The sequence below is a fragment of the Afipia sp. GW822-FHT03D08 genome, from assembly GCF_058801645.1.
Genome location: NZ_JBXANK010000004.1, coordinates 55,855 through 111,351 on the forward strand (window position 1 = coordinate 55,855; position 55,497 = coordinate 111,351).

Annotated in this window: 57 protein-coding genes and 3 pseudogenes (2 of these 60 cut by a window edge); 25 read left to right on the plus strand and 35 right to left on the minus strand. The window is 62.2% G+C overall.

The annotated features are described in order from the left end of the window. Positions 1–315: the 5' portion of a hypothetical protein gene (locus AC1RM7_RS23110; RefSeq protein WP_137901556.1), read on the minus strand. Its footprint begins 333 nt before the window's first position; 315 of the gene's 648 nt are visible here — the first part of the coding sequence; the start codon lies at positions 313–315; its stop codon lies beyond the left edge, outside the window. 241 nt (positions 316–556) lie between these two features. Beyond that, positions 557–1,393 (minus strand): universal stress protein, encoded by an 837-nt coding sequence (locus AC1RM7_RS23115; RefSeq protein WP_281807069.1) that lies wholly within the window; start codon positions 1,391–1,393, stop codon positions 557–559. 394 nt (positions 1,394–1,787) lie between these two features. Here AC1RM7_RS23115 and AC1RM7_RS23120 point away from each other — a divergent pair, with 394 nt between their 5' ends. Then, positions 1,788–2,756, plus strand: a complete 969-nt coding sequence (locus tag AC1RM7_RS23120; RefSeq protein WP_393986245.1) for an alcohol dehydrogenase catalytic domain-containing protein — start codon at positions 1,788–1,790, stop codon at positions 2,754–2,756. 283 nt (positions 2,757–3,039) lie between these two features. Here the strand turns inward: AC1RM7_RS23120 and AC1RM7_RS23125 are convergent. Next, positions 3,040–3,366: pseudogene (locus AC1RM7_RS23125) on the minus strand (transposase); the annotation flags it as partial. A gap of 275 nt (positions 3,367–3,641) precedes the next feature. Next, positions 3,642–3,752: pseudogene (locus AC1RM7_RS23130) on the minus strand (VIT1/CCC1 transporter family protein); the annotation flags it as partial. A gap of 208 nt (positions 3,753–3,960) precedes the next feature. On the opposite strand from AC1RM7_RS23130, the gene AC1RM7_RS23135 reads away from it, so the two are divergent. Further along, a complete protein-coding gene (locus tag AC1RM7_RS23135; protein WP_492839507.1) occupies positions 3,961–5,187 on the plus strand; it encodes an MFS transporter in 1,227 nt (408 codons plus the stop codon). 20 nt (positions 5,188–5,207) lie between these two features. Here AC1RM7_RS23135 and AC1RM7_RS23140 read toward each other — a convergent pair whose 3' ends face one another. The 4 genes and pseudogenes from AC1RM7_RS23140 to AC1RM7_RS23155 all read right to left on the minus strand — a co-directional run bounded on the left by AC1RM7_RS23140 (position 5,208) and on the right by AC1RM7_RS23155 (position 10,149). Beyond that, positions 5,208–7,844, minus strand: a complete 2,637-nt coding sequence (locus AC1RM7_RS23140; RefSeq protein WP_492839505.1) for a cation-translocating P-type ATPase — start codon at positions 7,842–7,844, stop codon at positions 5,208–5,210. 334 nt (positions 7,845–8,178) lie between these two features. Further along, positions 8,179–8,475 (minus strand): hypothetical protein, encoded by a 297-nt coding sequence (locus AC1RM7_RS23145; RefSeq protein WP_393986247.1) that lies wholly within the window; start codon positions 8,473–8,475, stop codon positions 8,179–8,181. Positions 8,476–8,544: 69 nt separating this feature from the next. Continuing rightward, positions 8,545–8,877, minus strand: coding sequence for a phasin family protein (locus tag AC1RM7_RS23150; RefSeq protein WP_393986248.1), 333 nt, complete (start codon positions 8,875–8,877; stop codon positions 8,545–8,547). Positions 8,878–8,929: 52 nt separating this feature from the next. Beyond that, a pseudogene (locus AC1RM7_RS23155) lies at positions 8,930–10,149 on the minus strand (IS256 family transposase). Between the two features lie 203 nt (positions 10,150–10,352). Here AC1RM7_RS23155 and AC1RM7_RS23160 point away from each other — a divergent pair. The 4 genes from AC1RM7_RS23160 (at position 10,353) to AC1RM7_RS23175 (ending at position 16,552) form a co-directional block, all read left to right on the plus strand. Beyond that, the gene (locus AC1RM7_RS23160; RefSeq protein ID WP_393986249.1) at positions 10,353–10,961 is read left to right on the plus strand and encodes a TetR/AcrR family transcriptional regulator; all 609 of its coding nucleotides are present in this window, start codon (positions 10,353–10,355) and stop codon (positions 10,959–10,961) included. After that, positions 10,958–12,748, plus strand: coding sequence for a PHA/PHB synthase family protein (locus tag AC1RM7_RS23165; protein WP_393986250.1), 1,791 nt, complete (start codon positions 10,958–10,960; stop codon positions 12,746–12,748). Before AC1RM7_RS23160 ends, AC1RM7_RS23165 begins: the two co-directional genes overlap by 4 nt. A gap of 176 nt (positions 12,749–12,924) precedes the next feature. Next, complete coding sequence (gene phaZ / locus AC1RM7_RS23170; RefSeq protein ID WP_492839500.1) at positions 12,925–14,085, plus strand: polyhydroxyalkanoate depolymerase; 1,161 nt, start codon at positions 12,925–12,927, stop codon at positions 14,083–14,085. Between the two features lie 145 nt (positions 14,086–14,230). After that, positions 14,231–16,552: an FAD-dependent oxidoreductase gene (locus tag AC1RM7_RS23175; RefSeq protein WP_393986251.1), complete on the plus strand. Its 2,322-nt coding sequence runs from the start codon at positions 14,231–14,233 to the stop codon at positions 16,550–16,552. A 76-nt stretch (positions 16,553–16,628) separates the two neighbouring features. On the opposite strand, the gene AC1RM7_RS23180 is transcribed toward AC1RM7_RS23175, so the two are convergent. Further along, complete coding sequence (locus AC1RM7_RS23180; protein ID WP_492839498.1) at positions 16,629–16,862, minus strand: PadR family transcriptional regulator; 234 nt, start codon at positions 16,860–16,862, stop codon at positions 16,629–16,631. 217 nt (positions 16,863–17,079) lie between these two features. Next, the gene (locus tag AC1RM7_RS23185) at positions 17,080–17,526 is read right to left on the minus strand and encodes a universal stress protein (RefSeq protein ID WP_393986253.1); all 447 of its coding nucleotides are present in this window, start codon (positions 17,524–17,526) and stop codon (positions 17,080–17,082) included. A 145-nt stretch (positions 17,527–17,671) separates the two neighbouring features. Here AC1RM7_RS23185 and slyA point away from each other — a divergent pair, with 145 nt between their 5' ends. The 3 genes from slyA to AC1RM7_RS23200 are packed head-to-tail and all read left to right on the plus strand — an operon-like array spanning position 17,672 to position 20,972. Beyond that, complete coding sequence (gene slyA / locus AC1RM7_RS23190) at positions 17,672–18,154, plus strand: transcriptional regulator SlyA (RefSeq protein ID WP_393986254.1); 483 nt, start codon at positions 17,672–17,674, stop codon at positions 18,152–18,154. A gap of 3 nt (positions 18,155–18,157) precedes the next feature. After that, on the plus strand, positions 18,158–19,348 hold the full coding sequence (locus AC1RM7_RS23195) for an HlyD family secretion protein (RefSeq protein ID WP_393986255.1): 1,191 nt from the start codon (positions 18,158–18,160) through the stop codon (positions 19,346–19,348). After that, positions 19,341–20,972, plus strand: a complete 1,632-nt coding sequence (locus AC1RM7_RS23200) for a DHA2 family efflux MFS transporter permease subunit (RefSeq protein WP_393986256.1) — start codon at positions 19,341–19,343, stop codon at positions 20,970–20,972. Before AC1RM7_RS23195 ends, AC1RM7_RS23200 begins: the two co-directional genes overlap by 8 nt. Positions 20,973–21,079: 107 nt before the next feature. Here AC1RM7_RS23200 and AC1RM7_RS23205 read toward each other — a convergent pair whose 3' ends face one another. From AC1RM7_RS23205 to AC1RM7_RS23220, 4 genes are read right to left on the minus strand one after another with little or no spacing between them, the layout of a single operon-like run. Then, positions 21,080–21,385 (minus strand): aromatic-ring hydroxylase C-terminal domain-containing protein, encoded by a 306-nt coding sequence (locus AC1RM7_RS23205; RefSeq protein WP_393986257.1) that lies wholly within the window; start codon positions 21,383–21,385, stop codon positions 21,080–21,082. Next, entirely contained in the window at positions 21,354–22,028 is a 675-nt protein-coding gene (locus AC1RM7_RS23210; protein WP_393986258.1) for an Hsp20/alpha crystallin family protein, read from the minus strand. Before AC1RM7_RS23210 ends, AC1RM7_RS23205 begins: the two co-directional genes overlap by 32 nt. A 7-nt stretch (positions 22,029–22,035) precedes the next feature. Continuing rightward, on the minus strand, positions 22,036–22,419 hold the full coding sequence (locus AC1RM7_RS23215) for an Hsp20/alpha crystallin family protein (RefSeq protein ID WP_137901562.1): 384 nt from the start codon (positions 22,417–22,419) through the stop codon (positions 22,036–22,038). A gap of 12 nt (positions 22,420–22,431) precedes the next feature. Further along, the gene (locus tag AC1RM7_RS23220; RefSeq protein WP_281807059.1) at positions 22,432–22,872 is read right to left on the minus strand and encodes an Hsp20/alpha crystallin family protein; all 441 of its coding nucleotides are present in this window, start codon (positions 22,870–22,872) and stop codon (positions 22,432–22,434) included. 294 nt (positions 22,873–23,166) lie between these two features. Between AC1RM7_RS23220 and AC1RM7_RS23225 the strand changes: the two genes are divergently transcribed. From AC1RM7_RS23225 to AC1RM7_RS23235, 3 genes are all read left to right on the plus strand, one after another. Continuing rightward, positions 23,167–23,292 carry a hypothetical protein gene (locus AC1RM7_RS23225; RefSeq protein WP_281807057.1) on the plus strand — a complete coding sequence of 42 codons (126 nt, stop codon included), beginning with the start codon at positions 23,167–23,169 and terminating at the stop codon, positions 23,290–23,292. Between the two features lie 378 nt (positions 23,293–23,670). Further along, positions 23,671–24,762, plus strand: coding sequence for a LuxR C-terminal-related transcriptional regulator (locus AC1RM7_RS23230; RefSeq protein ID WP_393986259.1), 1,092 nt, complete (start codon positions 23,671–23,673; stop codon positions 24,760–24,762). 226 nt (positions 24,763–24,988) lie between these two features. Then, positions 24,989–25,633 (plus strand): helix-turn-helix domain-containing protein, encoded by a 645-nt coding sequence (locus AC1RM7_RS23235; RefSeq protein WP_393986260.1) that lies wholly within the window; start codon positions 24,989–24,991, stop codon positions 25,631–25,633. A gap of 31 nt (positions 25,634–25,664) precedes the next feature. Here AC1RM7_RS23235 and AC1RM7_RS23240 read toward each other — a convergent pair whose 3' ends face one another. From AC1RM7_RS23240 to trxC, 10 genes are all read right to left on the minus strand, one after another. Continuing rightward, a complete protein-coding gene (locus tag AC1RM7_RS23240) occupies positions 25,665–27,449 on the minus strand; it encodes a cation:proton antiporter domain-containing protein (RefSeq protein WP_393986261.1) in 1,785 nt (594 codons plus the stop codon). A gap of 192 nt (positions 27,450–27,641) precedes the next feature. After that, a complete protein-coding gene (locus AC1RM7_RS23245) occupies positions 27,642–28,760 on the minus strand; it encodes a two-component system sensor histidine kinase NtrB (protein ID WP_393986262.1) in 1,119 nt (372 codons plus the stop codon). A gap of 675 nt (positions 28,761–29,435) precedes the next feature. Continuing rightward, positions 29,436–31,289: an ATP-dependent zinc metalloprotease FtsH gene (gene ftsH, locus AC1RM7_RS23250; protein WP_393986263.1), complete on the minus strand. Its 1,854-nt coding sequence runs from the start codon at positions 31,287–31,289 to the stop codon at positions 29,436–29,438. Between the two features lie 14 nt (positions 31,290–31,303). Further along, the gene (locus tag AC1RM7_RS23255; RefSeq protein WP_393986264.1) at positions 31,304–32,686 is read right to left on the minus strand and encodes a DegQ family serine endoprotease; all 1,383 of its coding nucleotides are present in this window, start codon (positions 32,684–32,686) and stop codon (positions 31,304–31,306) included. 107 nt (positions 32,687–32,793) lie between these two features. After that, positions 32,794–33,159 (minus strand): SPW repeat protein, encoded by a 366-nt coding sequence (locus tag AC1RM7_RS23260; protein WP_281807041.1) that lies wholly within the window; start codon positions 33,157–33,159, stop codon positions 32,794–32,796. Between the two features lie 83 nt (positions 33,160–33,242). Next, the gene (locus tag AC1RM7_RS23265) at positions 33,243–33,551 is read right to left on the minus strand and encodes a DNA-directed RNA polymerase subunit omega (RefSeq protein WP_393986265.1); all 309 of its coding nucleotides are present in this window, start codon (positions 33,549–33,551) and stop codon (positions 33,243–33,245) included. Between the two features lie 9 nt (positions 33,552–33,560). Then, on the minus strand, positions 33,561–34,298 hold the full coding sequence (locus AC1RM7_RS23270) for an ETC complex I subunit (RefSeq protein ID WP_393986266.1): 738 nt from the start codon (positions 34,296–34,298) through the stop codon (positions 33,561–33,563). Between the two features lie 72 nt (positions 34,299–34,370). Next, positions 34,371–34,877, minus strand: coding sequence for an Hsp20/alpha crystallin family protein (locus AC1RM7_RS23275; protein WP_393986267.1), 507 nt, complete (start codon positions 34,875–34,877; stop codon positions 34,371–34,373). Between the two features lie 96 nt (positions 34,878–34,973). Continuing rightward, positions 34,974–35,453 (minus strand): Hsp20 family protein, encoded by a 480-nt coding sequence (locus AC1RM7_RS23280; protein ID WP_393986268.1) that lies wholly within the window; start codon positions 35,451–35,453, stop codon positions 34,974–34,976. Positions 35,454–35,627: 174 nt separating this feature from the next. Continuing rightward, a complete protein-coding gene (gene trxC, locus AC1RM7_RS23285; RefSeq protein WP_393986297.1) occupies positions 35,628–36,203 on the minus strand; it encodes a thioredoxin TrxC in 576 nt (191 codons plus the stop codon). 40 nt (positions 36,204–36,243) lie between these two features. Between trxC and AC1RM7_RS23290 the strand changes: the two genes are divergently transcribed. Beyond that, on the plus strand, positions 36,244–36,975 hold the full coding sequence (locus AC1RM7_RS23290; RefSeq protein ID WP_393986269.1) for a peroxiredoxin: 732 nt from the start codon (positions 36,244–36,246) through the stop codon (positions 36,973–36,975). 12 nt (positions 36,976–36,987) lie between these two features. Then, positions 36,988–37,278 (plus strand): glutaredoxin family protein, encoded by a 291-nt coding sequence (locus AC1RM7_RS23295; RefSeq protein WP_393986270.1) that lies wholly within the window; start codon positions 36,988–36,990, stop codon positions 37,276–37,278. Positions 37,279–38,121: 843 nt separating this feature from the next. On the opposite strand, the gene AC1RM7_RS23300 is transcribed toward AC1RM7_RS23295, so the two are convergent. The 4 genes from AC1RM7_RS23300 to AC1RM7_RS23315 form a co-directional block, all read right to left on the minus strand. Beyond that, positions 38,122–38,637, minus strand: a complete 516-nt coding sequence (locus AC1RM7_RS23300; protein WP_393986271.1) for a nucleotide exchange factor GrpE — start codon at positions 38,635–38,637, stop codon at positions 38,122–38,124. 192 nt (positions 38,638–38,829) lie between these two features. Continuing rightward, positions 38,830–39,318, minus strand: coding sequence for a phosphate-starvation-inducible PsiE family protein (locus AC1RM7_RS23305; RefSeq protein WP_006023626.1), 489 nt, complete (start codon positions 39,316–39,318; stop codon positions 38,830–38,832). A 39-nt stretch (positions 39,319–39,357) separates the two neighbouring features. After that, complete coding sequence (locus tag AC1RM7_RS23310) at positions 39,358–39,741, minus strand: chaperone modulator CbpM (protein WP_137901581.1); 384 nt, start codon at positions 39,739–39,741, stop codon at positions 39,358–39,360. Next, complete coding sequence (locus AC1RM7_RS23315) at positions 39,742–40,653, minus strand: DnaJ C-terminal domain-containing protein (protein WP_137901582.1); 912 nt, start codon at positions 40,651–40,653, stop codon at positions 39,742–39,744. 430 nt (positions 40,654–41,083) lie between these two features. On the opposite strand from AC1RM7_RS23315, the gene AC1RM7_RS23320 reads away from it, so the two are divergent. After that, positions 41,084–41,425, plus strand: coding sequence for a DUF5335 domain-containing protein (locus AC1RM7_RS23320; protein WP_393986272.1), 342 nt, complete (start codon positions 41,084–41,086; stop codon positions 41,423–41,425). A gap of 133 nt (positions 41,426–41,558) precedes the next feature. Here AC1RM7_RS23320 and AC1RM7_RS23325 read toward each other — a convergent pair whose 3' ends face one another. Continuing rightward, positions 41,559–42,542 (minus strand): MBL fold metallo-hydrolase, encoded by a 984-nt coding sequence (locus AC1RM7_RS23325; RefSeq protein ID WP_393986273.1) that lies wholly within the window; start codon positions 42,540–42,542, stop codon positions 41,559–41,561. 109 nt (positions 42,543–42,651) lie between these two features. Here AC1RM7_RS23325 and AC1RM7_RS23330 point away from each other — a divergent pair, with 109 nt between their 5' ends. Beyond that, the gene (locus tag AC1RM7_RS23330) at positions 42,652–43,035 is read left to right on the plus strand and encodes a winged helix-turn-helix transcriptional regulator (protein ID WP_393986274.1); all 384 of its coding nucleotides are present in this window, start codon (positions 42,652–42,654) and stop codon (positions 43,033–43,035) included. Positions 43,036–43,224: 189 nt separating this feature from the next. Here the strand turns inward: AC1RM7_RS23330 and AC1RM7_RS23335 are convergent, their stop codons facing one another. Next, entirely contained in the window at positions 43,225–43,941 is a 717-nt protein-coding gene (locus AC1RM7_RS23335) for an RNA polymerase sigma factor (protein ID WP_393986275.1), read from the minus strand. A gap of 246 nt (positions 43,942–44,187) precedes the next feature. Further along, on the minus strand, positions 44,188–45,000 hold the full coding sequence (locus AC1RM7_RS23340; RefSeq protein ID WP_492839483.1) for a helix-turn-helix transcriptional regulator: 813 nt from the start codon (positions 44,998–45,000) through the stop codon (positions 44,188–44,190). Positions 45,001–45,052: 52 nt separating this feature from the next. Between AC1RM7_RS23340 and AC1RM7_RS23345 the strand changes: the two genes are divergently transcribed. Continuing rightward, the gene (locus tag AC1RM7_RS23345) at positions 45,053–45,817 is read left to right on the plus strand and encodes a class I SAM-dependent methyltransferase (protein WP_393986277.1); all 765 of its coding nucleotides are present in this window, start codon (positions 45,053–45,055) and stop codon (positions 45,815–45,817) included. A gap of 5 nt (positions 45,818–45,822) precedes the next feature. Continuing rightward, positions 45,823–46,527, plus strand: coding sequence for a class I SAM-dependent methyltransferase (locus AC1RM7_RS23350; protein ID WP_393986278.1), 705 nt, complete (start codon positions 45,823–45,825; stop codon positions 46,525–46,527). Positions 46,528–46,760: 233 nt separating this feature from the next. On the opposite strand, the gene AC1RM7_RS23355 is transcribed toward AC1RM7_RS23350, so the two are convergent. Both AC1RM7_RS23355 and AC1RM7_RS23360 read right to left on the minus strand, forming a co-directional pair. Next, positions 46,761–49,100, minus strand: a complete 2,340-nt coding sequence (locus tag AC1RM7_RS23355; protein WP_393986279.1) for a relaxase/mobilization nuclease domain-containing protein — start codon at positions 49,098–49,100, stop codon at positions 46,761–46,763. After that, positions 49,097–49,525, minus strand: a complete 429-nt coding sequence (locus AC1RM7_RS23360) for a hypothetical protein (protein ID WP_281807006.1) — start codon at positions 49,523–49,525, stop codon at positions 49,097–49,099. Before AC1RM7_RS23360 ends, AC1RM7_RS23355 begins: the two co-directional genes overlap by 4 nt. Before the next feature lie 534 nt (positions 49,526–50,059). On the opposite strand from AC1RM7_RS23360, the gene AC1RM7_RS23365 reads away from it, so the two are divergent. Both AC1RM7_RS23365 and AC1RM7_RS23370 read left to right on the plus strand, forming a co-directional pair. Further along, complete coding sequence (locus AC1RM7_RS23365; RefSeq protein ID WP_393986280.1) at positions 50,060–50,761, plus strand: nucleotide-binding protein; 702 nt, start codon at positions 50,060–50,062, stop codon at positions 50,759–50,761. Beyond that, positions 50,758–51,183, plus strand: a complete 426-nt coding sequence (locus AC1RM7_RS23370; protein ID WP_393986281.1) for a hypothetical protein — start codon at positions 50,758–50,760, stop codon at positions 51,181–51,183. The genes AC1RM7_RS23365 and AC1RM7_RS23370 overlap by 4 nt, the downstream gene beginning before the upstream one ends. A 40-nt stretch (positions 51,184–51,223) precedes the next feature. On the opposite strand, the gene repC is transcribed toward AC1RM7_RS23370, so the two are convergent. Then, positions 51,224–52,456: a plasmid replication protein RepC gene (repC, locus tag AC1RM7_RS23375; protein WP_393986282.1), complete on the minus strand. Its 1,233-nt coding sequence runs from the start codon at positions 52,454–52,456 to the stop codon at positions 51,224–51,226. A gap of 303 nt (positions 52,457–52,759) precedes the next feature. Here repC and AC1RM7_RS23380 point away from each other — a divergent pair, with 303 nt between their 5' ends. After that, complete coding sequence (locus AC1RM7_RS23380; RefSeq protein WP_137901598.1) at positions 52,760–53,089, plus strand: helix-turn-helix domain-containing protein; 330 nt, start codon at positions 52,760–52,762, stop codon at positions 53,087–53,089. A gap of 83 nt (positions 53,090–53,172) precedes the next feature. Then, positions 53,173–53,544, plus strand: a complete 372-nt coding sequence (locus tag AC1RM7_RS23385) for a transcriptional regulator (protein WP_024921879.1) — start codon at positions 53,173–53,175, stop codon at positions 53,542–53,544. An 83-nt stretch (positions 53,545–53,627) separates the two neighbouring features. Here AC1RM7_RS23385 and AC1RM7_RS23390 read toward each other — a convergent pair whose 3' ends face one another. After that, a complete protein-coding gene (locus AC1RM7_RS23390) occupies positions 53,628–53,960 on the minus strand; it encodes a single-stranded DNA-binding protein (protein WP_281806999.1) in 333 nt (110 codons plus the stop codon). A 172-nt stretch (positions 53,961–54,132) separates the two neighbouring features. On the opposite strand from AC1RM7_RS23390, the gene tnpA reads away from it, so the two are divergent. The 3 genes from tnpA to tnpC form a co-directional block, all read left to right on the plus strand. Next, entirely contained in the window at positions 54,133–54,552 is a 420-nt protein-coding gene (gene tnpA / locus AC1RM7_RS23395) for an IS66-like element accessory protein TnpA (RefSeq protein ID WP_192642951.1), read from the plus strand. Continuing rightward, positions 54,549–54,896 carry an IS66 family insertion sequence element accessory protein TnpB gene (gene tnpB / locus AC1RM7_RS23400; RefSeq protein WP_393986283.1) on the plus strand — a complete coding sequence of 116 codons (348 nt, stop codon included), beginning with the start codon at positions 54,549–54,551 and terminating at the stop codon, positions 54,894–54,896. The genes tnpA and tnpB overlap by 4 nt, the downstream gene beginning before the upstream one ends. Positions 54,897–54,995: 99 nt before the next feature. Next, positions 54,996–55,497, plus strand: partial view of an IS66 family transposase gene (gene tnpC / locus AC1RM7_RS23405; RefSeq protein ID WP_393986284.1) — the start only. 1,079 nt of this gene lie beyond the right edge of the window; the window shows 502 of its 1,581 coding nt (coding positions 1–502); the start codon lies at positions 54,996–54,998; the stop codon falls past the right edge of the window.

Here is a 55,497-nt window from a genome sequence, read left to right on the forward strand (position 1 = left end):
TACTGTGGCCGCCGCGCCGACATAGAAAAGAATTCCAGCGACACCTGCGGTCGCCAATGCGAGGTCATCTCGCGCGACGAATGCACGGCGCGGTGTTCCCGGCACATCGGCAAGCTCCTCTGGTGGAATATAGAGCTGGCCGAGACGGCGTCTGACGGCTTCAACTTCACCCATGATATCCACGTCTGACCGGTCGAAGCCCGCGAGCAAAAGGGATTCAATCGTGTCCTCAAGGACATCCGATTTGTGAAACACACCCGCAACCTCGCGCACCCTTCGGGTCTCGAGAATTTCTTCGTCATCAACAGTGGTCATCTCACCGCGCCTCAACCCTTATGGCAGACCTGCATTTCATTGATGCAACCCTCCGGCCTGAACCCACGACGCCGCAGGGAGGTACTCCCGACGCCCGCTATTGCTACCAATGCAAAGACGCGACAGCACATCCTATGAGTAAAGGGATGCGTGAACTACTTTGCTTGTTCACGGACGCAGCGACGCCGCGCATAGCGTTCGAAACATTCTTCAATGCGGTCGGTAGTGTACAAGGCCGTCTTCAGTGCGCCATCACAAGGGAGATCGGGCACTTACGAAGTAACCTGTATGTAGTGCCTCCGAGCAACCATTCGCGCAGGCGCGAATGACCGTAACCACCCATCACGAGCAGATCGCCCTTACGAGCGACCACTTCATGGATGAGCACTGTCGCAATGTCCTGGAACCCCTTGTGCGGAACTCGCTCCAGCGAAGCGATAATGCCATGTCTCCGGAGGTATGCGACCAGCCTGTCATCCTGCACAGCCGAGAGGATTGAATCTGTTTCGGCGCCTATGCGCAGAACAGTTACCGCTTTTGATTTTTTCAGATACGGCAAGGCCTCCGCCACTGCACGCGTTGCCTCGCGACTCCCGTTCCAAGCGACAACTGAATGCTCAAAGCCTCCATCGAAGGTCTTCTGGTCGGCCACGAGAAAGATGTGTCGGCCCGCCTCGAATAGCGTCTCCTCGATCACGTCATGCAGTTCAATTGTATCATCATCGTCGCTCAGTCGAAGACCGACGAGTACGTCTGCGCTCCGACATTCCCGGGCGGTGAGGAACGCCCGCTCATGGGAATATGCATCGATACGACGCACCTCCGACGAAGGAGCGAGACTCTTCAGCCGCTCCTTCGTCCGCTCCTCGAATTGCCGTCCTTGTGCGCGTGCGTGTTCAAGACTCTCTGACCAGTCGGTTACGCTGGTCATGGTCTCTACGATGATCGGTTCGGGCAGAACATTGATTATCAGGCCAACAACATGCGTTTCGAAGAGTTTCGCCAAACTTTCTGCGGCTGCGAGGCGGAATTCGTCGCCACTGGTTCCGTCAACTCTGACAACCAAGACCTTTATCATTCTCGCCTCCAAGCTGTGGCAACGGTTTGACCTATGTCGACGGTCGGCCCAGTAGGATGAGACCTCGACCGTGCGAACACATTGACGCTCGTCAGCTTCGCCGCCCTTTTGCCCATGAGCGCGCCTTAAACCGCGGAAGCCCGACCATCGCCCCTCACAATCTGACGCCGCTGTTTGGTCAGGACTTGCACTCGGAGGGACACCTGCGATGACTCAGGCTGGTTCTGTTCTGCGAGCCAATCTCCATTGCCGTAGCTTTTCCGATCACCAGAGCGAGACCCCGACCGTGGGTCTTGGGACTTGCTTTGGAAAAATGATCAACGTCAGTGCATGGTGGTCGAGCCTCACCTATCCTGGCCACCGCACTTGAAGAAAGTCAGACGCGGAGACCGCTGTGAAAGCTCTAATCTTTGAGGGACCGGGCCGAAAGACGTTGAAGGACCGCAACATCCCGGTGATCGACAGCGCGACCGACGCAATTGTAAGGATGACGAAGACCACAATCTGTGGCACCGATCTCCATATCCTCAAAGGAGACGTGCCGTCGTGCACTCCTGGACGTATCCTTGGCCATGAGGGCGTTGGAGTCATAGAGCAGGTTGGCGCGTGTGTAACCCAGTTCAAGAAGGGCGACTCCGTGTTGATTTCCTGCATCTCGTCCTGCGGGAAGTGCGAGTACTGCCGGCGTGGAATGTATTCTCACTGCACCACAGGAGGCTGGATCCTTGGCAATACGATCGACGGGACTCAGGCCGAGTACGTTCGTATTCCTCACGCCGACACCAGCCTTTATCCGATCCCGGACGGGGCCGACGAAGACGCCCTCGTCATGTTGAGCGACATCTTGCCGACTGGCTTCGAATGCGGTGTTCTCAACGGCAAAGTGCAACCTGGCGGGTCCGTTGCCATCGTCGGCGCCGGTCCGGTCGGATTAGCTGCGTTACTCACTGGCCGCCCCGCACACGAAATTCCTGACACTCCCATCGGCGCATCGCTTCTGATGATGAAGACGCCAACGCCCGAGGGCTTCCGATCAGGCCGGCACTTTGCCGCCTGGATCGGCCTGACCCCGAAAGATCACTCCACAGCCGGCAAGGTCCGGCTCGGCGTGATTACACGCGCCGGCGACGAAGCCTTGAGAAGTACTCTGGTGGTCGGCGCCACCGCCCTCCTGCGACGAGTCCGCGACGGACGGGGCAGGAATTCCTCGCCCTGGCTCCTTGACCTCCTCAAGCGCAAGCCGCCGAAGCTCGTCGCCGTCGCGTTGGCGAACAAAATCGCGCGCATCGCCTGGAAGATGATGGTGACCGGCGAAGCGTACCGAACCAATGCTGTGCCGCCTAGTATGGCGTGCGCGGCTTAGAACATCAGCCAAACACGGGGAGCAGACGAAATGCGACCGTGTTTGTTGATGTCGGAACTTGCAAGAGAATGAGCAGGTGGTGTGATCGATCGATCCATGACGCAAGATACTCCGGATGACTCACTGGCCGTTGTAGGTCGCAGTCGTGTTAGGAACTCGCGTTGCGGAAACCATCTTGGCCCGCGGTCATGTGCGACCGCACAAAACAGAGGCCGGACATATGATCGCAAGCGATCCGATCAAAACGCTGCTCAACACCTTGCGAGGAGGGGCCCGTCCACATATGCGTCATCGTGCCGAGCCGCCCCTTCTTCATCGGCAGGCCGGGCTGGGTCCGGTCGAGCGCCTGGATCTGGCTCCTCTCGTCGACCGACAGCACGATGGCGTGGGCCGGCGGATCGACATAGAGTCCGACGACGTCGCGCAGCTTGTCGACGAATTTCGGATCGTTGGAGAGCTTGAACTGGCGCCAGCGGTGGGGTGCGAGGCCATGCGCCTTCCAGATGCGCCTGACGGCGCTGGCGCTGATGCCGGCTTCCTTTGCCATCATGTCGGCGGTCCAGTGCGTCGTCTCGCCCGGCGGATCGGCAAGGGTGAGCGCCACCACACGCCGGTACGACCGCGCCCCCGCTCAGCATCGCGATGAGCGAGAACAGGATCACGCCGACTTGGCCGTACATCTTCCCTTCGGCTCGGCGGCGGTCCGGGATCGCGGCAAGGCAGGGCGCGAGATCAATCGTCGTCATGGAGCAACCTCCGAATCAGGTTGCTCCCGATAGATTCAGAGAAGATCCCCTCGGAAAAGTGGAAAAACGCCGCTCAGTTCCCCCGGCGCTCTCGCGCCCCCCTCACAGCGTCAAGAGCGTTGAACAGCCTTGGAGGGTGGCCCAGGATCAGGCTCGCCGTCAAGATGATGCCGTCATTGGCGCCGATCACGGCGGCGCGCAGCCATCCAATTCGCCCGACAAGGTGCCTCTCTTTATGCAGACGACTCATGCTCAACCTTGCTCCATTGGTTCCAGGGGTTTCAGTGGTTTCATCCGCAGCGCTTCCCTCGTTCAAGCGTTGCTGAAATCTCAATTCTACCAGACGGAGGTGTCTGGGAGCTTACAGAAGCTCGATATCCCGTCGGGGGAATACTCCGCGAAACATGGTATCGGTAAGACTCGCGCCGCGAGACGCCCCGTTCCGAAGTCCCTGGGAAATGGCAATAGACACACCGCCTGCCACGTCTAGATCGAGCACCAAGCTCCCGTCTGGCATCTGGGCGCTCGGCTTCGTCAGCATGTTCATGGACATCTCATCGGAGATGATCCATGCGCTGCTGCCGGTCTATCTCGTGACCGTGCTCGGCGCGTCGACGCTGACGGTCGGCTTCATCGAAGGCATCGCCGAAGCGACCGCCAACATCACCAAGATATTCTCCGGCGCGCTGTCCGACTGGCTCGGCAAGCGCAAGTTGCTGACCGCCCTAGGATATGGCCTCGCCGCCTTCACCAAGCCGATCTTCCCGCTGGCCGACTCGGTCGGCTGGGTCGTGGGGGCGCGATTCATGGATCGTATCGGCAAGGGCGTCCGCGATGCCCCTCGGGATGCGCTCATCGCCGATCTGGCGCCGGCGGAGGTGCGTGGGGCGAGCTTCGGCCTGCGTCAGGCGCTCGATACGGTCGGCGCCTTTGCCGGGCCGCTCGCCGCGATCGTCCTGATGTCGCTCAGCTCCGACAATTTCCGCTTCGTGTTCTGGATCGCGGTCGTCCCGGCCTTCATCTCGCTCGCGGTGATGATTTTCGCCGTCCGCGAACCGGTCCGGCACGAAGCCGACGCCAAGCCGAGGCTCCGTCTCGTGGATGCGAAACGCCTGCCCGGCCAGTTCTGGGCCGTGGTCGGCGTCGCCACCATCCTTACCCTTGCCCGGTTCTCCGAGGCATTCCTTATCCTGCGTTCCCAGAATGTCGGTCTGCCGATCGCGCTGGTGCCCACCGTCATGGTGGTGATGAACATCGTCTACGCACTTGGCGCCTATCCGGCCGGCGTGCTCTCCGACCGGATCGGAAGAGGTGGATTGCTCGCGGTCGGTATCGTCTGCCTGATCGTCGCCGACCTCATACTCGCGCTCGGTTCGACCATTTCACTCGTCATGATCGGTGTCGTGTTCTGGGGACTGCACATGGCGCTCACGCAAGGGCTTTTCGCGAGCCTCGTGGCCGACACCGCCCCGCAGGATCTTCGCGGGACGGCGTTCGGCGTGTTCAACTTCGCCGGAGGCATCGCCATGCTGATCGCCAGCGTCATCGCCGGCGGCTTGTGGGACGCCTACGGTCCGGCCGCGACCTTTCTAGCCGGCGCGGGGTTCACCGTGGTTGCCTTGATCGCTTTCGGCCTGTCGCAACGCTGGGCCAGCAGCACCTCCCCTGACCCGAGCAAGGATTGACGTGCCCCTCGCCCCGAAACTCAAGCCGTCAGCCACCCGCGCCAGGATCGCTTCAGGATCTCCAGGACGACAACCAGACCTATGGCGGTGCCGAACGCGACGGCGAGATCATCGGCATGCAGCGGCCCGAAGCGAAAAAGATCGCGCGCCGGCGCCCATGCCAGGGCAGTGCCCAGCAGGACGCCGGCCACGGCGCTCACCCACCACAGCGCGCGATTGTCCCACCGGAGCGCCCCGCGCACCGAGCTGTCGAAGGAGCGGTTGACCAGCACCAGTCCCAGATTGGCCAGCACGAGCGACACGAAGGTGAGCGCACGCACATCCCCCGCCGGCATGCCGCGCCGCAGCGCCAGCAGATAGAGTGCGGCAACGGCTGCGAAGGCGAGAACGCCCTGCAGCAGGCTCCAGAGCACGAGCCCCGACGAGAACAGACGGCTCGTCGCCGCGCGCGGCGGCCGGCTCATGATGTCCGTCTCCTCCTTTTCCGCCTCGAAGACCAACGAGCAAACGGGATCGATGATCATCTCGAGAAAGGCGATGTGGATCGGCGAGAAGATGATGGGCCGGCCGGTCAGCAGTGGCAGCAGCGCCAGGCCGGCGATCGGCACATGCACGGCGAGGATATAGCCCATCGCCTTGCGCAGATTGTCGTAGATGCGCCGGCCGAGACGGACGGTCTTGACGAACGAGCCGAAATCATCGTCGAGCAGGACGAGCGCGGCGGCTTCCCGCGCCACATCGGTGCCGCGGCCGCCCATGGCGATGCCGATATCGGCGGCCTTGAGCGAGGGGGCATCGTTGACCCCGTCGCCCGTCATTGCGACGACGGCCCCCGTCGCCTTGAGCGCGCGGACAATCCGCAGCTTCTGCGCCGGCATGGTACGGGCGAATACAGAGACCGAGGCCACCCGCCGGTTCAGTTCCGCATCGCTCATCGCCTCAAGGTCATCGCCGGTGACGACGGTGTCGGCGGCGAAACCAGCCTTATTGGCGATCGCCAGAGCCGTCGCGGGATAGTCTCCCGTGATCATGATGACGCGGATACCAGCCGAGCGGCATTCTTTCACGGCCTCCAGCACTGATGGCCGCAGCGGGTCGGCAAGCCCGACAAGGCCCAGACAAGTGAACGCGAACCCTTTCGGCGATGCGGGCCACTTCGCGCCGCGAAAGCGCGCCTCCGCCACCGCGAGGACCCGCATGCCCTCGGCGGCCATCCGGTCGACGTCGCGGGCGAGCGCGCCGAGCGCTTCCTGATCGAGCCGGCAAAGCGCGGCAATCGCCTCCGGCGCACCCTTTGCGGCGACCTTGCAATCGTCCGTCCCGGAAACCTTCCAGACCTGTGTCACCGCGAGCAGATCCGGGCGTAGACCATAGCGGTGCACGAGTTCTTGTTTGTCCTCCGCGTCGCCTTCGCTGCTGCCCGCCTGCGCGGCCAAGGCATGAAACGCCCTCTCCATCGGATCGAACGGATCGGGAGCGCTTGCGAGCTGGCCCCAGTCGACGAGGCGCCGGAACCTGTCCGGCAACATCGACTCCCGTCCGGGCTCGAGACGGAGCATCTCATCGCCGGCAACGAGACAGATGATCGACATGCGGTTCTCAGTCAGCGTACCGGTCTTGTCGGTGCACAGGACCGTTGCCGCTCCAAGGGTCTCTATGGCCGCGGCGCGGCGGGTGAGCACGCGCGCCCGCGATATCCGCCACGCGCCCATGACAGTGAACACGGTCAGGACGAGGGGAAACTCCTCGGGCAGCATCGACATACCGAGCGCGATGCCTGCGAGAAGCGCCTCGAGCCAGGACCCGCGCCACAGACCGTAGAGGAGGACGGTCAAGGCACAGGCCGCGAGACCGAAGATGGCAAAGACACGCACCAGCCGGCGGGTTTCCTGAGTCAGGCGGGGTGGCGCGCTGTCGATCGCCTCCAGCGCCTGACCGATCTGGCCGATCTCGCTGCGCGGCCCCGTGGCCTGGACCCGCGCCAGTCCCTGGCCGCGCACCACAAGGGTGCCAGAGAAGACGAAAGGCAAATCGTCACCGCCTGGCCGCGCGGCACGGACGTCATCGCCGGCCACGACTTTGCGGACTGGCGCCGATTCACCAGTCAGGAGCGACTCGTCGGCCTGCACGTCGGTCGCTGCCATGAGGCGCGCGTCCGCAGGCACCCGGTCGCCTTCGCCGAGGACGATGATATCGCCGCGAACCACTTCGCGGCCTGGGATCCGCTGTCGCTCGCCGTCGCGAATAACGAGCGCACGCGGGCTGGTGAGATCCCGCAGCGCCTCGAGCACGCGCTCGCTACGGCTCTCCTGCACGATGGCGATGATGACCGAAATCGACGCGAAGACGAGAAGCATCAGCGCCTCGACGCGGTCGCCGAGCAGGAGGTAGATGATACCAGAGCCGATGAGCAGACCGAACATTGGCTCGCGCACGATTTCGAAGGCGATGCGCGGCAGCGATCGATGTCCAGCGCGCGGCAGCTCATTGTAGCCTTCTGCCGCGAGACGGGATCGCGCTTCGCCGCTTGTCAGTCCTTCCAAATCATCCCGCACGATGACGGCCTCCTTGATGTATCGGGATGGCGCCGCCGGTCGAGAGGAGCTGCGTTCGGGGTGCTGACTTGAAACGATTGATTCCCGGTAAATCGATCTCATTCCGACACTAGCCTGTAGAAGATCGCCCGCATTGCGTCGAGAGCCAGGATGGCCGTAGGCAACAGCAAAGCACCGGCGAGCTTGTTCATCCGAAGCGGCCCGAAAGGCGATGCCTCCGAATCTCGGAGACAAGCACGCCGCGGAGCGCTGTCGGGTAGGCCTGGGCGAGCGCAATTCGACCACAAGCAGCGGCAAGGTACCGTTCTGTGTCAGAGGCAAGAAGAGGTACTCCAAATGTGGCTGTCAAAGCTCACGAGGGGAGCCCTCCATGTCACAGCAGGCTGCGACGATTGAGAGTCTACCAATGGCCTTCGAGATGGTGAAGGCTGACAGGTTAGAGTGGGCGGAAGGTTATCGCCCGCTCGGCCGGCAGGCCTTTGAAGAGATCATCGAGCAACAGATGGCCACCGCAGTCGAGGTCTATCTGGAGCAGCTCGAAGGCGACGACGTTGCGCACCGCCGCAACCGTTACTACCGCCGGCATCTGCTGACCGAGCTTGGGGACATCGAACTTGTGCCACGGACCCGGCGCTACAGCCCCGGTCGAGGTGCTGCGCACGTACGGCCAGCCCACGGCCGAGATCGACCGGGTGATCCTCGCCGGCTTTGTGCTCGGCTTGTCCACCCGCAAGGCGGGCGAGGCACTGCCTGCCCTGCTCGGGCGGCCGGTGGGCGCCGCAACGGTGAGCCAAGCCAGATATTATTTGCCCGGTGCACCCGCTGCGATGCTGGTGCGGATGCCGTCAAATATCTTCGTTCCGTCCTCCAGCAGATGTGACACCGACTGCTGCGCAAACGCGGCATTCAGCTTCAACGCTTCAGCGGGATCGGTGCACTGGGAGACCTGTCTCAGGTAAGTTGCCTGATCCTGCAGCCTGTCTGCGGCAAGGCCCAGAACCTTCCCCCATCCGTCGGCGTAAATCTTTGCCGGCGCGTCGCTCCAGAGTTTTACCCAGTCTGTATTGCCCAGAGACGCGAATAGGGGATTGGATGCGGCCGTTTGGCTTTTCGGCGGTGTCGTTTCGGTCGCCATGACGAGGTAATGGGAGTGTCAGGAATTTCGTGTGCGGGGCGGCGGTTGAAGATCAGGCCATCATGGCCCTTGTGAAACGCTCTCCGAAGAGAACGGCGAACTGGGCTTTCGCCATGACCCATTCACGCGGCGGCATTTTCCACTCCTTTTCCGAGCGGTTCAAGACGAGAAGAGCAGCTTCATCGCGGCCTCGTCGGTGGGGAAGTGGCCCCTTGCCCGAACGGCGCGGCGCAGCTTGGCGTTCAGCGCCTCGATCGCATTCGTCGTGTAGAGAATGCGGCGGATATCGGCCGGAAAGGCATAGAACGGAACGATCTCGCTCCAGGCCCGTCGCCAGCTCTGGCCGATAGCCGGGTAGCGGCGGCCCCACAGGCTTTCCTCGAAGGCCCCGAGCGCGACCTCGCCGGCAGCGGCGTCCACGGCGCGATAAATGCCCTTCAGCGCCGCGGCGACGGCCTTGCGATCCTTGTAGGAGACGAAGTCCAGGCTGTGGCGCAGCAGATGGACGATGCAGGTCTGGACCGTCGCCTCGGGAAACACGGCGCGGATCGCATCGGGGAAACCCTTCAGGCCGTCGACGACGGCGAGCAGGATGTCCTCGGTGCCGCGGTTGCGCAGCTCGTTCATGACGCGCAGCCAGAACTTGGCGCCCTCATTCTGTTCCAGCCAGAGACCCAGGATCTCCTTGGCCCCATCGGCGCGAACGCCGAGCGCGATATGGACCGCCTTGTTGCGCACGATGCCCTCGTCGCGGACCTTGACCCGCAAGGCGTCGAAGAACACCAGGGGATAGACCGGCTCCAGCGGGCGGGCCTGCCAGGTGGCGATCTCCTCCAGCACGGCATCCGTGACGGCACTGACGAGATCAGGCGAGACCTCGATGCCGTAGAGCTCGCGCAGATGCCCGACAATCTCCCGGGCGCTCATACCGCGGGCGTACATCGACACGATCTTGTCGTCGAAGCCGGGAAAGCGGCGCTGGTACTTGGCGATGAGCTGCGGATCGAACGTCGCTTGCCGGTCGCGCGGGATATCCAGTTCGATCCGGCCGGTCTCGGTCGTCACCGTCTTACGGCCATAGCCGTTGCGGCTGTTGCCGGCCTCATCGCCCGCCAGATGATGATCCATCTCGGCGTTCAGCGCCCGTTCGGCCAGGGCCTTCTTCAGATCGTCGAGCAGTCCATTGGCGTCAAAGGCCGTCTTGGGATCGGCGCCGGCCAGAAGCTGGTCCAGGAGCGCATCAGGAATGCGGGGTGCCTTGCGTCGTGCCATCGGAAACCTCCATCAGGTCCAGTATGGCCGCCCCGCACACGAAATTCCTGACACTCCCCGAGGTAATCCTTTCAAGAAAAGTGGTTGACACTATTATTCTATTATCAAGGCGCCGGTCGTCATTGATTTATCGCAACGCGCGTTGACCAAAAACATGATATCGGTAGGCATTCCATAAACGCAAATGAAATCCGGAGTTTCTCATGGCCCGATCCACCGCCCGCGCCGCGGCAGCCAAGCGCGAGCAGATCCTCGAGGCGGCGATCCTGCGGTTCGGGCGGCAGTCCTATGAAGACACGACCCTCAGGGCGATCGCCGCCGATGTCGGTATCGATTTCGCCCATGTGCATCGCTCCTTCGGCTCGAAGGAACTGCTCTTCGCCGAGGCTGTCCGGGCAACGAGACGCCCGGAACGTTTCCTTGGGACCTCGCCGGGTCTTCTTGCCACCAAACTCTCAACCGAGCTCCTCTCGCATAAGGCACTACGCCACGACGACGAGGTCGGGGCGTTCGATATCGTCATGCGCTCGCTGAGCAGCCGTGAAGCCTCCAGGATCCTGCACGACAGTGCTCTGACCGATTTCATCGAGCCAGTTTCAAAGATGACCTATCCGTCCTCCGCCCGGCGCGCCGCGATGATCGCCGCCGTGCTCCTGGGGATCGGTGTCCTCAGGGAGGTCCTCACGGTCGAGCCGCTGCTCGATACCGAGGATGGTGAGGTCCAGCAGCTCACCGTCCAACTGCTCAAGGTTCTGATCGGCGACCGTCCCTATGATGTGGCCGCACGCGCGGCTGAAGGAGACGACCGATGACGACAGCAGCCTCCGCCGCCAAGCCTTCGACGTCGGTTGTCGCGGCGGGCGAAGAGAGCGTCGGCAGCGAAGGGTTTCGCGCCATCGACCGCATGAGCGACATGTTCGTAGCGCAGTTCACGGCCGGCTTTTCCCCGGCCTCCCTTGCGCTCGCCTTTTTCGACTGGTCAATTCATCTGGCGGCCGCCCCAGGCAAGCGCGCGGAACTCGTCAACAAGGCGGCGCGCAAGACAGGCCGCTTCCTCGGCTACCTCGCCGCGGCCAGCACCCATTCCGATACGCCGCCGTGCATCGAGCCGCTGCCGGGGGATTATCGGTTTGCGGCGGAGGGCTGGAAGAAGCAGCCCTACGCCGCCTTCGCCCAGGCGTTCCTGCTCAATCAGCAATGGTGGCACAACGTCACCCACGAGGTGCCCGGCGTCACACCGCACCACGAGCACGTCGTCTCCTTCCTCGCCCGCCAGCTGCTCGACACGTTCTCACCCTCGAACAATCCGCTCACCAATCCCGAGGTCGTCGCCAAGGCCTTTGAGACCGGTGGTGCGAATTTCATCCAGGGCTGGCGCAACTTCGTCGAGGACGCCACCCGCACGGCCACCAACCAGCCGCCGGTTGGAACCGACGGCTTCATTCCCGGCAAGGATGTTGCCGTCACGCCCGGCAAGGTCGTCTACCGCAACCACCTGATCGAGTTGATCCAGTACGCCCCGACGACCGACAAAGTCCGGGCGGAGCCAGTCCTGATCGTCCCGGCCTGGATCATGAAGTACTACATCCTCGATCTCTCGCCGGAGAATTCGCTGGTCCGCTACTTGGTGGAGAATGGCCACACCGTCTTCTGCGTCTCCTGGCGCAATCCGGACGCCGCCGACCGCGACCTCACCATGGACGACTATAGGCGCATGGGCGTCATGGCCGCCCTCGACGCCGTCAACGCCATCGTTCCCGATAGGAAGATCCACGCCACCGGTTACTGCCTCGGCGGGACGTTGCTGACGATCGCCGCCGCCGCCATGGGACGGGCGGGCGACGACCGGCTCGCCTCGGTGACTCTGCTCGCTGCCCAGATCGATTTCACCGAGCCCGGCGAACTCGCGCTTTTCATCGACCACAGCCAGATGCATTTCCTCAACAGCATGATGTGGAACAGGGGCTATCTGTCCGCCGATCAGATGGCCGGGGCCTTCCAGCTCTTGCGCACCAACGACCTCATCTGGTCGCGTCACGTGCGCGAGTATCTGATGGGTGAGCGTGCGCCCATGATCGATCTCATGGCTTGGAACGCGGATTCCACCCGCATGCCCTATCGGATGCATTCCGAATACCTGCGCCGCCTCTATCTCGACAACGAGCTGGCGGCAGGCCGCTTCATGGTCGATGGCCATCCTGCGGTTCCTCAGAACATCCGCACGCCCCTGTTCGTCGTCGGCACCGAGCGCGACCACGTCGCGCCGTGGCGGTCCGTTTACAAGGTCCACCAGCTCACCGACACCGACGTCACCTTCGTCCTGACGAGCGGCGGCCACAATGCCGGTATCGTCAGCGAGCCCGGTCATCCCCGGCGCCGCTTCCGTGTCGCCACGAAACACGTCGCCGACCTCGATCTCGGTCCAGAGGAATGGCTCCTCGCGGCGGAACAGAAGGACGGCTCCTGGTGGATCGAGTGGACGCAGTGGCTCGGTGCCCATTCCTCGTCGGAACCCATACCGCACCCCGGCATGGGCGCTCCGGACAAAGGCTATCCGCCGATCGAGGACGCGCCGGGCACCTACGTTTTGCAGCGATGAGGGTGTGATGACCTGGGATTTCCTCACCAATCACGCTTTCAATGCGCTGCAGCCCCGGAGGCACAGCCTCTCTGGTGCTGATCGCCGCACGCAACGACGTCGGCTTGTTCGCCGCAGCCTCGGGGGACGCGAAGCTGGTGCATCACGTATTCAGGCAACTGTGAACGGATGTGAGATTGATCTTTACGGGGCAGCTTCCAGTGCCGCATAAAAAGCACTCTGCGGAAGAGAAACAAGCCTCACGCTCGGGTCGCCATCGAGCGCACATCAGTGGTCTCACAACACAAAACGACTTACCGCTCGGTCCAAGGATTGGTATCGAACATATAGTGATCGACGGGAGGTTGGTGAGCGTTCGAGAACTAAGCGTAGTCGAAAAATCATTTGGCCGCCTTCTGCATTTCGAGGCCGATCTGACCGGACAAAGGCCCCCGATTCTCCTCGTGGCGCCTCTCTCCGGCATGAGGGCAGAAATTCTCTACGACATGATCCTTGGACTACTGCCCTGGCACGACGTCTATTGTCTCACCTGGAAAGACGCCGCTGACGTTCCCGCCGGAGACGGTCCGTTCCGCCTCGAAGACAACATCACCTATGTCGTCGAGACGATCCGGTATCTCGGGGCTGGAACCCATGTGATCGGACTTTGCCAGTCCGCCTTGCCCGCGCTGGCGGCGGCGGCGATCCTCGCGGAGGATCTGGGGCGGCCCGCGACGCTGACGCTCCTGGGCGGCAAGCTCGACACGCGCATCAACCCGACCCGGGTCGATCTCCTGACACGCAGCCTGCCTCTGGCGTGGTTCGAGAACTGTTCCATCTCCACCGTTCCCGCCTCCCGGCGAGGGCACGGCCGGCGTGTCTATCCGGGCAGCACCGAGCTGATGATGCTTTCGACCTATCTGTTCCGTCATTGCGCGAGCGGTGGCGAACTTCTCGCCAAGTTCTTCCATGACGACGGCAGCGATGCTGCAGGCCATCCGTTCTCCAAACTTTTCTTCTCGATCGACGATGTGCCGGCGGAATTCTTCCTCGACACGGTCGCCCTGGTGTTCCAGCAGTCTGCGTTGGCAGAAGGCCACCTGGCGTGGCAGGGCACGACAATCACCCCTGAACGCATCACCGGGACCGCGCTGCTGACCATCGAAGGCGAGGCTGATGACATTTCAGGTCCAGGCCAAACGCGGATAGCCCATGATCTCTGTGCGGGGATACCCGCCGAACGGCGTGGCCATCTGCTCTGCCCGCACACTGGTCATGTCGGGCTGTTCTTCGGCTGCCGCTGGCGGCAGGAGGTTCTTCCGCATATCAGCCGCTTCATTCGGGAGAATGGAAATTGAGCCCTTCGGCCGCACGTATCCTGCGCGGGATTCCGGTCCCGCCGCCCGGGGAGAAATATGCCTTCCGGCCCGGGAGGGCCGCTCCCGGCGCTTATCTCGCTCAGGCGCGGCCCAGCCCTATATTGCGTAAAGGACCCACGTCATAATGCCCGGGTTCGAGCCCGGCCAAGGGGTGGCGACGGACGCGGCTCCGTCCGGCAGCAACGCGCACTCCCCGCCGCGCCATATCGATTTCCTGCTGGTCGGAGGCGGCGTCGCCAGCGCCGTCGCGGCCGAGACGTTGCGGGCGGAAGGGGCTGCCGGCTCGATTCTGATCCTGTCGCAGGAGGATCTGCCGCCCTACCACCGACCGCCCCTGTCCAAGCGGATGCTACTCGACGACGGCATCGGGCAGCAGATCTTCGTTCACCCCGAAAGCTTCTATCGCGAGAAGGCGATTGATCTGCAACTCAACACCCGGGTGGCATCCGTCGATCCGGAAAGCCACACGATAACGACCGCAACGGGCGAACGGATCCGCTATGGCCAGCTCCTGATCGCCACCGGCGCGACACCGAAGCCTCTTCCCGTTCCCGGCGCGGACCTCGCCGGAATCCATACGCTGCGGCAGAAAGGCGACGCCGAGACGGTTCGTCGGGCGGCCGCGCAGGCCAAGCGTGCCGTGGTGCTCGGCGGCAGCTTTCTGGGGATGGAAATCGCCATGTCGCTGGTCGAGCTCGGCCTTGAGGTCACCATCATCGAGTTCGGCGCGCGGCTTCTTCCGCATCTCGAATCCGCCGACCTCTCCGCTTACTTCCAACGCTATGTCGAAGGTCGTGGAGTCTCGGTGCTGCTCAACGGCACGGCTGCGGCGTTCCGCGGCCAGGACCATCTTCGGGAACTCGAAACGACATCGGGGCATCGGATATCCTGCGATCTCGCCGTCGTCAGCATCGGCGTCGTGCCGGCCACGGAGTTCCTGCGCGGCAGCAACATCGTCCTCGAGGACGGACGCGTCGTGGTGGACGCGCTGCTGAGGACGAGCGCGCCGGATGTCTTCGCGGCCGGCGATGTCACCACCTTCTATGACCCGGTTTTCGCGCGGCGCCGCCACATCGAACATTGGGACAACGCGGTGAAGCAGGGCCGCCTCGCCGCCAGGAACATGATGGGCCGCCGGCTGCCCTATGACGAGGTCTCCTATTTCTTCTGCGAGATCGGCGAGATCGGTTTCAACATGCTCGGCTGGCCGGCGGAGGCGGAAGAACGTATCGGCCGCGGCGCGATCCAGGACCGGTCCTTCGCGCTGTTCTATCTCAGGGACGACGTGCCGCGTGCGCTGTTCTCGATAGGCAGGCCTGTCGACGAAACCCGGCTCGCCGAAGGCTTGATCCGCCATAGGGTGAACGTGAACGCGATCAAGGACCGGCTGAACGACCCGGCCTTTCTCCTCGACCATATTCCCACGCAGACCGCGCTGGTCCTTCAGGGTGGGGGTGCGCTTGGTGCCTTCGAATGCGGCGTCGTCAGGGCACTCGAAGAGGAGGGGATTTTCCCGGACATCGTCGCCGGCGTGTCGATCGGCGCGTTCAACGGCGCGATCATCGCCAGCAACCCGCGTCACGCGACGCCTGCCCTTGAAGCATTCTGGGCTGATCTGGCCGTCGCGACCGCGGACTTGCCGTTCGCGTGCGGAGAGGGAATGGCCGCGGCATTGCAGATCCTGACATTCGGAGTGCCGCGCTTTTTCCGACCCCGCTGGATGCAGCCGTTCTATTCACTCACCGAATTCCCGATAAACTGGACGAGCTATTACGACACCGCGCCGGTGAAGGAGCTTCTTGCGAAATACGTGGATTTCGCGGCTCTCAAGACAAGCCCGGTGCGGCTGCTTCTCAGCGCTGTCAATGTCACCACGGCGGAGCTTGAAGTCTTTGACAGCGACGTCGACGATCTCACTCCAGAGCATGTCCTGGCGAGCGGCAGCCTGCCGCCGGGGTTCCCCTGGACGGTCGTCGACGGCAAGGCCTACTGGGACGGCGGCATCGTCAGCAACTCGCCGATCGATCTTGTCATCGATCGCTGCGGTTCGGACGGCAAGCGCGTTTTCATCGTCGACCTGTTCTCGGGCACAAGTCCGCTTCCGACCAACATGATGGAGGTGCTGCTCCGACGCGACGAGATCGTCTATTCTGAACGGATCAGAAGTGACCTACGCCATCGCGAAACGATCGGCGCCTACCGCAAGCTCATCGATCACCTTCTCACCCATCTCGCGCCGGCGGAGATCGCGAGGATCAAACATTTACCAGCATATATTCAGCTCATGGGCGACGGAGCTGCGACGACCATCACGCGGTTCGTGCGGCAAGGACAAGACCGAGAGCCTGCTTCCCTCGACTATGATTTTTCATACAAGACCATTCGATCGCATCAAACCGAAGGTTACGCGGTCGCCAGGAAGGTCATTCGCGGTGGCTCACCTTGAGGGAACTCGGACTTGAATACGTCGGGCTTCAACGGCTGATGCAGGGCCTCGACCAAAGCCTTTTCTCGCGCTTCCATCAGAGAGTATACCTTGCGGGGCGGGCCTCCCGTCGCCTTTCGATCAGCCCCTCGCGCCAAAGGCGATCGAGCGCCGGATAGATGGCCCCGAAGCTTGCCTCGGTGAAGTAGCTGAGCGGCCCTTCCGCAGCGCGTTTGCGGATCTCGTAACCTGTCGCCTCTCCAAAGGACAGGATGGCCAAACATAGCGTCTTGACGTGCATGTCATCAAAAGACGGCACTCTGCCGGCCATTTGTTCGCGCCGGCGATTCCCGGGGCAACTCGCCCCAACTCGGTCTGCGCAAGCGGCAGCTTGCCGGCTCCGGCAGGGCACACTCCAACGGGCAACCGATCCAGCTCCCGGAAAACCGCGACGCGGCGGCGGGCGGCCCATCTCCGCGCCACTCTTGCCCGCTCTTCGCCGCTGCCGCGTGGAACTTTCGACGCTGCTGGTTTTGATCTTGTTCCGATCATCGTGCGGGCGTCGTGCCCGAGACGGCCACCAGCAGGCTGCATGGCGCGTGGGCGAGCAGCGAAGCGCCGACGGAGCCGTGCCACCACCGGGCCAGCGCACTCTGTTCGCGGTGACCGACCACGATCAGATCGGCGGCGACCTCGTGCGCAATTCGGCCGATCTCCTCGGCGGGGTTGCCCGTGCTGAGGCGCGTTTGGACGGAGAGGCCCGCCCGCCGCAGCTCTTCCGCGCCCGCCGCTAGCACGCGGCGCACTTCCTGATATTCACGCTCCGGCAAGTCTGAGGGTGCCGCCGCTTCAGCGAGCGCGACACCCAGCTCATGGGCGACGACGGCGAAGAGATAGACACGAGCCTGGCAAAGCGAGGCCAGTTCGGCCCCCTGACCGAGCGCCTCGCGGCCTTGCTGGCTGCCGTCATAGGCCAGGAGGATCGTCTGGTACATTGTGGTTCTCCTTCAATGAGCGCCGTGGAAAGCCTTTCCGGAGCCAGGCTGCGGACAGAGTGGGCGGGCGAGCTTTGCCTCTATCTCTGGACATTCGATAGGTAGCTATCTATTGTTATAATAAAGGAGCTATTCAGGCAATGAAATGAAGCTGCCTCTCAACGATCAGGAACGATTCGGCCTCCACCTCGGGCTGGTCGCCCGGCTGTGGCGCGCCGAGATCGACCGGCGGCTGGCCGCCTTCGGCCTCACCGAATCCCGCTGGTTGACACTGTTGCATCTTTCTCGGCTGGCCGAAGCGACAACCCAGCGTGAATTGGCTGAGGCGGTCGGGGTGCGCGGGCCGACCCTGGTGCGCACGCTGGACCGGCTTGAAGCCGAGGGGCTGATCGAACGCCGGACAGAAGCTAGCGACCGCCGCACCAAATCGGTCCACCTGCGCGCGGAGGCCGTTCCCGTTCTGGAACGCATCGAAACGACCGCAGCGGCAGTGCGTGCGGAAATCTTCTCCGACATATCCCATGCCGAGGTGACGACCTGTTTGAGGGTCTTCGAGAAGATCGCCGGCAAGCTGGGTGGCGCGGAAACGACGATGCAGCTTACGCACCAAATCCCGATGGACAGGTGAGCCATGGACCAGCGTGTGAGCCGCTTGGAGCGCCAGAGCGACGATCGGGAAACCGATCTGCGCATAGCCCCCGACAAGGAGACGGAGGCAGCGTCAGAGGCGTTTTCCCCGCCTGGCCGCGCCCGGCCATGGCGACTGTATGGCGCGATCCTGGCGGGGCTGATCGTTCTCGGGGCCGGTGGCTGGTGGCTGTGGCAACAGTTCACCCACGTCTTTGTGACGGACGCCCGCGTTGCAGCCGACATCGTTGCCGTGAGCAGCCGGGTTCCCGGCTGGGTCACCGCCGTCGAAGTCATTGCCGGCGATTCCGTTCGCAAAGGCGACATACTGGTCCGGATCGACGACCGGGAAAGCCGCCTGCTCGTTCAGGAACTTGATGCGCAACTCATGGGAATCGCCCGCCGCCGGGAGGAAATCGAAGCCCGCATCGTACTCACCGGCCGTCAGACCGAAAGTCGTATTACCGCCAAACAGGCAGCGGTGAGGGCTGCGGAGGCCGCGTTGGCAGGAGCGACGGCACAACGCGATCTTGCCAGACAGGACAATGATCGGGCTGAGAAGCTGGCGCCGAGCGGCGCCATCACCCGCGCGCGCCTGGACCAGACGCGGGCGGCGCTGGAGACTGCAAAACAACAGGTGTTGAGCGCCCAGGCGGACCTGGAGAACGCCCGCGCCGCCGTTGCCGAGGCCGAAGCCGCACGCGAGGAGCTCACGGTGCTCCAACGCCAGTTGGCCGAGCTCGGTCCGGAAGAACAGCGGCTGCGCGCGCAACGGCAGCGCGCGGCGCTCGATCTCGAAGACCGCACCATCGTCATGCCGTTCGACGGCGTTGTGGACCAGACCTTCGTGGATGAGGGCGAATACGTCACCCCCGGCCAGCGACTGCTGATGGTGCATGATCCCGAGCGCATACGCGTCGAGGCGAACGTCAAGGAGACCGACATCCGCTTCTTCCAGCCCGGAAAGATCGTGACGATCACTGTCGATGCCCTGCCGGGGCGGCGCTTCGAGGGTAAGGTCACGCGCGTCGGGCAGGCTGCGACCAGCGAGTTCGCGCTGCTGCCCAACCCAAATCCGAGCGGCAACTTCACCAAGATCACCCAACGCCTGCCGGTTCGCATCGCCGTCCAGCAGGACGGTGGGGAAATCAAGCCCGGCATGATGGTAGAGCTGGAGGCCGGCACCGGTGACTAGCGCGCCGCACCCGGACAGTATCGAGGGGCTGTTCGCCCGCTTCGGCCCGGCGTATCGCTGGCTGGTCACGGCGACGGTCATGATGGGCACGATAGCCACCATCCTGACCGCGACCATCGTTAATGTGGCCCTGCCCGACATCATGGGCGCCTTCGGCATGGGCCAGGACAAGGCGCAGCTCCTGTCCACAGGCTTCCTTGCCGCGATGACCGGGACCATGCTGCTCAACGCCTGGATGGTCGAGACGCTCGGCCAGCGCGCGACCTTCATGCTGGCGGTGACGGTTTTCATCGTCGCCTCCGTCATGGGCGGGCTGGCTCCGGCGGAAGGGGTGCTGATACTGGCCCGCGTGCTCCAAGGCGGCGCGGCCGGCATCCTGCAACCCCTGGCCATGCAGATGATCTTTCAGGTCTTTCCACCGGAAAAGCGCGGCTCGGCCATGGGCATCTATGGCATCGGCGTGGTGCTGGCCCCGGCGCTCGGCCCCACGCTGGGCGGCATCATGGTGGATAGCTTCAGCTGGCGCTATGTGTTCTTCATGGCCGTGCCGTTCTGCCTTGTCGGGCTGTTCCTCGCCACCCTCTTCATGCCGGGGCGGGCAACTTCGGGATCGCCGCGCAAATTCGACTGGATCGGTTTCGGGCTGATGACCGTGTTCCTCGTGACCTTGCTCAACGGCCTGTCGAATGGACAACGTGATGGATGGTTCTCCGATTCCATCCTGCGCGACTTCGCCGTCGCCTTTGTCTCGGGCATCGGCTTCATCGTCTGGGAGCTGCACGCGCCCGCGCCCATGCTCAATCTCAAGCTCTTCACGAACCGGGTCTATGCGGGCGCGTCCGTCGTGGCCTTCATCTTCGGGGCGGGAATCTACGGTTCGACCTTCTTGATTCCGCTGTTCGCGCAGACAATCCAGGGCTACACGCCGACCCGCTCCGGCCTGCTGCTGATGCCGGCGGGGCTGATCCTGGCGCTCGTCTTCCCGATAGCCGGGCGTCTCACCGATAAGACGCCGGCCTATGTCATGGTCATGTTCGGCCTGGCGGTCTTCGCATGGTCGTCGTTCCTGATGACCGGCATCGATACCGATACCTCCTTCTGGCTGTTTGCCTGGTGGATCATGCTGGGCCGTATCGGGCTCGGCTTCATCATGCCGAGTCTGAACGCCGGCGCCCTCAAGGCGCTGCCAATGACGCTGCTCGGCCAGGGCTCCGGCGCGATCAACTTCGTGCGCCAACTCGGCGGCGCCTTCGGCGTCAACCTGCTTTCAATTGCCCTTGAACAGCGCTCGCAGCTCTACGTGGACAGCTTCACGGCGGCGCAGCACGCGGGTAACAGCACGACGACCGGCTTGCTGCGCGATGTGACCGGCTTGCTCGCGCAGGCCGGTGTGCCGGAAGCGATTCGCCAGGCCGGGGCGATGAACTATCTCGGTCGCATGATCTACAGCCAGGGCAACATGCTGGGGTACCGGGACAGCTTCTTTATCGTCGGCGCGATCTTCCTGGCCGCCCTTGTCCCGGCGTTGATGATGCGCCGGAGGTCCACGCCTCCGGCGCTGCAGGCAAGTGAGGCCATGCGTCACCCGCCATCGTCGCAGAACGCGATCCAGCAGGGTCGGTGACGCACGTCATAGTGCTATGGCGTAAACGTAGTGATCATCGCTATCGGGCGTGGCCCGGCAGATCTGGTTGAACTCGATCGCATCTTCGCCATGCCGCGCAGCACGACTTAGCTAGGCGGTCTGTCAGGCTCACCGAACCAGCGCTCGGCCGCCTGGCGAACGCCTTGATCGTCTGCGGCGCTCTCAATCGCCGAGGCAACCATACCATCGGGACGGATGAGGATGGCGCGCAATCCCAGCCGGTTCTCGGCGTCGCCCGAAATGTAGTTGATGCGCCGCCTCGCTGGTCGCTCCGTGGCGCAGGTAACGGTTCCGTCGTTATCGGTGCCAATGGCACATGTTGGCATGACACCTCCGCTATTGGCGGCACGATCCGGCCGGTCATTTCCAATGTCGTCGATGTCGATCTTCATCCGGCAAACCAGGCAGGAGCGGAATCCGGAATTTCACCGGGATCGCCGCCGGCCAATGATGAGCTGGTGCGGTCACAAAGTTGCCCGCCACCCCGGGGGAGGATGGCGGGCAGGCAAGGCGGGTGGGGCTTGGAGCGGCGATATTAACCCGCCTGCACAGGGATGCGTTGAATTCTGGGGATTGACTCAACCTTTTCGGGACCTCGATGGTCAATATCCCGTTCTTGAATGTCGCGCTTGCCGCATCGGCATCGACACCGTCTGGAAGCTGCAGGGTGCGTTGGAAGGAGCCGTATGCTCGCTCGCGAACGATGAGCCCTCCGTCTTCAGTTTTTCGGACGGTACTCCTTTCGCCGCGGATCGTCAGAGAGCCCTCACTGATCGAAAGCTCGATGTCATCCTCAGAGAGGCCAGGCAATTCGGCGGTGACCGTTATCGCCTTGTCGCTATCGCTGACATCCAGCCGGACGGCATCAGGTGCGGAGGGTGCGAACTCCGGAAATGGGGATGGAAGCATCCTCCAGAATTGCTCAAATGCGCGGTCAATGTCCTGCCGCAGCGCACGAAGCGGGTCCACCGGTCCCGTTTGCGGACCCACGTGCCGCCCGGAGCCGCTCCAAGGAATGAGGTCGGTGATTTTCATCGTCGCCTCACGCCGCCTTGACGGAAATCTTGGCAGCCGGCGCCGGCGTCGCCTTTGGCAGCGTCAGCCGCAGAACGCCGTCTTTGAAAATCGCTTCGATTTTCGCCACGTCGACTGGCTCTGAGATGACAAAACTCCGCTCGTAATTGCCATCCCAATACTCGGCGTGCTGCAGTGTGTAGCCTTCGGGGCGGCTCGGCACCGAGCGCGCCGCGATCCGCAAGAGCCGCTTGTCGAGCGTCACATCGAGGCTTTCGGGATCGGCGCCGGGGAGGTCCAAAACCATCAACAGGCTGGACTGATCCTCGATTATATCTGCTGGAGGGACGAAGACCGGCGCATCTCGTGTGGATTCGGCGGCCTCGCCTACACTGGTGTCCTGAGCGGCCATGACGGGTCTCCTTCAAGTCCGGCTTATTGCGATTTTGCGAGGCCGATCAGCGTCGGGGCGAGGGAGCTCGAGCCGAAGCAGCCCGTTCCGGAACGCTGCGGCGGCCTTCTCCCCATCTACGCGGAACGGAAGGACAAGGCTGCGGGCAAAGGAACCCGCAACGCGCTCTTGGCGATGAACAACGGCGCCTTCGGTGACCGGGTCGGAGGCTCGTTTGCCACGAAGGGTTACTGTGTTCTGGTGGACTGCGATGTCGAGGTCATCGGCAGCGACGCCAGGAATCTCCGCAGTGATCACGGCGCCGTCGGGGCCGGTCCAAATGTTGATCGGGGGAAATTCAGACGTTGTGGGGGCTCGCAGGTTGTTCATCACGCGATTCACATCTTGTTGCATGAGTCGCATCTGCCGGAATGGATCGAACGTGCGCCCCGCATTTCCTGGATAGGCGAGCATTTGCCAACTCCCTTTACTGACGTTGAAGGGATCGTGGCGACTCTCCGCCAGATTGGCACTGATGACCGTCAGTTATTTCGCGATTTGGCTGCGCGGGGCATTACCAAAGGGGGACCGCACATCGGCCTAGACGGGGTTGCCGCTCAAGGTTTGACCGAAAGGGGTAATTGTCCCAGGGTGCAAACAGGGCCGCGCCGGTGCTTGACTCTCGAGGTTCCCGGTCCGGCCCCAATTGTCGCTAGCCCGGCGTTAGCGGCGGACAAGATCGCCCCACGCGGGATCCCATAGGTCTTCGTGCTCAAGCACGATCACGATCCTACGGAAACCGTAACGCTGAAGCAGGCGCTGCGCCTGAGCGAGTGCAAGGCCTACATCGACCTCCTCGCTCTCGTCCGGGCCAACGTGCGCGCCTTCTCGTGAATGCGCCATCCATCCGAGGGTGGCCCGGATGGGGGCCTTCCCTTGCCAGTCAAAAATAGTGACGATGATCTCGTTCCCGGCAGCTGACCCGGGATCATCGAGGAGGGTATATCTGGGTCGCTTCTTCGCAGTCACGTTTGTGTCCAACCTCATGGTCTCACTTTCGGGTTCACACTTCTCGCCGCTCCGTCTGGACAGGCCCTAGCCGCCGCTGCAAATTTAGTCCGTGGAGCGAGCCTGACAACTGCCTGCTGCATCTGATATGGCTAGTTGCACTCGGCGGACACGAACCCAACTGTAGCCGAAAACCGATCCTGATTGTAGCAGGCAAGAGCCGATCCGCAGGATCTGTCAGACCCCTGATCGGCGGAGACGCGAATGCCTGTGGAGGAAAATCAAAAGCTGGTCCGCGCGCTCGACGACCTCTTTCGCCTATCCGCTCTGCAAGCGGACTGGAAGGACTTAGAGGAGGACGCAGTCGTCGAAAGCCTGGCCTCGGTCCTTGTGAAGACCCTCAACGCCGACTTTGTATATATGTCGATAGCGACGCTGCAAGTCGTGGTTGAGCTTGTGTATGGGCCCAACGGACGTCTTCCGCCGCCATTCGTTCCGACTGTCCGCAACTCCCTGTTGGCAGCCATCACGGACGGGGGAAAGATCGTCAGCCCAGTCAGCGGCAACAAGGTGACTGTTCACGCGACGCCAATCGGCAATCACGGCGAGGCGACCGTGATAGTTGCGTCGGACCGGCCCGATTTCCCAACTGAGGTGGAAACACTCCTTCAGCGCATGGCGGCAAGCCAAGCCATGTTGGAATTGCGACGGCGCGAAGAAACTGCTCCGAACGCATATCTCGCAAGGCTCATCGCCGCTTCGTCCGACTTCATCGGCATCGTGAATCTTCAGGGCCGGCCGCTCTTCGTGAACCACGCTGGCCTTGAACACGTCGGCTTGGCTGATTTGCGTGAGGCGTCCGAACTTCATATTGCCGATTTTCTGGCGCTCGGAGACCGCGATCAGCTGCGTTATGGCGTTTGGCATCGGATTCTCTCCGACGGGCGTTGGACTGGAGTGCTACGGCTGCTCCATACCAAGTCGAAGGATACCCGACCTTTCCTGTTCGATTTCTATCGCCTCGATCTTCCTCCGGCTGGACCGGTCGCGATTGGCGTCCTCGGGAAGGAGGTTGCGAGAACGTCAAAGACGTTGACCGATTCAAAGGAGGGAGGATCCTCTGAGGTCACCGACGAGCGCGACGTGGCGGCAGCTCGTGTGCAAACGCTAAGCGAGCGTGAGCGGCAGGTGCTCGTCCGGCTCGCGGACGGTCAGGCACACAAGGAGATTGCCCACGAACTCGGCATAAGTATCCGAACCGTTGAAGTTCATCGTTCGCGCATGTTGCGGCGGCTAGGAGTGAAAACCGTCGCCGAGGCGATTAAAATCGCGGTCCTCGCTGGCTTAAAGGAGTAGTGCCAAGTGATGCTTCACATCTAAGCGCTGACAAACGGGTCGTGCAAGGAAAGATGTGACTCCCGCCCAGTAACGACGCGCCACCTCGTCCACTCTCTGAGCGGGCCATTTCCCTTTACGAGAATTCCCATAAGGTGAATCCACAAATAGCTCCTTACCCGCACGTTTTTCTATCGTCACCACGGTCGTCCAATTGCTTGGACGGTGCCGTTGTGAAGGGGTGTCGATGGAACGTTCAACGCGGTTTGACGGCTCGGACTGCGAGCCACGGATCAACAAGAGTCCGAGAGACCTAAACTCTATCGCCATCCTCAGGACGTTCCAGCGCGATCAGGACATCTTCGAACACCACCATCGCTGTGACTGGTGGTATCGCATCGTTTCTGGAGCGACACGCAAATACCGTATCCGCAGCGATGGACGACGGCAAATTGCGGACATTCACCTCCCAGGTGACTTCTTTGGATTCTCGTCATCCGACTCGCACACGTCCTCGGTGCAAGCAATAGTGGAGGGAACAATAGTTGCCTGTTATCCGCGATCGGCAATTGAGGCTCTCGCGGACTCTGATCCGGCGACTGCCAAGCTCATCCGACTGGGAACCTTCGCGGCAATTGAGAGGCTGGAGCAGCAGACTTTCGTAGTGAGCACAATGTCGGCTCCGGAACGGGTGCGAGCTTTCCTGGTCCATTTTAGAGATAGGATCGGCCGATCTGGCGAAAGCGATCTAGCTCTGCCCATTACACGCTACGACATCGCCGATCTGCTCGGGCTCTCGACCGAGACAGTCTGTCGAGCGTTTACGGATCTCCGCGAGCGCGGCGCAATTTCTCTGGAAGGTCCCCGAAACGTCACGATCATTCGGCCTTAGGGAGCGAACTCAAGCACAGGACCTCTCTTCTCTATTCTGGATGAGGACGCAGCTCAGGGGCGCCGTGCATATCCGTACCGGAGTCTTCAACATTTGAGCTTTCCGCCTCCTGCAGTTGGTCGACGGTAGTTGAGGTTGCCGCCGGCGCGACGCCCAAGCCGCTGAGGGTTGCCTCTGCCATTGCCGGGCCTACGTTGTATTCGGCTGAGATTGCCCGGGTCGCACCGCGTTCTTGAAGATACGTGCGGTCAGCATCGCCGTGAGCGCGCACGAGAACTTCGGCGAGCGCATCTATCTCACGAGCGCGCTCGAGCACGCGCCGCGCTTCGTAGCCATCTGGAACGGCAATGACGATAAGTCGCGCACGCTCCGCACCCGCATCCTCAAGGACGCCCGGGGCCGCAGCATCGCCGTGCTTCACCGCTGCGCCCTCCTTACGAGCCTTTTCGGCACGTCGCCGATCTCGCTCAATTATAACATACGGAGTTCCTGCCTTGCGCAGCGCCGCGACGATCGTGCGTCCGACTCGGCCGGCCCCCACGACAACAACGTGGTCCGCCTGCGCCGTGGGACGATCTTCCACATGCAGACCCAACAAGGGATCGAAGTGACGACCCTCGCCACCTCCCGGCGTGGATGCGGTTAGCAAAGGCGCCATGAGCTTAGCAGCCGCAAACGCAAATGGATTGAGAGTGATCGAGAGCAACGCTCCGGCGAGGATCAGATCACGGCCCTCCATCGGCATAAGCCCCAGGGACACCCCGAAATCGGCGAGAATAAAAGAAAATTCCCCAATCTGGGCTAACGCCGCGGATACGACCAAAGCGGTCGACATTGGATAGCCGAGTGCGAGCACGATCCCCGTAGCGGTAAGAGCCTTGCCAAGCACAATCACTAGGACGACTGCGATCACCGACAGCGTATCATTCACAAGGATTGAGGGGTCAAAGAGCATCCCGACCGAAACAAAGAATAGCACCGCGAACGCATCCTGAAGCGGCAGCGACTCGGTAGCGGCCCGGTGACTGAGCTCGGACTCGCTGAGCACCACCCCCGCAAAGAATGCGCCAAGTGCAAAGGAGACGCCGAACAGCGCCGCCGACCCGTAAGCGATGCCCAGTGCTATCGCCAGCACCGCCAGCGTAAAGAGTTCCCTCGATCCTGAGCGCGCTGCCTGCCTGAGCAGCCACGGCACGGCACGCCGCCCGAAGACCAACACGACCGCAACGAAGGCGCTGACCTTGATCAGCGTGAGTCCAAGCGCGAGCCCAACACCTGCCGTCCCGGCGCCGATAGGCGCCGCCGGGGCGTCCGCGCCGACCGGTGCCGCGAACGAGGGGAGCACTACCAAGGCCAACACCATGGCGATGTCCTCGACGACCAGCCAACCGACGGCGATCCTGCCATTGGGGGAGTCCAGCAGACTTACTTCATCCAGCGCACGCAGCAGAACCACCGTGCTTGCCACTGAAAGGGCAAGGCCAAACACCAGGCCCGCACTCCAATTCCAGCCCCATGCCCTCGATACGAGGGTTCCAATGAGAGTTGCGGTCAAGATCTGGATCATCGCGCCTGGCACAGCGATCCGACGCACGACGAGAAGATCGTTGAGGGAGAAATGCAGCCCCACGCCGAACATCAGCAGGATGACGCCCAGTTCCGACATCTGGCGCGCCAACTCGACATTGCCCACAATGCCGGGCGTATTCGGACCAATCGCGATTCCGGCAAGCAAATAGCCGATCAGAGCCGGCAGGCGCAAGAATCGCGCGGCCAGTCCGAAGCCGAAGGCAAGCACGACTCCGAGCGCCAGCATTGTGATAAGTTCTGTTTGGTGCTGCGGCATGGTTCCGGTCGGGGTCGGTTGGCAACGAAAAAGATAAGCATTCTCGCACGAGACTTGCACTGACGATCGACAGCGTTATCGCCCGCTCGCGGCTTCCTCATTGATCTCAGCCCTCGTGAGTCACGATATTTGGCGGGTGCCGGCGCCATCAACCATTCCCTCTCACTCGCCCGCAGGCGGGTCAGGGTCTGGCGGGTTCCTCGGCAGGAGCAAATTGACGCGGGTGCCAGCCCCGGGCTCACTGTCAATGCGGACCTGCCCGCCGGATTGCACGACAAACCCGTACACTTGGCTGAGTCCGAGCCCCGTGCCCTTTCCGTCGCCCTTCGTTGTAAAGAACGGCTCGAAGGCCCTCGCCTTAGTTTGGGCGTCCATGCCAACGCCTGTATCCGTGATGGTGATGCGGATCAGATGTAAACTGCTGGCGGCTCCGCCGGCCACAACGCCAGTTGCAATCGAGAGCGTGCCGCGTCCGTCCATCGCATCTCGCGCGTTAACAGCAAGATTAAGCAAGGCGACGTCGAGCTGGTCTGAGTCAATTTCTAGGGTTCCGACATTGTCGTCCAGCTCCGTCCGAATTGATATCCCCCTGCCGAGGGTTGGTCCGAGGATCGATGCGATCGACAAGATTCGCTCGTTGATGTCGACGAGCTTTGGTGAGAGGACTTGCTTTCGCGAGAACGTCAGCATCTGCCCGGTGAACGCCTCGGCGTTGTGCGTGCGCTGCATAATCTCTTGAATGAGCATCGCCACATCTTCAGGTGGGCCGCCCTCTCGTATCTTTGAGCCGATCAGCCGAAGTCCAGCCTGGACGACCATGATCAGGCTCCTGAAGTCGTGAGCTATGCCAGCCGCAAGTTTACCGAGAGCCTCCAGTTTTTGAAGTTCGCGCAGTCTTTGTTCATTGGCGCGTTGCAAGGACACGTCCCTCAGATTGGCGAGCAGGGCATGCTCGCCATTCCATTCCACCTCCACAACTCTGAACTCCACCGCAGCCGGACTCAGGTTGGGGCGCCTAACTGTGATCTCGGTCGCTTCTCCTTCAACGATGGGACGGCCGAGCGACACGTCAAGAAGATCGCGCCTGCGTCGGCCGAAAATCCTGGCCGCTGCCGCATTGGCATAGAGCACGGCTCCGTCGGGATCGACGAGCAGTATTCCGTCAGCCGTGTTCTCCACGAGCAGACGAAACGAGGAGGGCGCGAGGCCAAAGTGGCTGTCGCCGTCATCGATCTCCAGGCGTTCGCCTGCCGATCCGGTGGGCGTGAGATTGTTCGTCATATTGAATGAGCAGCGTGATCGAACACGCCACCCGCGGCGTCGCCGACGGTCTCTCCATCACGCGAGCGGGATGTCATCGGTGTTTTTCCTTTCTTGGGCACCCAAAGAACGCGATGATCTGGTCGACGTTACTGAAGTCACCAATAATTCGACGAGGCGGTGTTGCTGAGTCATCCGAAAGCGTCGGGGTTGCGAGAACCCCCAGCACTCTCCGCCGCTTCTGGGCTCGTTAGAACGTCGATGACTTCGATGCGGCACTTGTGCTCGTCGAGCGCAGCTGCGAGGCGATTTCGACTGATCAGCGCCCTTCGCCCACCCGGGGTTCGGTCGGCTATGAACAACCGAAGAACACGTGGCGTGGGACCATCTCCCGGGTGACCAGCCATCAGAAATCGCTCTCCGCGCATGAAGCGTCGCAATCCCTCGCATAGGTGCTCACGCCGTGGCTTGCCTCGTCAGGTGTCCCTTGCGGCCCACCTTGCCCCCTGCGGGCGGGCGTCGACGCATCGCGAAAGCGTCCGCGTCTCTTCGACGGGGGGAACCAAGTAGAAATGACGGCCGTTAAATAGCCGGAATGGCAAGGTACCGAACCGACCCTATGACGCAACCTCCGTCACGCATGATCTTGCCGCCCTCGCTGCGCGGTCCTTCTCACTTTTCGCGTGCGACCGCCGCTTAGCATCCAACTGTGCGTACTTGAGTGCCTTCTCTAGGGGACGTCTGTCCCGCTAGCTCGGTGAGTTCGCTTTCTTCGAGAGTCTCTTTTTCGAGCAACGTCCGGGCCACCCGGTCCAATGACTCGCGTCGCTGCTGCAACAGGCTGACGGTCCTTGCGAAGGCTTCTTCCACGATGCGCTTCACCTCTTCGTCAATTTCGGCGGCCGTCTTCTCAGAGTAGGAGCGTTCCTCCGGTCCGTAGTAGGGCTGATCGGTTCCAATAAATGAACGGCGGTCCCTTTCAAGGGCCACGTGGCCGAGCCTTTCGGTCATGCCATATCGCGTGACGATGGCGCGCGCGATATCAGTGACCTTAGCTAGATCGTCGGCGGCGCCCGTTGAAAGGTGGCCGTAGATGATGTGCTCGGCAGCCCTTCCGCCAAGCAGAACCGCCATCTTGTTCTCCAACTCTTCGCGGGTCATCAAGAAGCGATCCTCGGTCGGGCGCTGTATCGTGTACCCAAGGGCGCCCACCCCACGTGGGATTATTGAGACCTTGTGCACCGGATCGACCCCAGGCAGCGCCATGGCGACCAGCGCGTGGCCTGTCTCATGATAGGCGACGATCTCGCGTTCTCTCGGGTTGAGCAGCCGGTTGCGCTTCTCCAACCCTGCAACAATGCGTTCGACGGCGTTGTTGAAGTCTTCCATGCTCACTGCATCGGCTTTGCGCCGGGTTGCAAGCAGCGTCGCCTCATTTACGAGGTTGGCCAGATCGGCTCCGGTGAAACCGGGCGAGAGTGCGGCGATCTTATCCGCGTCAACGTCGGACGCGAGCTTGGCTTTCTTCAGGTGCACGTTCAGGATCTGGATACGGCCGGCCTTGTCGGGCCGGTCGACCAAGACCTGACGGTCGAAGCGGCCGGCGCGCAGCAGGGCTGGGTCAAGGATTTCCGGGCGGTTCGTCGCTGCTAAAAGAACGAGACCAGTCGAGGAGTCGAAACCGTCGAGCTCGACCAGCAACTGGTTAAGCGTCTGTTCTTTCTCGTCGTGGCCACCCACAAGAGGTCCGAGGCCCCGCGCGCGGCCGAGCGCGTCGAGTTCATCGATAAAGATGATCGCAGGCGCCTTGGCACGCGCCTGCTCGAACAGATCGCGAACCCGCGCTGCGCCTACGCCTACGAACATCTCGACGAACTCAGAACCTGAGATGGAGAAGAAGGGCACGCCGGCCTCGCCGGCCACCGCCTTAGCGAGCAGCGTTTTACCCGTTCCAGGCGGACCGACAAGCAGCACGCCCTTCGGCATGCGTCCGCCAAGCCGGCCGTACCCGCGGGGATCTCTTAGGAAGTCGATGATCTCCTTGAGTTCATCTTTGGCCTCATCGACGCCGGCGACGTCCTCGAAGGTGACGCCGGTGTCCTTCTCGACATAGATTTTTGCTCTGGACTTGCCGATCTGCATCAGCCCACCGCCGATGCCGCCACCCACCCGTTTGAGCATGAACATCCAGATGCCAAGGAAGATTACGACCGGGACAACCCAGGACAGGAGGTCTCGCAGGAACGTGCTCTCGATCTGGCCGCTGACGACGGTACCGTGCTGCTGAAGCTCGCGGGCAAGGTCGGGCTCGACGCGCGTCGTGATGAAGAAGGACCGGCCCTCGACGGGCTCCTTGAAACGCCCTTGGATAAACCGGTCCGATACTGCCACCTCTGCGATCCTGCCATCACGAACATAAGTCTCGAATTGACTGTAGGGAATTTGAGCAATTTGAGTGGCGGTCGCGTAAAGGTACTGAAACGCCATCAGTAAAAAGAACGCGCCGATCCAGTACCAAATATTGAACTGGGTCTTCCTGTCCATCTCCATTCAGTGTGCTCCGATTACCTGATGATCAGAAGCATACGCGCGCCGTTGCGTACAAGTTCAACGGCGAGGGTGCTCTTCCGATCGGCGGTCCAGCGACGGACATCATTGATCGATGTCACCGGCGTGCGATTGATCGCCAAAATCATGTCTCCGCGCATCAGACCAGCGCGCGCGGCCCGGCTTCCCGGAGCGACGCTCTCCACGACAACCCCTCCTGCGCCAACCTCCCGCGCCTCCTCGGCGGAGGCGTTTCGCAAGCTTGCCCCATCAAAAGGCGTTCCCGTCAATTGCGACGAGGCCCGCTGCGCTCCTTCGATCCGCACACTGATGTCGTGCCTACCGTCATTTCGCACGACCGACAGCCTGACGTTCGAGCCGGCTGGTGTGAGGCCGATCCGGTTACGCAAGTCTGTGGAGCTGTGAAGAGCACGGCCGTCTAGAGCGGTCACGACATCCCCGACCTTCAAACCGGCATGTTCGGCCGGCGACCCCGCCTCAATATTGCTGATCACCGCTCCGCGCAGGTCCCCTAGGCCAAGCGCCTCCGCGAGATCGGGGGTTACATCCTGGATGCCGATGCCTATCCTACCTCGACGGACCTCGCCATGGTCGATCAGCTGGTTCATCACAGCCAGCGCCATGTTGCTTGGCACGGCGAAACCTATGCCAACGTTGCCACCGGCGGGACTCAGGATTGCTGTGTTGATTCCGCCGAGCTTGCCGTCAAGCGTAATTAGCGCACCTCCCGAATTTCCCGGATTGATCGAAGCGTCCGTCTGGATGAAATCCTCATAGCCCTCATTGTTAATCCCACTGCGCCCAAGGGCGCTGACGATCCCGGACGTCACCGTCTGACCGAGGCCAAATGGATTACCAATGGCGACAACGTAATCGCCGACTTTGAGACGATCGGAGTCGGCTATCTCCAAGGATACGAGGTTACGGCTCTCCACCTTGAGAAGGGCAATGTCCGTGGCCTGATCGGATCCGACAAGCTCTGCACGGAGTCGGCGGCCATCCTTGAGCGTCACCGTGATTTGGCCAGCATTATCCACCACGTGGTGATTGGTGATGACATAACCCTTGCTGGCGTCCACGATCACGCCCGACCCTGCGCTCATGCGCTGCTGGGCCGGCGGCTGATCCGGAAGGTCAAAGTACCGTCGAAAGAATGGATCGTTGTAGAGTGGGTTGGAGGCGGTCGGCGTTTCCGAGATGACGGAGATATTGACCACCGCCGGGGTAACGCGCTCTAGCAACGGCGCGAGCGTAGGAAGTTGCCCTGCCAATCCGGGAACGACCTGTCCAAAGGCGCTAGGAGGAATGCCCACCGCGGCTACGAAGATCGTGCAGAGAACAATGATCGAACGATGTACGACTGTGACTCTCTTGCTCATGAATACCCCCATGATAGCTCTACGACCGGTTTCGTCCTTTCCGCTTGCGGTCAGACGGGACGCCTGAAGCTCGGCCCGGAATGAACCGGGCCGAGCTTGGCAATTCGTCATACAGCGGACCAAATACGGTTGTGGGCAAACCAAATGCAGGCGCCCGAAGCCAAGGCCACCACGACGCCGGCGATTACGTGGGCCCACATGGCGCCCGTTAGGGCCGAGAACCCGAGGGCCCATGGCGCAACGAGTGCCCACAGGCCAGCCACCCCGTTGATCCACTCCTCGGCCTCGTGGAACGCAAGAAGGGCTACAACCGCGATTACCGAGATTGCTGCGCCGATGATCCAGGCATTCCAGGCGGCATAGGCGTCAGAGGTGAAGCCGAGATACCAGGGCGACAGCAGAAGACCGAGACCGGCAACGAGACTAACGACATCGAGGGCCCGCCGGCCGTTTGACGACAACGATTTCACCATTGGTTAATCCTCCTTGTTGGTTGGATCCATCATCCGCAGATCGTTAATTGCCCCACCGAAAAGTGCTCCCGCGATGACGATCATCAATGAAAGTTCTGGCTTCCAGAGACCGCTGCAGTGGCACCCACCGCGCGGCCAGGGAGCTGGTGGCGGGCCGGCGACGGCAGCGACCGCGCGGCGTCGCGGTCAAGCTGGCACGGGTCAAGCTCGTCCCTCGTGAAGACGCCGGCGGCGATCTCTTGCAGGGCGAGGTCGACGATGTCGGTGGTGGGCCGCTTGAGCCGAGGGGCGCTCCCCGTCTTGAGCGCCCTGCTCCGCGCTGCCGCGACGACCGTCAGCGCGAAGCAATTCCGCAGGACCTTCTCGCAATCGAAGACGACGAATGGGTCCATGGTCGCACCTCACGCGACCTTTCGTGTCGAGCGGGCATCGTCCGCAGCGACGCGACATTCGAGCGAAAGCAACGCCTGTTCGACCTCATCAAGTCGCGTCGGGCGATTGTTCTCGGGCATGCCCTCGTTCGTCGCCAGATCGATCAAGTACTCGGTGTAAGCCCAGTTCATTAGAATCGATCGTTTGGCCTCTAGCGACAGCGCCGCGTCCGCCAAGACATCCATCGGCGATGCCCATGTTTCCGGACCCGCAGGATCGTTCCGATTCGCGGCGTCCTCCATAGCCTGTCCGTACTTTCGCTGCAGGTGCGATAACCCAAGCTTCGCCAGCGTCGCGTCGGAGAAGGGATGGCTTATGTGCGCCCCTGGTGTGCTCGTATGCCGGGGGGCCTGCCGCCCTCTCTCGATGACATAGGACAAGCCTTGCCGCTCCGCGTAATGAACCGCTGATTTCAGAGTCGGAAAGCTGAGCTCGACCTGAGTCAGTGTATCCTCACTGCCCGTCCAGCCCATGAGGGGCTCGATGAAAGGCGCGCTCCGCGGCTCGAAGCGGAGCTTCCAGCCCTTCGTGCGAGCCGTACCCGACGTCATCACCGAGCGGGACGGCTTGTAGATGTGCGCGACCGCGTCTTCGGGGAACAACGAGCGCCCCATCGATAGTGGCGACGCGCGGTTGTCGTTAGAGAACTGTGACCGCGTCGGTGCAACCGATCCAGTATTCAAGGTGTGTCTGATATTCTCCGTCATTGCTATCCCTCCCAATTTGGCGAAGGATCTCGTCGGTGGCGGCCCGCTGGCCCGCCACCGACGCGATATACGTTAGCTCTTGATCGCGATACGCTTCACCTGCGACTGGGCCTTGGCGCTCTTGGGGAGCACGATGCTCAGCACACCGTTCTTGAAGCGCGCGTCGATCTTGTCCTCCTCGACCTCAACCCCGAGGGGGATGCGGCGCTCGAAACGTCCATAAAAGCGTTCGGAGAACTGCTTCTCCTTGTCCTCGGTCTCGGAACGCTTCTCGCCTTTCAGTGTCAGCACGCCGTCATCAATCAGAACCTCGACGTCCTTCTCCTCGAGGCCAGGGATTTCGGCCGTCACTTTGATCTCCTTGTCAGTTTCGGAGATTTCGACGCTTGGCCAACTGCCGGCGAACGACGAGAGCGAACCAAACGCGGGCAGCCGGCTGTCGAAGCCCCGAAACACGTCGTCGAACAGGCGGTTCACCTCGCGATGCAACGAAAGGAACGGATTGCGATCCTCGTCGCGATAAACAGAAGGGGTCTGATTGTTATTGCGACCCCACGGAATAAGGTCACGGACACTCATGATTGTTCTCCTTTCTCTTAGCTGGTTTGCAAAGTTCTGCCGTTGGCGCCGGACGTACCGTCCAGCGCCGTGAAGAAACCAACTCTGGCAGAAGCTTTAGGCGGCTAGTTTGTGAGGTTCGGGCTGATCGCGGTTACCCTTCGCCATCCCGTCAGTGGTCGCGATCGCAATGCGGCGCGGCTTCATTTCCTCGGGGATTTCGCGCTGCAGGCTGATCGTCAGCAGACCATTGACTAGGCTCGCGCCTGCGACCTTCACGTGGTCAGCAAGCTCGAAGCGGCGCTGGAAAGACCTAGCCGCAATGCCTCGGTGCAGATATCGTCCGCTCTGGTCCTCGCCGGACTTCTGCCCTGCAACGATGAGCATGTTCTGCTCCTGCGTGACGGTCAGCTCGTCTTCGGTGAATCCAGCCACCGCCATCTCGATGCGATAATCGTCGTCACCTGTCTTGACGATGTCGTAGGGCGGCCAAGCATCGATTGTCGCGAAGCGACCGGCATTTTCGAGACTGTTAAGAATTCGGTCGAAGCCGACGCTCGACCGATACAGCGGAGATAGATCAAACGCAGTGCTCATAGCCACATTCTCCCTTTGAGCAACATGGATATAAGATCGATTCCAGGTCGATGAGGCGATTCAGCCACTCGATCCTGCCGGCCCCGACAGTGGCAGCCGGCGTTCGGTGATTTAGTTCAACCCCTTACCGGTTCAAGAGGTACGGTCACTTTTCTGACACCTACTATTACCCGATCAGGCCGCCAGCCGCTCCACCCATCCGCGGAGCGCCTGCGCATCTGTCAGGCCCGCCTGACGCGCCACGACTTTGCCTTCCCGAAAGGCCACCAAAGCCGGAATCCCCTGGATGCTATATCGCGCCGCAGCCTGGGGGTTTTCGTCAACATTCACCTTGGCGAACCGAACCCTGGGCTCTATCGATTTCGTAGTCTGTGCATAGATTGGCCCCATCGCACGGCATGGGCCGCACCAGGGAGCCCAGAAATCTACCACAATCGGAATGTCTGAATTCGCGACGTGCCTCTCCAATCGCTCGGAACTTAGATCGATTGGAAGGCCCTGGAATAACTTGGCGTGGCAACGCCCACACTTTGCGGCCTCGGCTGGCCGATCGGTCGGTACGGCGTTTATACTGTCGCAGTTCGGGCATACGACCCGGCGTTTCTCCGTCATCTTCGGTCTCCTTGTACAAGACGTCTTGCCATCACATCTGGTCAGAAATTGCGTTGTTTCCTCGGGCTGCTTCATTGGCATGTGCCGTCGACCGCACTTATATCGATGTCGTGGTGCCGGCGGACAACCACGGCACATCGTCAACCAACGGAAAGGATCTAATTGAAGAGGTTTAGCTATGGACAGCCACACTGGTCAGTTGAATGTCCGGCCGAGCCGTATTGAGCAGCTAGAAGCCGATTTCGCCGCACTCGCACCGAAGTTACCGGACGGCGCCGAAAGGAAGGCGCTTTCGCTGCTCCACGGGATGGTTCAGGAGCTCTGGCGAGTCCAGACGTTAGGCAGCGGGAACCAATCCCGGTCGGGACCCACCATCGAGGACATTGTCGACCTCCATGAGCACGCACCCGCGATGGAAGGCGACGCACGCAACACCCCGCTCGCCGTGGGAGAACAAGCGCCCGACTTCGCGCTCCCTGATGCAAATGGTCGGATCGTGCGCTTGTCCGATTATAGAGGGCGTCGCGTCGTTCTCGCCTTCTATCCGCTCGACTGGAGCCCAGGCTGCAGTCGCCAGCTTGATCTCTATCAGCACGAGCTCGATGAGTTCGGCAAGCGTGGCGCCGATGTGGTCGGCATTTCCGTCGACAGTCTGTACAGCCACGGGGCCTGGGCGTCTGTGCGCGGCTTGACCTTCCCGCTGCTGGCCGACTTCAATCCGAAAGGGGATGTTGCCCGGCGATATAAGGTCTGGCGCGAGGCTGAGGGATTTTCTGAACGAGCCCTATACGTCGTCGATGAGAATGGGGTTATTCGCCACTCTCAAGTGTCACCGAAACTCCAGCACGTGCCGGACATCTACGAGCTGTTCGAGGCGCTGGATCGGCTGGCAACCCCCAAGGCAGCTTGAGGAGGATGCACCATGTATGCGTCGGCGTACTCTCCAGTTCGTAGGCGGCCACAGACCGCAGATGTAGCGGTTTACGGCAGCAGATGGTGCGGCATCACCATGATGGTGCGCCGGCATCTCGATCGCGCCGGAGTACCTTATCGATTCATCGACTGGGAGGCCTATCCAGAAGCAAGAACCCAGCTCGAATGGATCGCGGGTGGCCGGATCGGAAGCCCGACGGTCACGATCGGGGGCCAGGTCCTCGTCCAACCATCGTTGCGTGAACTCGATTCGGCCTTGAGCCGGGCCGGATACCGTTGAACGCGTTCCATCAAGCAGACCGGCGGCCGAGATCAAAGTCTCGGCTGCTCGGGTCGCGCGTTGCGCGCATCGGAGATGGGCGTGAATCGAAACGCAGGCGGCGCCAGCGATTTGTCGCCATCGGGCAGAAACAGACGTCACGCGCACCACGGCGCTTCAAGGACGACGACCGCGCTTCAGGTGCTCCCGCGTCTCGTGTTCCCGGATCTCCTGTGCGGTCTCGAGGCAGGCGAGCAGTTCCACATAGCTGGGCGTGGCACCCAGCGAGCTAAGGCTGACGCAACTGGAGCGATCCCGCGCGTCGAATTTCGACCATGATGCCTTCAGACTGTTGAGTGCCTCACGCTCGCGTTCGATGCATGGCTGCCGGTAGTCGGGTTCGTGAAGAAGCTCCGCGATCCCCCGACAGAAGCGTTCGGCGCTATAACTTGGTACGGACCCTCCCGTCAGAACCACAAGGGACACAGCGGCTCCTTGGAGCACAGACAGCATGATACTTCACCAGCAGATGGCGCGACGTCTGTTAAAACGCGCCGACGTGAACTCGTGTGAGATCTCGTGCCCAACACACAGGTAATTCTTCTCTTTGATACGATACGGACGCCTCATGTTGACGCAGACAGTTCTCAACATCGTTTTCATCTCGCATATGAGCGTTGCCACAGCATTTCCGTGGTTTGCTCTGCAGAGCGTTTTCCTTCGGAGGTCTTTCTTGAGCCCGGAGGCGATCTGGGGCAGAGCCGACCCGGGGGCGCAACGCAATGTCTTTCCGGACGCAGGGTAAGCGCTCCGGCGGCGCCAGATCGCGCTGGTGGACCAGCAGCACTCTCTTTGCCCTCGACATCAGCCATCGGCCTGCTCCTTGGCCACCGATACCCGCGCCGGTCGGAGAAGACGTCCGCCAATAGTAAAACCGTCCTCCAGGACGTTCGTTACCGTTCCTGGCGGATGCGACTGATCGGCCGATTCCATAAGGGCTTCATGAATGGTTGGATCGAAACGCGTCCCTAGAGCCGAAATCTTTTTGATTCCAAAGCGCTCAAGCGTTTGGAGAAAGAGCCGTAAGGTGGTGGCCACGCCCTCCGTCAACGCATCGGCGGGCTCGCTTGGTGCGGCCGTCTTTGCATCGATTACGCGTTGGAGATTGTCTACGACAGGCAGCAGCTCTCGCGCGAACTCCGCAACCGCAAACTTGCGCGTCTCCTCAGCCTCTCGCTCAGCCCGTCGCCGAACGTTTTCAGCTTCTGCTAGTGCTCGCAGCAATCGATCTCGAAGTGCGGCGTTCTCAGCTAGCAACGTTGCAGCGTCTATAGCGTCAGTGGCGACAAGCTCATCTTCCTTGCTGTGTGGCGATGACATGCTAGCTCCCGATGCACCCGTCTTGGACCTGCGCGGCGGTCGCCTCCTCTGCCGGCCGCCCATCCGGTAGTTTGCCCGTGACGAAAGGGGGCCGCCCTGACGACCGTCAATTCTCACACGCCTGCGTGCTTCTGAGGGATGCCCCTTTAGAAGGAGCAATGTCCTTCCGCACCGGGGGGACCGGAGACCCAATCATGTTGGACTGGCTTCCTGCTTGTCGACTTCATCTTTCCGATCCTGATCGCGAACAAGCCAATACACGGAACCAAGCGCGACGATCGCTGCAGCCAGAGAAAACACGTGGGCCGCCGTGGTTGCGGAAATATCGAGTATTATAAACTTCCGAATGACGGCCAGCATCGCGATCAGGACTACGGTACGGACCTGCACCACGCTCTGCTGACGTCGGACCATTATTAAGATCGAGTGTTTAAATTCCAGCGCGATGATAACCGTCAGAATCATTCCGAAGACGGTTTGGAAAACGGTGGGATCGGTCGGATCAAAACTCGATAATATGAGGGTGAACAGCACTTTCGCCGCGAGATGCCAAACTGCCGAAGCGATCACGACAATGATCAACCCGGTCAGGATCAAGACGACGACTTGCTCGAATCTCTCGTAGGTGCTCGCTAAGCGCCATCCCGCGGTATTTATATCGAACCTTTCAAGCAGTTTCATAGCTTATCCCGTGCCATAGGTTTGATGTAGATCAGGCGTTCAATCGGAAGCCTCGCGACGCGGCTCGTTCCTTATTGATCGCTCTGGCCCCTTAAGCTGAATCGGGCGCTGGCTGCGCATCTCTGAAAGGATGCGGTGCTGCAGATCAGCCTGCTGTATCCCAATTGCTCCGCATAATTCGCGCAACGTCTTTCGCAACCCATGCATCTGGTCGATCAGGTCAAGTATGATCGCGACGCCTTCTTCATTTACGCCAAGGTCGCCCCGAAGGTCCTGTATCAGCTGAGCACGCGAAACATCGATCTCAGAGAAAGCCGGTCCTGTCCCCGTCCGTCGGGGGCGCAACCATCCTTCTGCGACCCACGCTTCGACTACGTCCTGACTAAGTTGCACCCGCACCAGAAACTCATTGAACTCCAGCATTCATCCTCCCATCCCGTTTCGCGGGTCCTGGGCCTTGCCGACGGCCCATCCCCGCACGAACTGCTCGAGCTCTGCGTCCGGCTTGTCGGGCAGTACGACTTTGAGTTTGACATATTCGTCGCCGCGCGAGCCGTCGTGGCGCGAAACGCCCTTCCCGCGTAAGCGCAAGATGGTGCCCGTATTGGAGCCCTTCGGGACGCTCATTGTCACGGCTCCAGTAGCGGTCGGGACCGAGATTTTTCCGCCTAGCACGGCCTCGGTTAGCGAAATCGGGAGCTCCAAGTGGATGTCGTCTCCGTGTCGCGTGAAGAAGGGATGGGGCTTGACGAGGATCTCGATGAAGGCGTCGCCGGGCGGCCCCCCGCCGACACCAGGGTTCCCTTTGCCCGCGAGCCTTAGCATTTGACCTTCCCGGGCGCCTGGCGGAACGCTCACATCGATAGTTGAGCCATCTGCTAGAGTGACACGGCGGACCGTTCCGTTGACCGCTTCAAGGAATTCCACTGGAAGGCGATAGCGCGCGTCCTCGCCACGCATTTTCAGGTTAAACCGTCCACCCCGACCGAAGATGGTGGAGAAAACGTCGCTATCGTCGCTGAAATCGGAGAAGCCCTCCGCCGTCGCGTAAGGATGGTCCCCGGCGGCCGCCCCCGCATAATCGCGATAGTAGCGCTGCCGCGGACGTTCCTGGCCGGAGGCATCGATCTCGCCGCGATCGAAACGCGCACGCTTCTCGGGATCACTCAGGAGGTCGTAGGCAGCAGATGCTGCCTTGAACTGCTCCTCGGCCTGCTTGTTGCCGGGATTGAGATCCGGATGAAGCTTCTTCGCGAGCTTGCGATAAGCCTTTTGGATCTCGTCCTGGCTGGCGTTCTTCCCGACACCCAGCACTCTGTACGGATCTTCGTTCAATCCAACACTCCATGAAGCGTCAGTCAGGTCTGAATATCGCCTTAGGATATAAGTGGCCTAGCGATTAACGCGAGACCGGTCCCCGACCAGGTGATGTGGCGATGGCTGCTTCCGAAGATCCCGCCTCGCCGATTCACACGGCCGAGGCAATGACGGTCGTCAGTTCATCGCGGAATTAAACGCGGCACAATATTGAAAGCCCACCCCGCTTTCGGAGAATGCCCGGGAATTCAGAGGGAGAGCTCCACGCGGACTTGCGTGTCCCAGCGACATCATCGTCGCTATGGATTGCAGCCCCTGCATTGCGCCGATGAATTCCAGGTCATGCTTTGGGATCCGGGAGGTCGAGCCGTGCCCGTTGCACACCGGCGCTCGCGTCGTGACTTTAGCGTTCTTGGCAAGGGTTGCCGCTGAAAACAGGAGATCTTGAATGGCCGTGCATCAACTTTCGAAAAGCGAATGGCAGTCGTACTGCAATCGCGTGTCAAAGGGATTGGAGGGAAAGCGTGCGCAGATCGAGGTCGCCGCATTGACGCTCGGTGACCAGATCGCGACAAAATGGGTGCCAATCTTTGGTATTACCTACGACCCTAAAGACGACATTCTCGAAGTCGCCGTCGAGGGCCTCGATCACCTCATCCGTAAGCCGCGCAGTGTGACCGTTGACGAGGGGCCGACCGGCCTTACAAGCGTGGAGGTCGTTGACGGCGAGGGGCAAAAGCAAATCGTCAAACTCACGGAACCGCTTATGCTCCCGCCACCGGCGCGGTGATGTAAGGTGGGAGTGGACGCCGACATTTGATCTCCGGCGCGGTCACCGACCGCGCCGTGCTCGAGGGCACCGTCCGATGAGAATGCCGCGCCGCCGCTGGCCGCGTGGCGACGACGCGGAGAAGCGTCAAATGTCATTGCCCGACTTGGCGAACGGCTGTGGAATAGGGGATCGGCATCCACGCATAGCCAGCCCCGGAATGGACCATATGCCCTAGTCCGGGGAAGGAGATGTGCGGGCCTGCAATTAATTCGTGCGTGCTGGCGAGCTCACCCAGGGTAGCCGCTCTGGTCTTCGCCGCCAGTTTCTCGTCCGCGTCGAAGTCGATAGTGATATCGGGTCGGCGCAGCTGGATCTCGGCCACGTGGATGATGTCACCAATCACCCGCATACGCTGCCCGCGGCTCTCGATCTCATAGAAGCTATGGCCCGGGGTATGACCGGGCGCGGCTATGGCGCGGATGCCCGGAAACAAAGTAGTCGGCGCGGTGAAGGTCCGGAGGCGGCCAGCTGCCTGATACGGAGTCAGCGCCGCACGGCCCTCCTCAAACATTTTCTGATGGCTTGCCTTTGCGCGGGCCTTTGCAGCATCGCTCAGCCAGTAGTCGAGTTCGCTCTTCGCCAGATAGATGTCGGCATTTGGGAAGACCCGGCGACCATCCAGCGTGAGGCCCCCTGAATGATCTCCATGGACATGCGTGAGCAGAACGGCGTCGATCACCTCCGGCCCGTAGCCGGCCGCCCTCAGCGTCGCGGGGAGGCGGCCGCAGCAGTCGCCGAAGAGACGCCCCGCGCCCGCTTCGATCAAGATGCGACGGTCGCCGGTATCGATCAGATAGCTGTTGATCGAGGTCTCGCGATCAATCGGCTCGCCGGCTCGCCGGAACATCTCTGACAGCTTGGCCCGATCTGCGCCATGCAGTAGGTCGCCGAACGGCACCGCGGTGGTGCCATCGTTGAGAACCGTAACTTTGAAATCGCCGAGCATCACTCGGTAGAACGCGGGTGCCTGCGTGACCGACTGCTCCTCTATGGCGACAGGCCGTTCCTGGGCTGGAGCGGCTAGGGGCAGCAGGGAAGCCGAGACAGCTGCCATCAAGATCGAAAGTAACTTCATCTCGCATCTCCTTTTATCGTCAGACGCCGAACCCAAGTGGCGCAGCATCTTGCGCGCGAAGAGATGTGCCCATACCTCCTTCCGAAGAAGTACGTACCCGGAGGTAAGTATGGAAAAAATCTCTGCTTTCCGTGAACTCCGCTGCGATGTGTTCCTTGCCGATTGTCCGGCAAGGAAGGTGCTTACTTTGCTAGCGGAAAAATGGACGCTGCTCGTCGTGCACGCGCTCAGTGAACGCACCTACCGCACCGCAGAACTGCGCCGGCGCATCGGCGGTATTTCAGAAAAGATGCTCGTTCAGGCGCTACGCCGTCTCCAGCAGTACGGCTTGGTAGAGCGCACCAGCTACTCGGAGGTGCCGCCTCGGGTTGAATATTCGCTCACGCCTTTAGGTTTCTCGCTGAGCAGCGTCATCCGTGAACTCGATCGGTGGGTCGAGACGCATGCCTTCGAGATCGAAGACCGCGTGGACTGCGCAGCTTCATCCGAGTGATCGGCGCCCCGGGACCGCTCGTCGAAACCGGCGCTTCCGCGCTCTCGGACATTTCCAGCACCTGACGCGAAAGGCTCGAGCACCACCATGTATCGGCCAGGCCTGGGAATGCTCCGGTCCTCGGCCATCACGCGCGCCGCATCGGTGACACGATCTCGTAATTTCGGGGTTGACGCGCGCGGAGTCCAGTCAATCCGAGTTCGCGCCGCGGTCGTCCCTTTTTGTGCCTACCAGGACAGCGTGACCCTCAAGCCAAAGCTCGGAAACCCGGCGGGAGGGTAGCCCGAGGCTGGATGCGACCTCCCCGACTGTGAAGCGATGAACATGACGGAAGATCAGCACTTGCCTCGCAAGCGGCGAAAGCCCTGACACGGCGCGATCGAACAGTTCTGGTTCTTCCACTCCGGCGGTGGCGTCGACGGCTACGATATCCTCCCATCGTAACGTCTCGTCCGGCTGATACCACTCCCAGAATGACTCGTCATCGTCGTAGATCGGCTCTGCGGGAGCCGGCGCTTCGAGCGAGACGGAGACCAAGTCGCGCCGTAGGAGCTCCTGCCGAACGATGCGCGTCAGAACGCGGAATTGGAGGCCGAGCAGCCAGGGCCGAATATCGAGCGAATGGGGCCGACGATTGCGATCACGCCATGCGCGAAGAAGCGTTTCGCCCACCAACTCCTCGGCGGAGATCTCATCTTGCCTGATGTCGCCGATTGCACAATGATACCGAAGATCGCGCCGCGCGGCAGCAAGCAGTTCCTCAAGGTGCGGATTTAGTAGTCGCTGAAAAGCGTCCCGATCACCGTGCAGGCTTGCTTGCCACAGGGACGCAGCGGATCCTGCACATTCTTCCGAGGTGTCGCGAATTGAACCTGAAGCAGGGGTGATATCGTTGGCGGAAGACATCTCAATCTAACCCTACACTGGTGTACTGTTTTCTCCATGCTGGTCCCAATTATGGGCCCAGAGACACGTAGTTTCCGCTGGCTAGCGTTCAAGTGCCTCTTGTTTGTAAGTGGCGACACCAGATCCGGACAGCCTCTAACAGGGCGTGATCAAGGGGTACATCGACTACCCCGCGAGCGAAGTCGCCGCGATCGCGTGATCGAGGCGGTGGCGATCTGCGCCACTGATGAGACGGGGCGATCGCGATTATCCACGGTTTCTCCCCAACGATCGTGATCGCCCGCTTGCCGATGCGTCCGGCACCAGCAGCACCAGCTTGAAGTCGTGACGTTCCGTTGAGCTGAAGCTGTGCTGATCGAAGCTGAGGCGCCCACGCTTTGGATGATCGAAGGTTCGCGTTCCGCCGATCCGGTGCTGAACGTCCTGATCGTTCCACAGCCGCGCAAAGAGCGGGCTCTCCGCCTTGAGCCCCTCGATGAACTGCTTGACGCGGGGATCGCGAAAATTGTGGCCGAAATCGGCGCGGAATTCCGCCAGAAGCCGGCGCGCGCGATCCTGCCATTGCGGAATCAGCGAGCGGGCTTTGTCCTCGATGAAGATGAACCGCAGCAGGTTGCGCTGATGGTCGGCATCGAGCCAGCCGCAGAACAGACTGGCGGCGGATTCGTTCCAGCAACAGGCGTTCCACAGGCGATCGAGACCATAGGCCGGGTGCGAGAAGGTCTTGACCGCAGCGACCAGCGACGCCGGCGCCGCTTCGGCGAGACCGGCAGAATCATCGGGATCGACCCGGTCGGCGAGCTCGAACAGATAGGCGCGCTCCGCCCGCGTCAGCGACATGGCCTCTGCCAGCCGCCCCAGTGTCTCGGGCGAGGCTTGTACCGGACGTCCTTGCTCGATCCAGGCGCACCAGGTGATGCTGATGCCGGCGAGCGCGGCAAGCTCTTCGCGCCGCAAGCCCGGCGTCCGGCGCCGGCCGGCCGCAACGGGAGGCCTGATGCGCTCGCGATGGGCGCGCACGAAATCGCCGAGAAGGCGGCGCTGGTCGAATCCAAGCATGGCGAGAATGAAGCATGGGCATGCTGAGGACCAAACTTTGCAGGAAATGCCCATGGCAAACCATCATGACAGCGTCGTCGAGGCCCAGTTCGGGCCACGCGCCAAGGCCTATGTCGAGAGTGCCGTTCACGCGCAGGGCGCCGATCTCGAGGCGCTCGACGCCATCCTCGCGCGGCACCGTCCCAAACATGCGCTCGACCTCGGCACGGGGGGCGGCCATGTCTCCTACCTGATGGCGCGCCACGCGGCGCGGGTTACTGCCGTGGACCTCTCGCGCGAGATGCTGGCCGCGGTGGCTGCCACAGCACGCGAGAAGGGTCTTTCCAACATCGAGACGGCCGAGGCGCCGGCCGAGCGACTGCTCTTCCCCGATGCTGCCTTCGACTTCCTGGCCTACCGCTATTCGGCGCATCACTGGCAGGATTTCGACGGCGGCCTGCGACAGGCTCGCCGCGTGCTGAAGCTGGACGCTCCGGCCATCTTCATCGACGCCTGCTCGCCCGGGCCCGCGCTGTTCGACACCCATCTCCAGGCCGTCGAGTTGCTGCGCGACACCTCGCATGTGCGCGACTACAGCGTGAGCGAATGGATGGCGGCGCTGCATCGTGTCGGTTTCACCGTTACTTCGTCACGAAGCTGGCAGTTGCGGATGGACTTCCCGGTCTGGACGGCGCGGATGCGGACCCCTTCAGACAACGTCAAGGCGATCCGGGCGCTTCAGGCAGCGGCATCGAGCGAAACGAAGGCGCATTTCGCGATCGAGCCGGACGGCTCATTCCTGCTCGACATCACGATGATCGAAGCTGCGGCAGCCTGACGATCATGACCACATCCGCCGCTAAATTCGACCGCACGCGCGCCGGCGAATATGGCGAGCAAAGCCGTATCGCGCTCGCCGGCTACGACGCCTGCCATGAGCTTGCCGCCTGTCTCCTGTCGGCGGATCTCGGCGAGAGCCTGGACCGACGGATCCTGGTCGTCGGCGCGGGCGGAACGGCGCAGGAGATCCTCGTCGCCGGCAAGCTTCGGCCGAGCTGGCGCTTCCTTGCGGTCGATCCCTCGCCGCCGATGCTGACCGGGGCCATTGCATCCGTCGAGGCCGCCGGTCTTAGCCACCTGACGACCTGGCACTCCGGCTATGTCGACGAACTGCCGGAAGACAACCGCTTCGATGCTGTGACCGTTATCGGCGTTCTCCATCATCTTCGAGGACGCGAAGCGAAGCTTGCTCTGCTGCGCGCGGTCGCGGCGCGGCTTCACCCCGGCGGTACGCTCATTCTGGCGTGCAATCGCGGCGCCTATGCCGAAAACCCGCCCTTCCTGAAGGCCTGGGGCGAGCGCTGGCGAATGGCGGGCGCTTCACCGGAAGAGGTCGAGGCGAAACGCGGCAAGATCCTGCAGGGCGCCGATCCGCCCGAGTCGGACGCCGCCGTCGAAAGCCTTCTCGGCGAGACCGGCTTCGAGCAACCGCGGCTTTTCTTCTCGAGCCTGTTCTGGGGAGCATGGATCGCGAGGCTTAGCGCATGAGCGAACGAGACGAGCCAGAAGCTGTGGCGCCTAACTCATGATCTTCGACGAGCACGGCGAGCAGATCCAGGGCGAGGCTTTCTACGGGGCGGAGCTTCCATAGTCTCCCGTCTCATCTCGTCCGGCACCGCCACCAGTGAACGTCTCGCAGATCTCGTCGCCAATTTTGGACCTTGCCGCGGCGCCAGGCGCGAGAACATGGTAGCCTCGTGCCGTTCGACGTTTCTGGATAACTACGTCATCCGCTGTGGTTTCGTCGACTGAGCCTGGGCCCCCTCGCTGGCTTCGATCTCACGAATGACTTGCTCTTGTTCGGCACGCAGCTGCGCGAGCGCATCGCTCTGAAGTAGCGTCTGCGACAGGCGGTCGGCCGGATGTTGCGCGAGCGATGCTGCTGCCTCGCGCGCCGCCGCCGCTTCCCGCGTCTCCTGCGCTGCTGACTTCTGCGCGCCGGCGACGATCGCCCGCTCGGCGCGGAGCTCGCGCTGGGACGTCGGGTCGATGCCGGCCGTGGCTTCCTCCCGACCCTCAGCGGCAATCGCGCGATCTGCCAATCTCGCGGCCGCGCCGGCCTCACGCTCTTCACGCTGCTGAATTCCGCTCGCCCGCTCGATGAGCCTGTCGGCATTGGCACCGGCGATCGCCTCGACCTCGGCGCGCGTCATCTGCTGGATGCCGTGTTCTGAAGCTCGCTGCAGGTCGACGCGGTTTGCGAGCGTCTCGAGATATCGCGAAGAGGCCTCGCGAAATTGCTGTTTCGTCTCGCCGTCCAGCAGGTCGCTCGTTCGCGATACCGCGTCGTTCATGAGGCGCAGATCCTTTGCCATCTGCTCCGATGTCACTGCCATGGTCGGGTTCTCCGTCGTCAGCTGCTCCACGCGTTTCCCGATCGTCTGCACGATAGACCCGACCGTCTGGGCCATAAGCAGGCGCTCGAGCATGTCCTTTGCTTGCGCGTTCGCCGGCTGCTCGGTTACAACCGTCCGCCAGGCCTGAACGCCCTCGTTCACGAACTTCAGGTCCTGCGCCCTCACGGGTAGGCGAATTGGATTTGTCCGCGCAACCGCGATCCGCTGCCGGGCATTGTCGATAAGCCGCCGATTGGCTGGATCCGCGGCATAGGCGCGATCGCTTGCCTCTCGTGTCGGCCGCGGCCGATCCGCCGCTTCTACGATCGCCTTGTCCTTGGGGCCGTAGCTTTGCGACGACGCGCGCTCGCGCGCGGATGTCGCGACGATCTTGAGACCTTCCGCCTGCGCATGCTGGGCATAGACCTGGCGCCATTCGCTGAAGGTCTCTCGGCCCGGATGCAGCTTCTGCCCGGACTCGCTTTTGACCGCGACGACGGCGTGGACGTGGACATGGCCGTCGGCCTCCTTGTCGGTGTGCACGCCGAACATGAACTTGTGATCAGCAAAACGATCTTGCAAGAACGCGCGGGCAGCCCGCGTCAGCGCGCCAACGTCCGTCCCGGCCTTCGCCGACACGATCAGATGCATGGTATCACGCGAGGATTGCGAGCGTAGCGTGGCTCCCCATTCTCGCGCCGCGGTCCTGGTCTCGGCGACATTGGCGATCGCACGGCCACGATCGTCGATCGCAGGCCCCTTCTCGATCAGCTTGTTCAGCCGATAGGTAACGCCGTCGCGGCCATGGCTCGTGGCGCCCGGAGCGATGGCGATTGCGTCCGGCGCCAGGCCGGTGGCTACCGTTATCCGCTCCTTCGCGCGCGCTTCCGACGCCAGATCGAGCCGCTTCCGGGTGAAACCCCTGCCCTCTTCTCCGACGCGCTCTTCCCGAACACGGAAGCGCTCCTTGCCCGCTCCAGCCATTGCTGTGACGATGCGCGCTTCGAGCTCGCCCTTCTGCGTGACGTCGAGGCGATAAGCATACCGGTGGCCTTCGAATCCCGCCGCGATCGCCTTCTCGTAGGTTTCCCTGCCCTCGCGCGTGTCGGCGACCCCCTGCAGGGACAAGCGCACGGCGCCGACGTCGTGGCTCTCGGCCCGCTTGGCGAAGTTGGTCGACCAGGCATTGATCTCGTCGGCGACGGCTTGGCGATCCGTGAGGATCCGCCCGTCATACGTTTCGAGCGCGACATCCTCACGCTGAACATACTGGCCGGTCGCCGTCGCGCGGGCGACTCCACGGGCATAGGACACCACCTTGATCACAGCGGGCTGGTAGCCGGCCGCCAGCTGACGAGCCCGGCCGACCGCCTCGCCCTGCCCCGCCGCGCGCGCGCCTCCCCCGCCAGGACCGCCGCCTCCCGCCACCTGATCGGGTTTCGAGCCCGACGGTGCCGACGACCCTCCTCCGCCTCCACCACCGCCGGCCGACGTCGGCAGGAGCCGCGTCCGCTCCTCATCCCGGCCGCCGGTGATCGTCGTCCCGCGGATGATCTCCTGCGCGGTAGGCGCCTTGGGAAGCGGCGCCACGCGACCGCGACGGGCGCGTAACTCGTCGTCGAGACCAAGCGATCGCCGGCGCCGCGTCTCGCCGGCATCACTGACTGCGCGACGCGCGGCCTCGACCAACTCAACCCACCAAGCGATCTGCGCGTCCCGGTTCATCGCTGCTCCCGTCCAGAGAGCTCGGCCGGCAACGAGAGCCGGGCCTCGCGCCGCAGCTTGGACCCATAGGCGATCGTGATTTCAGTGAGCTCGTCGTTGATCGCCGAGACGATCTCGTGCAGGCCGCGCCACACCGGCTCGGTGTCTTCGATCCGGACCGCCTGGCCGCGATGGATGGCCTTGAGGACCTGCGAGAGGTTTCGGCCGACCATGCGGACCTGGCTCGCGAGCTGGACGACGGCGCGCGTATTCTCGGCCGACAGGGCAGGACCCGCCTGCACCGATGCGCGGATCAACCGGCGCACGACCTCGGCCTTGGGCAATCCGAACAGCGCGACGGCTTCCTGGAGCCGCTGCTCATCGAGCTCCGACAGCTCGGTCCGAAGCCTCGGCTTGCGTCGCGGTGCCTTCTCGGAGCGGGCCATCGGCTCTCCCCTTCCCTTCCGTTTGCAAGGCTCGGCGGCCGTTAGGCCGGAGCCAAGGCGTGGGCATCGACCCAATGACCACGAAGGCGCGTCAGCGCCCTTCGGCTGCGTTCAGCAGCCGCCCCCCGGTTTGGCCCACAAACCGGTATCTTGTCAACCAATATCTATTAAACCGTATGTAAGACTTCGCGCATGAAGAGCGCTCGCGTCTGGACAGCCGTCCCTTGAACCCGAAGGCCCGCTTGGCGCACAGCGCCCCGTTAAGACCGCCATGACGAATTACCGTAACGGCGCAACACTGCAACGCGTTGCTCCGACAATAATGCACTACCGCACGAATGCGCTCCCGCCAGCACCGCATTGGCGACATCACGTACTACGGCAACTCGCTAGAACGACAATGCCGTATCAACGCATTACCTGAACACCGCATCAAGGCTTTCCGGTACTTCCGGAATGACGAATTGCAGCACAGCCATATGTATATTATACTGTATGTTGATTGCTGTTAGAGCGAGCGACGGAGGGCTTGACGTGCCGAGTATATTCGCAGTGGCGAACCCAAAAGGCGGGAGCGGCAAGACCACGGTCGCGATCATTCTCGCTGGTGAGTTCGCGAAACATGGCTACTCGGCCGCGATCGTCGACGCCGATCCGCAGGGCTCTTCATACCAGTGGCATGCTTCCTCCGTCGCGCGGGGGCTGAGCCCGCAGGGCGTCGATCTGGTCCGCGCCCCCGACGAATCCGCATTGGTTCAAGCCGTCCAACGCCTGGCCGGTTACGACGTTGTTGTGATCGACACGCCCGGCTATTACGGCGAGGTACTGATCCAGTCGGCGCTCCGGGCCGACCTCGTCGTGTTGCCGTGCAAGGTACATACGTTCGATGCGTCGCAGGTCGTGCGGACCCTTCGCAATCTCGAGCAGCATGCAGCCGCGGCACAGCTGCCGATGAGCCAGCATCGGGTTCTGTTCAATGAATACGACAGCCTCGACCGCAACACTCGACCCCTCCGCGAGGTCGTGGCCTACCTCGACTCCGAGCACGTGCCGGTCTGCTCGACGGCGCTCTACCGGCGTGTGACCTACCGCACGATGACAAGCGGCTTCGGAACGCTTTACCAGATGAGCGACAGGGACGAGTCGGTGCGCAAGGCCCGCTACAATGCCGATCAGGTCGTCCGCGAGTTGCTCGCAGCAAGCCAGGGCGCGGCGACCGGCGAGCCGGTCGCATGAGCGACGGAGCTCCCAGCGAGAAGTCTGACCGGCCTCCCCTTCCCCGCGATGCGTTCCGCGCCCAGCGCGCAGTCGCGCCGGCCTCTCAAAAACCTGTCCTTCAGCCCGTGGTCGTCACTCCTGCCTACGACGATCCCGTTACGCCGGCGCCGGCGCCAGGCAGATCGCCATCGCAAGCCGCCAATTCTATCTCATCCAAGCGAGGGGCGCGGCCACCACGAAATCGCGAGCGCAATCCGTTCGAGGCTTATGGCGAACGCGCCTCGTCGCGGCCCTACGCGCTTCGCCTTCCCGATCCAATCGACCTGGTGCTCCGCCAGCTTGCCGCCGAGCAACGCACGCAGCCGCTGCGCATTGTCGACCGCGCCCTCTATGATCTTTTCAAGCGGCTCGGTCGATTGCCGCCCGCCGACGACTCGTAGTCGCCATTGTGAAAGAGGCGTCACGAAGCACGAATCGCTGCTACGCGCTGTCGTCCGGGAAGGAAGGTCCTGCAGGTGTCTTCATCTCTGCTGGATCCTTTCCACGTTGCGCGCCGCGGAGAGCCATCAGCATAGGCCAGATAGAGAATTGGCCGGCTGCCGCACGTCGGGCGAGCGTCCTGAGGTAGCCGCCGGGATTTTTGATGCCGTTGCCGCGCTGGAGGATCAGCGCCAAGGTGACGCTCGCCGGCCCCTGCCCCATTGCAGCACAGGCCTCTTCCCACGCGCTTGGGCTGACGCCGAGAAGCGGGCGCACGATGACGGCGGCGTCCACCACGTCCCGTATCGTTCGTAGCCCGTGGCGGGCGTAGTCCACAAAATCAGTACACGTCTCGGCGACGAGCCGGACAGGGACTGCTGATGCGACATCGCGCTCGATGTCGGGCTGGAATGCATTGCCGGCGCTTTCGGCGCCGGCTTTCGGCGTCGGGTTCGTTGCTATGGACGCATTTGCGGACGGTTCGCGTATTGGCCTTGTGGGTTCGATATGACTCTCAAGAATTTCGAGGATCCGCCCCGACAGCTCGACCAGCGCCGCGGCGAGCGGCTCGAGGGCAGCGCGGCACGGCGTGCGTGGTCGGCCGTCGATCAGCCCCAGGAATTCGTGGTGCAGTGCTGGCCAGTCGGCATCGACGCCCCGTTCGACACCCAGCGCGAGCATCTTTGCGATGTCGCGGCGCGCGAGCGTGACCTGCTCGCGCAGCGCATCGAGAACATGTCGCTCCTCGACAGCGCGAGCGGCGAGTTCCGCAAGGTCGTCGACAGCCGCCACGAGCGGGCTGAGATCGAACCCGAATGCCAGCTCGATGTCGCCGCCTGCTGCGCGCCGAGCGTAGCGTTTGCCATTTGGGCTATCCCGACGCTGGATAAGACCCGATTTCACAAGAGCGGCAATATGCCTACGTAAGGTCGACGCAGGGATGCCGTGGGCGCGTAGCGAGAGCTCGCGATTTGATGGAAACACGACGAGATCAGTGGACCCGAGCGTGAGCACCGTGTCCGGGTGGAAGCTCAGCAGCGCATTCAGGACGGTCAGCGCGCGGTCGGAAAGGGCAAGGGCGGCCTTCGCTTCGCATGCGTGGCGAAACGTCTTCCATTTGTGGCAGGCCTTGCCGGGTTGGCACTGCCGAACGTCGCGTTGAATCCGAAGCGCGGCCGGGGACAGCGCGCCGCATCCAAAAGGGGCGATAGGATTGAAGCCAAGCATCTGCATTCGCGTCCTCTCGTTGCGAGAGCGCGTGGCAAACAAAGACCGTGGCGTGAAAACGCTGAGTCTCTTGAACTGTCGGATCGCGCGAGCTAAGATGCCTTTGCGTTTGGAGGCCTCGCTGGCGATTGCCGTCGCCAGCCCGCTGACCCTCTTGAGAGACCCGGCTCTGCCGGGTTTTTCTTTGTCTGAACGCACTTCTCCTGGTTGAATCAGATCAGTACATTATATTGAATGTTAGTCGGCCGTCCAATATGTAGGCTGCGGCCGCATGGGTATCGTTCGGATCATGGTTCGGAGGGAAGGCTCATGGCTGAGAAGTCATGCCGACGCAAAGCAGATCACGCAGCGAAGGGATGTTTGCTCATAGGAGCGTTTCAGTCGGGGCTCGAAGCACTGCGTCTCGAAGCACAGCTAACCCGTGGAGAGTTCGCGAAAAGCCTAGGGATCCCGAGATCAAGCTACTTCCACCTGATGACGACAGCAGCGAATCCAAGCCTTAGTTACATTGAACTCATCGCGGAACGAGCGGGCGTCGACCCTCTGACCTTGTTGCGGAAGCGGACCTCGGACCGTCGGCACGAGGGCGACTCAATCGGCTCGATGAAGGGAAGCGCATATTCAAAGAATTTACGGTAGGATTGACAACGTCCAATATACTAGACTTCAGACGTAATGTATGGTGAATCGGATGCGGAGTTTTGTCCGAAAGCCCTTTCGCCATGTCGCCTGTTCGCAAGCCTCAGCCAGTCGATCATTCGGTGCTGAATGAGATGCTGGCCATCCGTCTGCAGCAGCTCGAGATCGAAAATGGCGGCATGGAAGCATTCCTGCCGAAGACCGGACTGGCACGCGGGACCTACTATACGATCGTCCGCGGCATCGGGAATCCAACTTTGCGTACGATCGAAAGGATCGCTTCGAGCCTCAACATGAGCGTGTTTGAGTTGCTCGGCTTCGATGTGTCGGACGCACGGCGCGCGCTCAAGAAGAGCGGTGTCGATTACGACGAGTTGACGTCGGCGATCAGCAAGAAAAATCGCGCCGATCGCGCCTTGGCGCGTCAGACGCGATCGCGAAAGCTTCCTTCCTGACGGCGCCGGCGATCGATGCGGCGACCAACTGCTCAAGATCGATGGAAGAGGTGGAGGAGGCTTTCGCCTCCCCACTGGATCGGTCATGCGGCTGAGCGCTCAACGGCCTGGGCGAGGCGGCCAAATTCCAGGGCGATCAGGTCGACGGTGTAGATCCGCTTGCCGTCGCGCTCGTAGCTGTTCTGCCGCAGGCGGCCCCGCGCGTGGACGAGGTCGCCCTTGCTGACGTGCTCGTTCACGTAGCCCTGGATCGACTTGGTGAAGATCGTGACCTCGTTCCAGTGCTGGTCGTCGTTCCACTCGCCGCCCTTATCCTTGAAGGGATAGTTGGCGCAGACGGTGACACGGACTGTCTTGCCGACCTGCTTGATGGTCCCGACGTGGCCGATGAGGGTGAATTCGGCGATGTTGCGCATAGTCTCTCTCCATCTTGTGGGGCGGCGCCCCGTTGCGATGGCGATCCGTCATGGCCGGGAAGACGGCACAGAGCCGAAGCCCGCGAGACGCGGGTAACCGTCCGGTCTCGGCCGCCTTGCGCGGTGTGCGGCATTTCCCGAACGGTGTGACCTTAAGTCTAGCTTTAAGGTCATGGCGATGGTTCGGGCGGAGGTTCTGGGCGCGATCGAGCGGCGGCGGCGCTGGCATTATGAGGACAAGGTCCGGATCGTCGAGGAGAGTTTCGCGGCTGGCATGACGGTGACGGATGTCGCGCGGCGCAACGGCGTCGCGGCAAGCCTGGTTTTCACATGGCGTCGACAGGCGAAGCTGGGTCAGTTGGGAGGGGGCAGCCCGGCGCCGCTTCTGCTGCCTGTCGAACTGGCTCCTGTCGTGACCGACGTCACGCCCACGCCGGTTGCCGAGGTCGCCGTCGCGGAGCCCGCGCGCCGGAGCCGTCGTTCGTCCGGCATGATCGAGATCGCGCTCGGCTCGGGCCGCAGGCTGCGGGTTGATCGCGATGTCGACGCGGACGCGCTTCGGCGGGTGCTCGACGTACTGGACCGGCGATGATCGCGATCCCCGCCGGGATGCGGGTCTATCTCGCCATGGGCCCGACCGATATGCGCAAGGGCTTCGACGGCCTGGCTGCGCTGGCGCAGGGGGCACTGGAACAGGATCCGTTCTCCGGTCACCTGTTCGTCTTTCGCGGCCGCCGAGGCGATCTTCTGAAGGTGCTGTACTGGGATGGACAGGGCTTCTGCCTGTTCGCCAAGCGGCTAGAACGGGGTCGCTTCATCTGGCCGGTGACGACGGACGGCGTGGTGCGACTGACGCCGGCGCAGCTCTCCATGCTGCTGGAGGGGATCGACTGGCGCGCACCGATCCGAACCGATCGCCCCAGCCTCGCTCTGTGAAGCGAAGGGCTTCGAGCCGATTCAGGACTGTGATCCGCGGTCAAGATCGACCATGATTCAATGGCTTGGCCGCCGGCCTCGCGATAATCTCGGAAGACCATGGCAAGCGCCTCCGCAGACCTTCCCGACGACGTCGCGACGCTCCAGGCGCTGCTGATCGCGGCGCGGGCGCAGAGCGCCGCCCATCTGCTCATGATCGAGAAGCTGAAGGCGCAACTGGCGAAGCTGCGCCGGATGCAGTTCGGGCAGTCGTCGGAGAAGCTCGACGCCGCCATCCTCCAGCTGGAGCTGGCGCTCGAGGATGTCGAGGAGGGCACGGCGGCGCGTACGGTTCTGGAGCGCGCGGTCATGCCGGCAGCTCCCGACGCCCGTCAGCATCCGGTTCGTCGTCCCTTGCCCGACCACCTGCCGCGCGAGGAGGTCATCCACTGGCCAGTGGGTATCGCCAGTGGCGATCTCGGCTGTGGCTGCCTTGCTTGCGGCGGACAGTTGCGCCGGCTCGGCCAGGACGAGACCGAGGTGCTGGAGCGCGTCACCCTGTTCAAGGTCGTCCGGCATATCCGCCCCAAGATCGTCTGCCGCCAGTGCGAGGCGATCGTGC

Bases quoted from the DNA above. Each gene is read 5' to 3' on its own strand.
- AC1RM7_RS23160 (WP_393986249.1), top strand. From the start codon at position 10,353: ATGGCCCGATCCACCGCCCGCGCCGCGGCAGCCAAGCGCGAGCAGATC.
- AC1RM7_RS23360 (WP_281807006.1), bottom strand. From the start codon at position 49,525: ATGGCCCGCTCCGAGAAGGCACCGCGACGCAAGCCGAGGCTTCGGACC.
- AC1RM7_RS23140 (WP_492839505.1), bottom strand. From the start codon at position 7,844: ATGAGATCGATTTACCGGGAATCAATCGTTTCAAGTCAGCACCCCGAA.
- AC1RM7_RS23180 (WP_492839498.1), bottom strand. From the start codon at position 16,862: ATGGCCGGCAGAGTGCCGTCTTTTGATGACATGCACGTCAAGACGCTA.
- AC1RM7_RS23115 (WP_281807069.1), bottom strand. From the start codon at position 1,393: ATGATAAAGGTCTTGGTTGTCAGAGTTGACGGAACCAGTGGCGACGAA.
- AC1RM7_RS23240 (WP_393986261.1), bottom strand. From the start codon at position 27,449: ATGCTGGCGCTCGGAGTCGTGCTTGCCTTCGGCTTCGGACTGGCCGCG.
- AC1RM7_RS23310 (WP_137901581.1), bottom strand. From the start codon at position 39,741: ATGCTGGAGTTCAATGAGTTTCTGGTGCGGGTGCAACTTAGTCAGGAC.
- AC1RM7_RS23260 (WP_281807041.1), bottom strand. From the start codon at position 33,159: ATGGTGAAATCGTTGTCGTCAAACGGCCGGCGGGCCCTCGATGTCGTT.
- AC1RM7_RS23280 (WP_393986268.1), bottom strand. From the start codon at position 35,453: ATGAGCACTGCGTTTGATCTATCTCCGCTGTATCGGTCGAGCGTCGGC.
- AC1RM7_RS23205 (WP_393986257.1), bottom strand. From the start codon at position 21,385: ATGAAGATCGACATCGACGACATTGGAAATGACCGGCCGGATCGTGCC.
- AC1RM7_RS23390 (WP_281806999.1), bottom strand. From the start codon at position 53,960: ATGCGCAACATCGCCGAATTCACCCTCATCGGCCACGTCGGGACCATC.
- AC1RM7_RS23325 (WP_393986273.1), bottom strand. From the start codon at position 42,542: ATGAAGTTACTTTCGATCTTGATGGCAGCTGTCTCGGCTTCCCTGCTG.
- AC1RM7_RS23350 (WP_393986278.1), top strand. From the start codon at position 45,823: ATGACCACATCCGCCGCTAAATTCGACCGCACGCGCGCCGGCGAATAT.
- AC1RM7_RS23270 (WP_393986266.1), bottom strand. From the start codon at position 34,298: ATGACGGAGAATATCAGACACACCTTGAATACTGGATCGGTTGCACCG.
- AC1RM7_RS23385 (WP_024921879.1), top strand. From the start codon at position 53,173: ATGTCGCCTGTTCGCAAGCCTCAGCCAGTCGATCATTCGGTGCTGAAT.
- AC1RM7_RS23335 (WP_393986275.1), bottom strand. From the start codon at position 43,941: ATGTCTTCCGCCAACGATATCACCCCTGCTTCAGGTTCAATTCGCGAC.
- AC1RM7_RS23135 (WP_492839507.1), top strand. From the start codon at position 3,961: ATGGCAATAGACACACCGCCTGCCACGTCTAGATCGAGCACCAAGCTC.
- ftsH (WP_393986263.1), bottom strand. From the start codon at position 31,289: ATGGAGATGGACAGGAAGACCCAGTTCAATATTTGGTACTGGATCGGC.
- AC1RM7_RS23230 (WP_393986259.1), top strand. From the start codon at position 23,671: ATGCCTGTGGAGGAAAATCAAAAGCTGGTCCGCGCGCTCGACGACCTC.
- AC1RM7_RS23255 (WP_393986264.1), bottom strand. From the start codon at position 32,686: ATGAGCAAGAGAGTCACAGTCGTACATCGTTCGATCATTGTTCTCTGC.
- repC (WP_393986282.1), bottom strand. From the start codon at position 52,456: ATGCAGATGCTTGGCTTCAATCCTATCGCCCCTTTTGGATGCGGCGCG.
- AC1RM7_RS23320 (WP_393986272.1), top strand. From the start codon at position 41,084: ATGGCCGTGCATCAACTTTCGAAAAGCGAATGGCAGTCGTACTGCAAT.
- AC1RM7_RS23215 (WP_137901562.1), bottom strand. From the start codon at position 22,419: ATGGCCGCTCAGGACACCAGTGTAGGCGAGGCCGCCGAATCCACACGA.
- AC1RM7_RS23290 (WP_393986269.1), top strand. From the start codon at position 36,244: ATGGACAGCCACACTGGTCAGTTGAATGTCCGGCCGAGCCGTATTGAG.
- AC1RM7_RS23275 (WP_393986267.1), bottom strand. From the start codon at position 34,877: ATGAGTGTCCGTGACCTTATTCCGTGGGGTCGCAATAACAATCAGACC.
- AC1RM7_RS23295 (WP_393986270.1), top strand. From the start codon at position 36,988: ATGTATGCGTCGGCGTACTCTCCAGTTCGTAGGCGGCCACAGACCGCA.
- AC1RM7_RS23220 (WP_281807059.1), bottom strand. From the start codon at position 22,872: ATGCTCGCCTATCCAGGAAATGCGGGGCGCACGTTCGATCCATTCCGG.
- AC1RM7_RS23175 (WP_393986251.1), top strand. From the start codon at position 14,231: ATGCCCGGGTTCGAGCCCGGCCAAGGGGTGGCGACGGACGCGGCTCCG.
- AC1RM7_RS23370 (WP_393986281.1), top strand. From the start codon at position 50,758: ATGAGCGACGGAGCTCCCAGCGAGAAGTCTGACCGGCCTCCCCTTCCC.
- trxC (WP_393986297.1), bottom strand. From the start codon at position 36,203: ATGTGCCGTGGTTGTCCGCCGGCACCACGACATCGATATAAGTGCGGT.
- AC1RM7_RS23165 (WP_393986250.1), top strand. From the start codon at position 10,958: ATGACGACAGCAGCCTCCGCCGCCAAGCCTTCGACGTCGGTTGTCGCG.
- AC1RM7_RS23150 (WP_393986248.1), bottom strand. From the start codon at position 8,877: ATGGCGACCGAAACGACACCGCCGAAAAGCCAAACGGCCGCATCCAAT.
- AC1RM7_RS23300 (WP_393986271.1), bottom strand. From the start codon at position 38,637: ATGTCATCGCCACACAGCAAGGAAGATGAGCTTGTCGCCACTGACGCT.
- AC1RM7_RS23245 (WP_393986262.1), bottom strand. From the start codon at position 28,760: ATGACGAACAATCTCACGCCCACCGGATCGGCAGGCGAACGCCTGGAG.
- AC1RM7_RS23340 (WP_492839483.1), bottom strand. From the start codon at position 45,000: ATGCTTGGATTCGACCAGCGCCGCCTTCTCGGCGATTTCGTGCGCGCC.
- AC1RM7_RS23265 (WP_393986265.1), bottom strand. From the start codon at position 33,551: ATGGACCCATTCGTCGTCTTCGATTGCGAGAAGGTCCTGCGGAATTGC.
- AC1RM7_RS23355 (WP_393986279.1), bottom strand. From the start codon at position 49,100: ATGAACCGGGACGCGCAGATCGCTTGGTGGGTTGAGTTGGTCGAGGCC.
- AC1RM7_RS23330 (WP_393986274.1), top strand. From the start codon at position 42,652: ATGGAAAAAATCTCTGCTTTCCGTGAACTCCGCTGCGATGTGTTCCTT.
- tnpB (WP_393986283.1), top strand. From the start codon at position 54,549: ATGATCGCGATCCCCGCCGGGATGCGGGTCTATCTCGCCATGGGCCCG.
- AC1RM7_RS23185 (WP_393986253.1), bottom strand. From the start codon at position 17,526: ATGTACCAGACGATCCTCCTGGCCTATGACGGCAGCCAGCAAGGCCGC.
- tnpA (WP_192642951.1), top strand. From the start codon at position 54,133: ATGGCGATGGTTCGGGCGGAGGTTCTGGGCGCGATCGAGCGGCGGCGG.
- AC1RM7_RS23380 (WP_137901598.1), top strand. From the start codon at position 52,760: ATGGCTGAGAAGTCATGCCGACGCAAAGCAGATCACGCAGCGAAGGGA.
- slyA (WP_393986254.1), top strand. From the start codon at position 17,672: ATGAAGCTGCCTCTCAACGATCAGGAACGATTCGGCCTCCACCTCGGG.
- AC1RM7_RS23210 (WP_393986258.1), bottom strand. From the start codon at position 22,028: ATGAAAATCACCGACCTCATTCCTTGGAGCGGCTCCGGGCGGCACGTG.
- AC1RM7_RS23235 (WP_393986260.1), top strand. From the start codon at position 24,989: ATGGAACGTTCAACGCGGTTTGACGGCTCGGACTGCGAGCCACGGATC.
- AC1RM7_RS23195 (WP_393986255.1), top strand. From the start codon at position 18,158: ATGGACCAGCGTGTGAGCCGCTTGGAGCGCCAGAGCGACGATCGGGAA.
- AC1RM7_RS23305 (WP_006023626.1), bottom strand. From the start codon at position 39,318: ATGAAACTGCTTGAAAGGTTCGATATAAATACCGCGGGATGGCGCTTA.
- AC1RM7_RS23345 (WP_393986277.1), top strand. From the start codon at position 45,053: ATGGCAAACCATCATGACAGCGTCGTCGAGGCCCAGTTCGGGCCACGC.